Genomic DNA, 57,671 nt, shown 5'->3' on the forward strand with positions numbered 1-57,671 from the left:
CACCCTAAGAGCTAGTCACATAAAGGCTTTGATAGTTGTCGGAGATGTCTAATCCAGGTTCCTGCACAAGATACTACTTCAGCAAGCAATAATCTACCCAAGCGAGTAGTGCAAATTAAAAATGAGTTTGCTTTTGATCAAGATCTACAATTACCTATCTCAGCAGCAGCTAAGAAAAAATAAAAATGATGCGATCGCACCCTCGCTTTCAAATAACATAAAGATTAAGTATCAAAAACTACAGCTAAATCAATTAAGACATCATAAATCAATGCAGATTTAGTTATAAAAATCACATACAATTCTATTGGGAATCAGTTATCAAGCTATCAGATGTATGTTGGAGGAATTGTTTCTCAAGTGATATAACTAATAACTATTAAATCCGGTCAGTCTCAGCAATTCCAACTGGAACCCATGAAACTACAGCAATACTTAACCTACCAATATCAAGTCGGGGGTAGTCTACCACCTAATTCTCCCACTTATGTGACACGGCAGGCAGATCAAGATTTGTACGCGGCGCTGAAAGGGGGAGAATTTTGTTATGTTCTCAATTCGCGACAGATGGGTAAATCTAGTCTGCGGATAAGGACGATGCAAAGGTTACAAGAAGAAGGAATTGCTTGTGCTGCTGTGGATATTACTGCAATTGGAACTTGGGATATTACCCCAGAACAATGGTATGCAGGGGTAATTGATAGCTTGGTGGGAAGTTTCAATTTATATCACAATTTTGATTTAGAAACCTGGTGGAATGATCATCATTTGCTTTCGCCAGTACAGCGATTTAGCAAGTTTATTGAAGATGTTTTACTCGTAGAAATTACTGAACAGATAGTAATTTTTGTTGATGAAATTGATAGCGTCCTCAGTTTGAGTTTTCCGATTGAGGATTTTTTTGCTGTGATTCGTAATTGTTACAATCAACGTGCTGACCAACCAGTATATAATCGTCTGAATTTTGTGTTAATCGGTGTAGCTACTCTTAGTGATTTGATTATAGATAAAAAACGCACACCGTTTAATATTGGTAAAGCAATTGAATTACAAGGATTTAAGTTAGAAGAAGTTGAATCGCTGACGCAAGGATTAGTAAGAAAAGTTACTAATCCTCAAGCTGTGATGCGAGAGATTTTGGTTTGGACTGGTGGACAACCGTTTTTGACGCAGAAGTTGTGTGAAATTATCTTGCGAGAGTTGGAAGAAAATAGACCTAATCTATTCCCTAGCAGGGAAGCAGGGGAATTTTTTAACTTTGTTGATGGGAGAGAGTTCGGAGGAGATATTCTTCCTTGTGGGAATAGCAGAGGGGATGGAGTAGAAGCAATTATCAAATCTCAAATTCTGGAAAATTGGGAATTTCGCGATGAACCAGTACATTTGCGGACGATTCGCGATCGCATCCTGAAAAATCATCAAAAAGCCTGCAAATTATTAGATTTATACCAAATAATTTTACAGCACGGGCAATTAGCATGTGACGATAGCCAGGAACAGAGGGAATTACGACTGACGGGATTAGTAATCGAACGAGATGGTAAGTTAAAAGTATACAACCGAATTTACGAGGCTATTTTTAATCAAAACTGGGTGACAAAAGCCTTAACAGATTTACGATCCTACCCAGAAGCATTAGAATCTTGGGTTAGTACTAATCAAGAAGCACACAAACAAGCAAAGCAGATTGTAGAGTCAGCCCAACAGAAAGCCAAGCGCCAAACTTACATTGGGGCTGGTATTTTAGGAGTGTCGCTGCTAGGGGCTTTAATAGTAGCAGTAGGAACAGAACAAGCCAGACAAAGGGCTTTTACTGCAATTCAAGTGGAACGTAATGGTAACTATGCTTTGGAAAGATTTAAGCAAAACCAAATTGATGGTTTATTGATGGCGATGTCAGCAGGACAAACCCTCAAACGTTTAGTTAACCAAAATCATTCTATAGTTGATTACCCTGCTTTTAGTCCCATCCTCAGCATTCAAGATATTCTGGCACAGATTCAACAGAAAAATTCCTTTGAAGATTCTAGCCGTCCTACAAATATCGCATTTAGCCCTGATGGCAAAACAATAGCTTCTGGCAGTAATTATACAATCAAATTTTGGGATATTACCACAGGTCAAGTGATCAAAACATTGGCTGGGAATGAAGGTGTCAAAAGTGTTGCATTTAGCCCTGATGGTAAAATAATTGCTTCTGGCGGTTATGACAAAACAATCAAGCTTTGGGATATTACTACAGGTCAAGTAATCAAAACCCTATCGAGTCAAAATAATTCGATTTATGAAATCAAATTTAGTCCTAATAGCAAAATACTTGCTTCCCGTAGTAATAACAATATTATTCAACTTTGGGACGTCACCACTGGTAAAGTCATCAAAAATCTCTCCGATCACACCGATTTAGTTAATAGCATTGTCTTCAGCCCGGATGGTAAAATACTTGCTTCGGCTAGTTCTGACACTACAATCAAATTTTGGGATGTTGCGACTGGTAAAGCGATCAAAACTTTAACTGGGCATGTTGATACAGTTAATAGCATCGCATTTAGTCCCGATGGTAATCTAATTGCTTCTGGTAGTGATGACAAAACAATCAAACTTTGGGATGTCACCACTGGTAAAGCTAAAACTTTTCTAGGAAACAACAGTCCGGTTACTAGCGTTGCATTTAGCCCAGATAGCAATATGATTGTTTCTGGTAATTACGAAAATACAATTAAAATTTGGGATGTCACGACTGCCAAAGCTACCCACACTCTACATGGGCATGAGGGTAGTGTCAAAAGCGTAACATTTAGCCCCGATGGTAATCTGATTGCTTCTAGTGGTGATGACAACAAAATTAAACTTTGGGACTTTAGCAAGAATCAAGATATTAAAACTTTAAATGGGCATGAATCTCAAATCAATACTATCGGATTTAGCCCGGATAGTAAAATAATTGCTTCTGGTAGTGTTGACAACACAATCAAACTCTGGGATACCAATACTGGTAAAACAATTAATAGCTTTGTAGAACATAGCGCTGGGGTTACAAGTATTGTATTTAGTCCAGATGGCAAAACACTTGCTTCTGGTAGCGGTGACAAGACGATTAAACTCTGGGATGTTACTACTGGTAAAGCCATCACAACTTTCAGTGGGAATGATTTGTCTATTAGTAGTGTTGGATTTAGCCCGGATGGTAAAATAATTGCTTCTGGAAGTTATGACAGTAAGATTAAACTCTGGGATATTGCAACTAGCAAAGAAATTTTAACTTTATCTGATCACAGTGGTGCGATCGCAACTATCAAATTTAGCTCAGATGGCAAAATCCTTGCTTCGGGAAGTACTGACAAAACTATCAAAATTTGGGATGTCGCTACTGGTAAAGTCATCAAAACCCTCACCTATGGAAGTTCAGTTACAAGCATTGCATTTAGTCCAGATGGTAAAATCCTTGTTGCTGGAAGTGATGACAAAACAATTAAACTTTGGGATATCGCCAGTGAAAAAGTGATTAAAACTTTGACTGGACATAGCGATATTGTCAAAAGTGTAGTGTTTACTCCAGATGGCAAAGTTGTAGCTTCTGGTAGCAATGACAATACAATTAAACTTTGGAATGTTGCCACTGGTAAAGAAATTCGCACCCTCACAGGACATACTTCTGCTGTCACCAGCGTTGCGTTTAGCAGTGATGGTAAAGTCCTTGCTTCTGGAAGTGCTGATGAAACAGTCAAACTTTGGCGTTTAAATATAGATGATGTCCTCTCACGGGGATGTATTACCTTACAACCATATTTAATTTCCCATCCAGAAACTTTAGAAAAACTCAAAGTTTGCCAAAATCAATCTCTGTTTTTAGCAGCAGCACCAGCGTTAGTTAATCAAGGTGAAAACTTAGCAACAGAAGGTAAATATCAAGAGGCTGTGGCTAAGTTTAAAAAAGCGAAAAAATGGGACTCTAAATTAGATATTAATCCCAATGTGAAAGCAGCCCCAGCTTTTGTGACTCAAGGTATTGAACTTGCAATGCAGGGTGATTTTTCTGGTACGTTTAGAAAATTTAGACAAGCGCAGAAACTTGATCCCAAAATTGATCTTAATCCATATACTGAAGGTGTACAAAATCATGCCGAATTTGTTGCCAAACAGCTAGCAGCAGAAGGTTTAATTCATCAACGAAATTTAATTTCCAAAGCTGAAGAGTATTTAAAACAGGGTGATTTGACAAAATCTGTCGCTGCATACACAGAAATTGAAAAGTTACAACCATCTAAACAAACCTTAGCTAATTCTTGGAATAATCTCTGCTGGGAAGGTAGCTTGCGTGGTTACGCTAAAGATGTGATATTTGCTTGTGAAAAAGCTGTGTCTCTTCTACCTGATGATGGTAATGTCCACGATAGTCGTGGTTTAGCAAGGGCGCTAACTGGTGACACCAAGGGCGCAATTGAAGATTTTCAGGTATATATCCAATGGATTGATAATCCTGGGGCGAAAGCGAAACGCCAAAGTTGGGTGAAAGATTTAAGTGCAGGGAAGAACCCGTTGACACCGGAGGTGTTACAGAAGTTGCAGAGTGAGTAAACAATTCTTAAAATCGTACGAGTCGTTTCCCTCTCATCTTTTTCAAAAAAACCGCTTGCGATTTAAATCGCAGTCTCATAGCAAAAGTCTGCTTCAGCAGACTGTTTGATCTTATTGAGTCGTCTGAAGACGACTTGTGCTATTAGCTAAGGGTTTAAACCCTTAGCAGTGAAAAATTGGGACTACCATCCAGTACGGGAGTGTCAAAGAAGCGTTATCTTAAAAATTGTAGCAGGCGTCATAATATTAAGTGCTGAATTCAGTATCCACTGACAAAAAATAGAGGTTAAAAGGTTCTTTTTGATGAAAGGCATAAAGTTGCAATTTTTACCAAATATTATTCTGGAGTGGCGACGCTGTTTTTCCTTAGTTTTGCTGCTTGTGTGCCTATTGTCTCTAAGTATGCCACCAGCGTTTGCAGAACTTAAAGATGACAGATACGACGGCAATATCTTTGTGGTTTATGCTGGGAATGGTTCATTGGTTCCGCCTAGAGCTACACTAGTATCAGCGTTAAATACACATAAACCAGCATTATTGGTTTTCTATGTTGATGACAGCCGTGATTGCAAAGAATATGCGATCGTTGTCTCACGGTTACAAGCATTTTATGGTGGAGTCACAGAGATGATTCCTGTTGATGTAGATTCGATTGTACCCACGCAAACTTACGATTCCACAGAGCCGGGTTATTATTACTCTGGTGCTGTTCCCCAAGTTGTCTTGTTTGATAAATCGGGTCAGATTGTCTTAAATAAGACAGGTCAAGTTCCATACGAAGAAGTAGACAACCAATTACGAAAACTGTTTGATTTGTTACCACGTTCTGAATCAGTGGAGTTAAAACGCCGTTCCTTTAATGAGTTAAATAGTGAATTAACAGAAGAATAATTGTTGTGGGCAGACAAAGTTAGTCTGCCTAAAAATTTAGTACAACTTGATACTGCATTTTCTAGAAACACCAGAGAAAATATCTAAATAAGGGTAGAAACTAAAAGAAAAGTTCAAAAAACCCGCTCAGCAGACTAATTAATTTATTGGAGTCGTCTTTAGACGACTTGTGCTATCAACTAAGGGTTTAAACTCTTAGTATATTGAAAAAATTGGGATGCTCCCAAAGAAAATGACTAATGACCCTTGACCATTGAAATGCTTTATGACGTCAAAGGTTTATACTACAGAGGATCTGATCAAAATTTTGGCAGCCGAACGTCAAGCTTGTTTGAAAGGCGATCGCCTCAAATTAGAGGTAGATGTTTCTGGTAATCCTGTAATTGACCAATTTATCAGAACTGATGGGCTGCAAATGTTCACTGCCTATCAAGATTTTAAAGCTGCTATCCATGAATACCAAAAAGAATATCTTGTTTCTGGGATTATTTGGCGTGAGGTGAGTGTTAAAGGTAAAACCTTGCGTTATCCCGAAATCGATTCTCAGTTAATTGCTTTATCTGGTGACTTAAATATATTAAAAGTGGCAAAAAATTCCATCTTAGAATTTTGGAACCAAGTCACTATAGAAATGGATTTATATTTGAGTATTAAGAATGGTAAACAATATCAACAAATAATTAAAGCTGATGTTGATCGAATTGCCCACAGAACAGAATGGGCAAGTATATGTTGTTTTGAAAAATCTAACTTCTTAGAAATAATTTTACAGTTGGGATGGGGTCAACCACAAGAAGCATGTTATAAAAGAGGTTTTCCAACATCAGGTAGTGAGTTTATTCATGCTGTCAACCCTGGTAATCATCCAATTGCTTGATCTTGTTGATGCTCAAAAGACTAGCTGCTAGCTAGGAAAAGATATCAAATGGTTTCTATACCATCTCGAATGAGAGTTTGGTCATCTACGAGTAACAAACGAACCATAATAGAAGTACATCTAAAATTTTGCAAGAGTACTACCCCAGTGTAGAACTATGTCTGCGTAATGAATAGTCACAGAAGAAGCGAATTTAAGGGTAACTGGCGAGTATTACTCATTCATTTGAAATGAATTTTTGTCTATAGTTTCCAACTTTAGTCGTAGGAATATTTACCTAATTTATCAACGAAAGTCCCTGTCAGTTTATCTATTTAGTTGAGTTGAGAGTATAGACGTTTTTCAGATGTTGTATTCCTCAACAAAATTCTACTATGAATTCAGTTGCGAAGGCAATCAAACAAAGGCGACAAAAAAACAAGTTAAATTGTTTCCAAAATTTTGCTTTCTTCAACTAGTACACAACACACAAACAAAACACACAATCGAGGTAAATTATGCATTCTGAAATCAACAAAATTGAATTGTCTGAGCAAGAATTAGATGTAGTAGCAGGTGGTGCTGCTCTCCAAAACGTTGAAACAGATTTCACCAAAGAAGTTAACTTTATTGCTCAAAGCACCGAGAGCAATGATCAAGGTAGCCGCTCAGATTCTGTTGTCTTAAATCAGCTTGTAGATACTGATGCTCGCAACAATATTAAGTTGGACTTCTAAATAAATCCACTCTGAATAAATCAAGCAGAGTTAGCCCTAATCAATTAATCAGGTGTATAACTTCTGCTTTCCTTAACTAGTACACAATACACAAACAAAACACACAATCGAGGTAAATTATGCATTCTGAAATCAACAAAATTGAATTGTCTGAGCAAGAACTAGATGTAGTAGCAGGTGGTGCTGCTCTTCAAAACGTTGAAACCGATTTCACCAAAGAAGTTAACTTTATTGCTCAAAGCACCGAGAGCAATGATAAAGGTAGCCGCTCAGATTCTGTAATTTTGAATGAGTATACCAAGACTGATGCTGAGAATAAGATTCAGTTGGATTTCTAAATAAATCTACTCTGAACAAATTAAGCAGAGTTAGCCCTAATCAATTAATTAGGTGCATAACTTCTGCTTTTATTAACTAATAAGCAACACAGGGAGCATCCCAAATGTTCAAAAAATCCGCCTAAACTCTGCTGAAGCAGACTGCTTGATTTACTTAGAGTCGTATGAAAACGACTTGTGCTATTAGCTAAGGGTTTAAGCTTTAGCGGTATATTGAAAAAATTGGGATGCTCCCGCAACACACAAATTGCATAAATTGAGAACCATAATGTCTGAAGATACTTCGCAAGAAATGAACAATTACAATGCTGCTATCGAGTTATCTGATCAGGAATTAGATGTTGTAGCAGGAGGTTTCAAATTTTCGCAACTAGCTAAAACTGATTTCTTCAAAAAAGAAATCATTATTGCCCAGCACACAGAGAGTCGTGGTGATTATAGTAGCTCAGATTTATTTATTCAAATTACTGAGATCAAAAGTAGTGCTTTGAATGAAATAGACTTTGATTCCAATAATCAAATTCAGCAGAGTTAAGCTTAAATAAATTCATCAAAGACACAATCTATGCTTTAACAATACACAAAAAATATAACTCAAGGATGTATTTATGCCTGATGAAACTCATAAAAACGATCAATTAATAGAGTTGAATGAGCAAGAACTAGATGCTATGGCAGGTGGTAACAAAAATGTTGACTATGTTGCTCATCAACTTAATTTAGTTCCGGATAATTTAACACAATCAGTCTCCCAATCTGTAGATAAGATCTTCTCTGCAATTTCTCTCATCGGTCTGAATTTTTAAACAATGCCACGTAATACCGAATCAGGGAATATTGTAAAGAAATATAACATTTTTGAATGGTTGCATAAATTCCTAACCTACCTCAGATAGTTACATAAAGGTTCAAACAGAGGTCGCTCGATTTTATGCTTGTATTTATTTCCCAATGCTAATACTCTCACACCCTTAGAAAATATAAGAGAGTCTAATTATGACAGAAGTTCTACTCAAGGAACTTAGTAATAGTGATATTGATTGGATGCTAAAGACTGGTAGTAGAGAAGAAATTACCACAGGTCAAGTTCTCATCCGTCAAGGTGAACCTGTCAATGCTTTATATATTCTCTTAGATGGAGCATTAACAGTTTCCATATCTCAGGCTAACAACAATCCACTAGGACGTGCGTTTGCAGCCCTAGAAGGTGGTGAAATGTCAGGGCGTGAAATCGCTAGATTATTTAGTGGTGAAATGGTAGGAGAAATTCCTTTTATAGAGTCATACTTACCTTCTACCACTGTTAAAGCACTCAAAAATTCGCAAGTTTTATCGATTCCGCAACAACACCTAACAACAAAACTGAAACAAGATATCAGTTTTGCAGCCCATCTTTACCGAGCAAGTGCAATTCTGCTTGCAGACAGACTAGAAAAAATAGTAAATCAACTCGGTAATAGTACGCTAGTTCTCAGCCAACCTCGGCTAAGAGAAATATTATTTATTTTCGCAGAATTGCATGATAGCGATATTGATTGGTTGATTGTTGCAGGGAATGTAAACCAAATTACCGCAGGTACTGTCCTTATTCCTAGCGGTAGGCCTGTTGAAGCATTGCATATCCTCCTTGATGGAAAATTGACGCTTTCTACCTCTGAAGACGATCGCAATCCTTTAACTCGTGCATTTTCCAATTTGGAAAACAGCGAAACTGTAGAACGCGAGTTTGCTAACTTATCTAGAGGCGACATTGTAGGAGAAACCCCTTTTGTAGAGGCTCCTCCACCCTCCATGTCTGTTAAAGCCGCAGAAGATTCAATAGTTTTGTCGATTCCTCGCTGGCGATTAGCCGCTAAGCTGCTACATGATGTTGGTTTTGCTGCCCGTTTTTATCGTGTACTGGCTGTTCTGTTGGCAGATAAACAACAAGCAATAGTCAGTCGCCTTGGTTACGGTAGGCTCAGTTATAGTACGGGTCAATCGTTGGGTGAAAATATCGAATATGAGAATGAACTGGATGCCAATTTTTTAAGTCAAGTGGCGCTAGCTGGGGCCAGATTTGACTGGATGTTAAAAAGAATTAGCCGCACTTAAAATTTGTCATTTGTCATTTGTCATTGTTAAGAGTTTAGATTACTTGCCTTCTGTTTATTAAGGTAGACTTACTAAAATTTCGTGAATAGTAATCAGTGAAAAGTAATGAAATGAGTCTACGTATGTGCGTATTCTCAGTTCATAAATTTATTTATATAAATTAACTGATAACTGATAACTGGTAACTGATAACTGATAACTGAATATTAAGATTATGGTTACTCAAAAAAATAATCTATTTCGTAAACAAGCTTTAGATCATTCATCTTCACCTGAGCGCTTAGATCAGTTGATGCAAGTAGTTAGCCCAACCAAGTGGCTACCTTTAATTGGTCTAGGTATTTTGGTTGCATCTGGTTTAACCTGGAGTGTATTGGGTCGTGTTCCGATTACAGTTGAGGGTAAAGGTGTACTTATTTTTCCTAGCAAAGTAGTCGGATTCGACTTTCCTTCTTCAGGACAATTGCAGACATTGAATGTACGTGTTGGCGACTTTGTCAAGAAAGGACAAGTCATTGGAACGATTGACCAAAATGAACTGCAAGCGCAAATTTTACAACAACGTGGCAAGCTAGCACAGCTACAAGCCCAAGATCAAGATGCTAATTCACTTCAAGATCAACGCACTCAACAACAGATCATTACGATCGCTCAACAGCGTCAAAATTTAGAGGTACAATTACAGCAAGCCCAGGCTCTGACTCCAATTCTTAAAAGCAAAAACTTGGGTGCGATCGCTCAACAGCGACAAAACCTATTACAAAATTTGCGTGATGCTGAAACTTTGGCTCCTACTCTCAAGCAAAGACTTGAGCGGCGTCAAGCGCTGAAGAATGAAGGAGCTATTTCAGATGATGCAGTGTTGGAAGCCCAACAAACCTACCTCAATAGTCTACAAAAAATCTCTGAACTCAAACAACAACTCAAGCAGCTCGACATTAGTCAAGTTCAAGCCCAAAAATCCTACCTAGAGAATCTCAGCCAAATTGATAATTTCAAAACTCAATTGACAGAACTAAATGCTCAACAAAAAAGTCTAGCAGAACGAAATTTCCAAACTTCCGTGACTCGGAAAAATCAGATTCAAGATTTGCAGCGTAGCATCGCCCAACTGGAATTACAACTAAAAAACAATACTCAAGTTCTCAGTAATTATACAGGAAGAATTTTAGAGCTTACCGTCAATCCTGGACAAAGTTTGGCTCCAGGAACTCGCCTTGGTACAATAGATATTCAACAAACACCATCTACAAAGTTACAAGCAGTTGTATTTATTCCTGTTAATGACGGCAAAAAACTGCAAAAGGGAATGAAGTTACAAATTACACCATCGACTGTTGAGCGAGAACGCTTTGGTGGTATTGTTGGTGCGATCGCTGATGTTTCGTCCTTTCCGATCACAAAAGCAGGTGCAGCAAAGATTGTGGGTAATGCAGATATTGTTAACAGCTTAGTAACCGCACAACCTCAGATTCAAGTTATCGCCGAACTTCAACCAGACACCTCAACCTTCAGTGGCTACAAGTGGTCTTCTTCCAAAGGGCCAGAACAGAAAATTACTTCTGGAACAACTTCCTCCGTGCGAGTCACCGTGAAAGAAGAAGCACCTATTAGTTTTGTATTGCCGATTCTTAAGTCAATTGGTGGATCGTAGGGGATTGGGGTTTGGGGAATGGGGAATGGGGAATGGGGAATGGGGAATGGGTAGTGTGAGGGGTGAGGGACAAGGAGAAAAATTAAAAAGTAAAAAGTAAATCCCCATAAATAAATTAAGGGGATTTAAAACGGACGCGTTTTTTATCGCGCTGCGCGTCTCTCAAAAAGTATTTTTACTTTTTTTTCATAAATAAATTTAGGGGCTTTAAACCCTTTTTTATTTCTTCTTTATGAGTGCCTTTTAACTTTTAACTTTTAACTTGTTCGGTAATGACTAATGACTAATAATTATGTTAAAGCAAAAATTACAAGCACTATTTAAAAAGCGTAAAAATACTCGGCGTCGTACTCCTACCTTACTGCAAATGGAGGCTGTGGAATGCGGCGCTGCTTCTTTAGGAATTATTCTTGGTTATTATGGTCGAATTGTGCCATTGGCAAAACTCCGTCAAGATTGTGGTGTATCGCGTGATGGGAGTAAAGCTACTAATGTTCTCGCTGCTGCTAGAAGCTATGGGTTAAACGCCAAAGGTTTCAAGACAGATTTGGATGGACTGCGGGAAATGGAATGTCCTTACATTGTGTTTTGGAATTTCAACCATTTCTTAGTGGTAGAAGGATTTAGTAAAGATCGAGTTTATCTTAATGATCCTGCTAGTGGACCACGCCATATTTCCATGCAGGAATTTAGCAATTCTTTCACGGGTGTAGTGTTAGTTTTGCAACCTGGTTCGGAGTTCAAAAGAGGGGGACGCAAACCCAGCATTGTTGGGGCTTTGTGGCAAAGAATGCGCTTTTCTGTTGTGGCACTTGTATACTGTGTGGTGGCAGGATTGTTTTTGGTAATTCCTGGGATGGCAATGCCAGCTTTTTCTCAGGTGTTTGTAGATAATATTTTAATTCAGGGTCGCAAAGAATGGTTGAATCCTCTGATTGTGGGGATTTTATTCACAGCATTAATTACTGGATTTTTGACGCTGTTACAGTTGCAGTCTCTGCGTCGGATGAAAATCAAGCTGTCTGTGGGAATGTCGAGTCAATTTCTGTGGCACATTTTACACTTGCCTGTAAGTTTTTATGATCAACGATTTGCTGGGGAAATCAGCAGCCGTGTGCAACTCAATGACTCTTTAGCGGGTTTGCTTTCTGGTAAATTAGCAACCACTGCGATCGCAGCAATTACAGTGATTTTTTATGCAGTAATTATGCTGCAATATGACGTAGTACTAACTTCGATTGGTGTAGTTTTTGTTGCTTTTAATCTCCTCGCCTTGCAGTGGGTGTCACGACGGCGCGTAGATGCAAATATGCGATATCAACAGGATCAAGGCAAAGTTACTGGGGTATCAATTTCTGGTCTCCAAAGTATGGAAACACTCAAGTCGTCTGGCTTGGAGTCAGATTTTTTCTCCAGATGGGCTGGTTACTATGCTAAATCGATCAACGCTAAACAGGAAATGGATGTCACAAACCAGGCTTTAGGGGTGTTACCTTCTTTCCTCTCGAGAATGGTATCCATGTTACTAATCACCGTGGGCGGTTTGCGAGTTATAGATGGTCATTTGAGTATTGGGATGCTGGTAGCATTTCAGGCTTTAATGCAACAATTTATGCAGCCTGTGAACAATCTTATTACTTTGGGAAGCAGCTTGCAAGAAGTAGAAGGTAGTATTACGCGCTTGGATGATGTGTTGCGTAATCCGACGGAGCGGGGAGCGGGGAGCGGGGGACAAGGAGGACAGGGAGGACACGGGGAAACGAGAAGAGCAAACACTAATACCCAATTCCCGATCCCTGTACTCTATGAGAAGCCGCTTACGCGTCTACGCGTAGCGTCTCCTCTGGAGAATCCCCGATTCCCGATCCCCTACTCTGCGACTAAATTGCAAGGATACGTCGAGTTACACAATGTCACATTTGGCTATAACAGGGTTGCTGCTCCTTTAATTGAAAACTTTAATTTCTCTCTAAAACCAGGACAGCGAGTTGCTTTGGTGGGTGGAAGTGGTTCCGGTAAGTCTACGATCGCCAAAATGATTGCTGGATTATATGAACCTTGGGAAGGAGAGATCCTGTTTGATGGTCAACCCAGAAGTGAAATTCCTCGGCAAGTTTTAGTAAATTCTCTAGCTTTAGTAGAACAAGATATCTTTTTGTTTGCTGGCAGTGTCAGAGAAAATTTGACGCTCTGGGATACCACTGTACCAGAAAGTAATTTGATACGTGCTTGTAAAGATGCAGCAATTCACGATATTGTCATCTCCTTACCAGGGGGTTACGGTGCTGAACTATTGGAAGGCGCTAGTAATTTGAGCGGAGGTCAGCGACAGCGTTTGGAAATAGCCCGCTCTTTAGTGAATAATCCCGCTATTTTAGTGATGGATGAAGCTACTAGCGCTCTCGATACTGAGACAGAAAAAATTATTGACCGGAAACTCCGCCAGCGAGGTTGTACTTGCATTATTGTGGCGCATCGACTCAGTACTATCCGCGATTGTGATGAAATTATTGTTTTGGAACGGGGAAAAGTCGTCCAACGCGGAACTCATGACGAATTAAAGCAGGTTGAGGGTAAGTATTTGGAGTTGATTCGCAGTGAGGGGGGAGCGCTTTAATTTTTGGGGATCAGGGATTGGGGACAAGGAAGAAAATATAAAACCAAGCATTTACCATTGACAAATGACTATTGACTATTAATTAATATTATGATTAATCAAATTAGTTATGTAATACCACAGGGACAAGAATATATATTAAAGGGTAATCAACCGATTCTTTTAAATGACCCGGAAACGGTTTGGTTGATTAAGTCTGGTTCGATGGCGTTGTTTGCGATCGCAGTGAAGGATGGTGTTCCGGAGGGTTCTCGGCGTTATTTATTGACTATGGGAGATGGGGAGGCGATGTTCTCTACAATACCCAGTCAAGATAAGGAGCAACGCCAGATCCTAGCGGTATCGATGGAGGAGACAGAACTCCTGAAGATGTCAAAAGCAGATTTTAACAGGTTGATTGCCAACAACGATGGTGAAGCGGTTTCTCTAGTTGAGGGCTGGGTGAATCAGTTAGGCTTGGCACTATCTGAAATTATCCCTCCAGCAATGCCAGTCAAGCCAGAAGGAATCAACTTTTTCTCTTTAAATAAGGACGATATTTTTCAACCCCAACCTAGTACTGTGTCTTGGATGGAAATTCAGTCAGGGTATGCTCGTTGGATGGGAATTGAAAAACTACAATTTTATCCCAGTTCTGGAATTTTGCCTTTGAGTGCAGATATGTGGTTGCAAGCGGATAGTATTGTTGAGCTTGCCACTACTAACACCTCAGATTTGGAAAATGGAGATGTTATATTAAAGAGCCTGTCTCAATTAACAATCTATTTTCTGCAAGGAATTGAGCTATTAGATCAGTCAGAAATAACCGCAGAATTACGTAGATTTCAAGAAAGAGAACGTCTCAATTCTCAAGTAATGCAGGAGGCGTTGGGAGAGCTATCATCTGTACTGGAAGTACGAAAATCAGCTTTTTCTTCCCAGACAAAATCAGCTGATGATCCAGATCAGGCTTTAATGATTGCTGCTGGTGCGGTGGGACGTGCTTTGGGGATTAAGATTTGTCCTCCAGCTCAATCCGAGGATCTTAGACGGGTAGCGGAACCATTAGAAGCGATCGCTCGTGCGTCACAAGTCAGAATGCGCCGGATTTCTTTGGCTGACAAGTGGTGGAAGAAAGATTCTGGGCCGATATTGACTTACACCAAAGACGATCACCCCGTAGCAATATTACCAATTTCTGATAACCATTACGAGATTTTTGATCCTCTCGAGCGGAGCCGTACTCGTGTAGATGAACACACTGCTGCTAAGTTATCTTCGACGGGCTACGTATTTTATCGACCTTTTCCAGATACAAAATTTAAAATCCAAGATTTACTCCAGTTTGCACTGCGAGGACACATCAAGGAGCTAATTTATATAATGCTGGCGGGAGTAGTCACCAGTTTACTAGGGATGCTCACACCCCAAGCTACTGCGATCCTCATTGACAACGCCATTCCGGATGCTAACCGGGGATTATTAATGCAGATTGGCTTAGGTCTTTTGGCTGTCACCTTTGGACAAACCATGTTTGAACTGACTCAAGGATTTGCCATTATCAGACTACAGACTTTTGCTGAATCTTCTACACAGGCGGCGGTATGGGATCGGCTGTTAAATTTGCAAGCATCGTTTTTCCGTCAGTACTCAGTTGGTGATTTGAAATCTCGCGTTAGTAGCATCTCGCAAATTCACCAGAAATTAAGTAGTACTGTAATCAAAAGTATCTTTTCTAGTTTCTTTTCTTTGCTTAATCTCGGATTGTTATTTTACTACAGTGCAACTCTTGCTTTGCTTGCATGTTTGGTTGCGGTTGTCAATATTGGCATCACTATTTTTTCTGGTATTTTGAGTGTACACAAGTTTCGTCCCTTGCTAGAGCTAGAAGGACAAATCTTTGGTGTGATGGTGCAATTGATTAATGGTGTATCGAAAATCCGAGTTTCTGGCGCAGAGACACGAGCTTTTGCCTATTGGAGTAGACAATATACTCATCAACTCAAGCTAATGCTGAGAACCCAGAGCATCGAAGATGGTGTTAGTTTTATCACTAAAGTCCTACCACCTTTAACGAATGCTCTCCTGTTTTGGGTTGCTGCTAGCATGATTCAAGAGTCACCTGGAAGTGGTGGTTTATCTACTGGTGTTTTTCTTGCTTTTAATGCTGCATTTGGCAGCTTTATTGGTGGAGCAACTAGTCTAAGTACCACGGTTGTAGACATTATGCGAGTCTTACCAATGTGGAAGCGTGCTGAACCAATTCTCACAGCCATACCAGAAATCACTTCCAGCAAAACCGATCCTGGTAGACTATCGGGTAAGTTGCTTGTAGACCATGTGGTTTTTCGCTATCGAGATGATGGGCCGATGACTTTGGATGATGTCACTATCAAAGTTGAACCAGGAGAATATATTGCTCTGGTTGGCCCTTCTGGAAGTGGTAAATCCACTCTGTTTCGTTTGTTACTGGGGTTTGATCATCCTGAATCTGGCACAATTTACTACGATGGACAAGATTTGGCTGGATTAGATGTCAATGCTGTGCGCCGACAGCTGGGTGTAGTAATGCAAAATAGCCGGATGATGTCGGGTTCAATCTTTGATAACATTGCTAGCGGCGCTATGATTACGATGGAAGAAGGTTGGGATGCAGCGCGAGCTTCTGGTTTAGCAGATGATATTGAAACTATGCCAATGGGTATGCATACAGTAGTGAGTGAAGGTGCTACTAATTTGTCTGGGGGACAACGACAAAGATTATTAATTGCGCGGGCGTTAGTTTTGAAACCTCGGATTTTGTTGTTTGACGAAGCTACTAGTGCTTTAGATAACAAAACTCAAGCAATTGTCAGTGAAAGCTTGGAAAGATTACAAGTAACCAGAATTGCGATCGCTCACCGACTCAGCACTATCCGTAATGCTCACCGCATATATGTTCTTCAGGGTGGTAGGGTGGTGCAACAGGGTAGTTTTGATGAACTTGCAAAACAACAAGGCTTGTTTGCTCAATTAATGGCGCGACAGATGTTGTGAGTACCGCCTCGGAATTTATTCCGAGTCTCATAGCGCAAGTCCTTTGAAGAGGACTCAAAAAAAAGTTTGTTCCAGTCCACTTGAGTGGACTTTCGCTATGAGCTTGGAACTTTAGTTCTAGGCGGGATACAGTTTCAAAATGAAAAATTTTGACTTGTGTGTACACCGTAGCCGCAAGCGGGGAGGGTTGGGGAACTAGGGGCCCCCTTTGGGGATTATAGCGCTTCTCGGTTGTGTGCAATATGCTGCGCTCAGACGTTACATGTAACGTCTCTACATTGTTCATGGTGGTGTATTTGATTCAAATGAGAACCGCTATAGGGCCAGGGTATACTCCATTTAAATGCAAAGCGCTGTATATAACCAGTTATTTTGCTGGCTGTTTTGAGCGCAAACTCCAAGTTTGAAGTTTCAATGTTCTGACTTAAAACGACAACGTTCTGACTTGAAACAGCAAAGTTCTCGTTTGAAACAACAAAGTTCTCGCTTGAAACGACAAAGTTCTCGTTTGAAACAGCAAAGTTCTCACTTGAAACGACAAAGTTCTGACTTGAAACAGCAAAGTTCTCACTTGAAACAGCAAAGTTCTCGTTTGAAACAGCAAAGTTCTCACTTGAAACGACAAAATTCTCGCTTGAAATGACAAAGTTCTCGCTTGAAACGACAACATTGCGATCGCTCTATTCGTGAGAAACTTGGAAACAATTTGGCAAATCAAATTCGCTATTACATAAATAAACTCTACCCAAGTGAACTTTATAAAATAACCCGCGCAGGCGGGTTTCGTATGTGTAGCCGCGATTTATAATCGCCAGGACTGAATAAATTTTTACTTAAACCGATTTTTCAGTAGTAGTTTAGTCCGTTAAAGCGAACTTAAAATATTAGCTCTGAACTTTAATTAAAGGCGGTTTATGTCTAGAATAAAATAGTCCTGAGTAATTAGAATACAGTTTTCATATAAAACTATTTTGAAGTTTTTTAATTAGCGATAATCGCCGTAGTGATACCAATAGTGCAGAGTATTTCGCATGTTGGGATTAGAAATTTTGTTGATATCAGCAAGGGTCATTTTGCCGCTACGGAAGCGATCTGCCCATTCTTTAGGCACTTTAGGCACACTACCATCATCAACAGTATCCCATTCTCTAATTTTCTCAGTCCAATAGCGATCGCTCGCTTGTTTTGAAGAAATTTTACCCTCCCTAACTTTACGAGATAAACGCTCGGCTTTAGCTTGGGAAGTTTGCGAATTTATCATTAACATTGCTCCAATGGCAAGTAGAGTTTCTATTAACATTTTGACCCTTCAGTAATACTCAGAGTAAATAATTGATATTCCATTGTTAATTCCTCTTAATTTTTGATTTTCTCTTGTTTTTGGCGGAAGATATTTAATCTTCTATTGAGTTGTATATTTAATCATCTATAACTAGCTATCTGTTTGGCGATCGCATTTACTTCGTGTGTCCAAGGATGATCAGGATAGCACAGGCTAAAAATATCTTTACTACCCAGATAAAACATCTCTTCACACACAGGTAAAATACCAGCTACAGTTGTGCCATAAGTTGAAAATACTTGTTGTCTTAAAACCTGAAAATTCAAAGCTGGTAGTGCCTTATTAACTACTAGCATTATATTAGGAACATCTAATTTCCGAGCTACATCTACAGCTACAGCAGTACCTTGGTAATCCTGCTGATCTGGTCGGAGGATGACTACAAGAATATTGGAAATAATGATAGATAGCAGAGTTTCTTCGTTAATTCCAGGATGAGTATCAATAAAAAGATAATCTAGTTTTAAACGTTTAATTAAATGCTGAAAACCATCGTTAAGCAAGCGTGCATCATATCCCTCGCGTAAAATTCGAGAAATTTCACCAGTTTTAATACTAGAGGGAATTAGGAAAACATTACCTCTGATAGCAGCATTTTTCTGCCTCATTTTAATCAGTGGTGTAACATCATAAGCAGCCTTTTCAATTGGACAGCGACCCCACAGATAATCATTCAAAGTATACTTGACATTTCCCTCATCAAGACCGAAAAGAACGTGAATTCCAGGCGACTGAATATCCGTATCAACAATAGCAACTCGCTTACCAGAACGAGCAATTATAGTAGCTATATTAGCAGTTACATTTGATTTACCTGTTCCGCCACGGAACGAATGAACAGACACAACTTTAGACATAATATATATCCTCAAATTTTTAGTTAATATGACTAGTTGGAAAAGGGTTTAGGGGTGTAGGAGGAATAACAAGGAGGACAAGGGAGAAAAACAACTATTAAGCACTAAACACTTATTATTCACACTTATTCATTTGATTCTGACCATTTATTTCTGATATTTTTTGCCTCTTGACGCAATTTTTGAAAGTATTCACTGCGAGCAATTTCATCCACTTGACGAGCCATTTTTGTCTCATCAATTTTGATTTGGAGTTCTTGTACCTGTTGTTTTAAGCGTTGTTCGCGATCGTAGACTTCACGAACCATCTTCTGAAATACTCGTCCCAACTGTCCTAATTCGTCAGTGCGTTTCACAAGTCCTGTCAGACTTTTAATTTCAAACTCTTTTGCTTCATCAGAATCAATTGTGTTAGTACTAATTTTTTGAGCCAGTTGAGCCATTGGTTTGATAGGTTGAATCACATTTCGCTTCAGCAAGTAATTAATTAGAATAATTACTAAAGTAAAAATTCCAATAAAAATGCCGATAAACAAAGAAAAATTCTTGCGAACATTATCAAATACCTGACTAGCAGGAACATAAATAATTTGAGTGCCAAGAATTTCATTTAGCTTCCAACCAAAACCATGCTCTGTTCCATATGTTTCCACAAGACTTTTAGGTGCCATTTCGGGTGTAGTATGACAGCTAAGACACTGTGGATTTTTTATAGAAAAAGGACGAGCAGTGTAAAACAATTGCTCTCCAAATATAGTCCGAAAACCTGATTGAGTTTGCAGATTAGGTTCCTTACGGAAAGCTTCTATAAGATTAGTTTCAAAGTCGTCAGCTTGATCCTGCAAATTTGTAGGATTAAGTGTGGCATCTTTATAGAGATAATTCTGATATTCTGGTTTTGTGCGTAAATTTTCAAATACTTGCCTAGCCGCAAAACTGGGTATCGTTTCAGGAATAAATCTTTCCTGAGTTTTTTGGTAAGGCTTTAATAGCTGAATTACGTTAGTACTAGTGTAGTTTCTAACTGAATCGACCATTTGTATGAGGACTTGCGCTCTATCGCTTATTTCATTTTCTGCGGTGTATTTAAGTGCTTTTGATAAAGCAAAACCACTAAACATAATAGCGCCTATGAAAACTAGCGATAAAAGCAGAGTAAATTTGTTTGCAAGCTTGGAATTATTTATCATTATTCCTAGTCTTTATCTTTGATAAAGCTCTATTTGTAATTTCTATATAGGATTTATATTTGATTTAAGAAAACTCAGTATAGTTGATATTCCCGTTTGGAGACGCTCAGACCTTCGGTAAGTCTGTTCCCTGTTTTCTGTTCCCTCTCTTTACTAATAAGTTCATAAATCAAACCGGATTCCTATAGCATTGTATTTATCGTAGAAACTTAATAACAGAGCTACATCTGAAGAACGTCTCGAATCTCTCTTCAACGAAATATATAAATAGCTTCTAACTTTAGTTGACTGGTTAAGTAAAATTAGCTATGACTTAAGTCATAGCTAATTTATTGTTTGGTACTAGTTGGTGGTTTTATACCAAGTTTTGTTAATCACTTACGCAATGACAACTATTGAAACGGATATGATATTATCTCTTGTTCTCTTAGTCTCCAATCCCTGATCTCTATTGCACAAAGCTTTTCTGAAGGGTGGAATTTTTACTATTTGGAACTGAGGCTAATTCCAAAGGCTGTGGTATGTTGGTGGGGAATTCTGATAAAGGTAGTCTCACGGTAATACAGCAACCACTCCCTAATTTACTTTCTATTTGAAATTGACCTTTTAAAAGTGCAACTCTTTCTTGCATTTCTTGAAGTCCAAACCCCATTGGCTGTTGATCTAATTGAAACCCTTTGCCATTGTCTTCAATAGTGAGATAGACTTGCTCTGGAATTGCACTTAAATGAATATTAACTGTTGTTGCTTCTGCATGTTTGTGGATATTTGTCAGTGCTTCTTGTACAAGACGATAAAGTATTTTGCTAACCTCTAAAGGTAATACAAAAGCTAAACTCAACTGAGTAGTAGGCAAAATGCCTGTTACATGATGGAATTCTCGTACTAAAAATGCGATCGCCATGTGGAGCGATCGCTCTTTTGGTACGTCCACACGCAATGTATTAACTGAACGGCGAACCTCTTGCATAGCAAAAGAACCGAGTTGTTTGGTCTCTACAACATATCTATGAGCTTGATCTAGGTCAACTTGCCAAAATTTGAGAGCGCTTTGGAGTTGAATATTTATTACAGCTAGAGCATGTCCGAGAGAATCATGAATATTATGGGCAATGTGATTGCGTTCCCGCACAACGGTAAGATCTTCAACTTGGACAATGTATTGCTGTAGTTGCTTGTGAGCAATTGTTAGCTGTTCCCTAAGTTGGCGCTCGACCAATACCATATTCACTAGTTGTAACAAAAACAATAATCCCACACCAAACAGGATTGTATAAATAAATTGGTTTAACCAAAATTTTCTCTGCTCTAAGAGTGATAAGGACAAAGTAATGTTGCTGATAGATTGGGCTTGTAGAACCAAAAACAGAAAAAAAGTTAAAGCAGCTACTAGATAACGCCCCAAGCAATCAAACAAGAAGCAACTGCGGATTACCACTACAATCAACAGCAAGGGCCATAGTTGTAGGTATCCTAAGATAGCCCCAAATAAAATTAAGCCAACTTCAATACCTGTGTAAAGTACTTTATAAACCGTTTGACCGCGAGGTAATATCAATCCCATGAGACCGAAGATGATCAAAATTAAAAGAGATGGAACTGATAAATAAAGGGTTTGCGAGAAAACAATTGATCGCAAGGAGTCAACTATAGCAAAAGTTGCCACTAACCCCCATTCGGTATAAAGCAGAAAGCGAAATGGATTTGAGTAGATGGAATTTGAGCGGATAGGAAATGACAGACTCATAGGAAGTGGCAACTAACTCTACCATAATTGACCTCGTTACCTACCTATTTTGAATCTTTTAAATCTAATTGCAGCATCAAATAAGAATTTCAAGACTTTTGTTAGAGTATTTGCTTCCTACTCAACGAAAGTAATAGAGAAATTTACTTAGTTGTTCAACGAAAGTTGCAAGCAGATTCATATCATTTCATATCAATTACAATACATATAAAGCCTTTAGAAATGCTTCAAATAGTCTCCTTTTAATCAAAATAAACGAGCAGGTTTGTTTTGTAATTGAGATGCGATCGCCATCACCCGGTCTACCACATTAATCATATATTGGTAATCTGGTACTTTTGCATTAGGTACATACCCTACCTCTTGAGCCAAACTTGAAGGAAAATCATTCAAGGCTCGGCGGATATATTCTTGATTTTTGCGTTCTACATTCGGCCCTACCAACACTACGCCAGGCGGAATTAAATGAGGATCTTTAAAGAGTATGCGAAGCTCACTTTGGTTTAACTGGGAGCGGTAGAGATCCAACTCTGCGACTGAAACTGCACCAGCATTTGCTTTTCCTTGAGCTACCCATTCTAAAACTGTTTTAGGTGTGGGTGCAAATAATATCTCAGCCAATGTCAGACCATAAAGATTGTAAAGGGGTAAATAATATCCTGTTGCTGAACCTGGCTGACCTAATACAAGAGTTTGACTCTCTAACATTTTTAAATTGTTGAGTGGACTATCTTTACCTACAACAATAATTGAGCGCAAATTACTTTCACCAACTAAAGGAAAAAGTGGCGTGTATTGATAACGAGAAATTGCAAGAGCGGCTAAACCTGGTGGAGCAAATACTACTGACCAAACGCGTTCTTTTAAGCGTTCAATTGCTTGATTTTCATTGAAAACAGGCTCTAGCTGAATATATGCTTTCATTTTTTCAGCTAAGTAGCTATTAAAATTAGCGTATTGATTAATAATCTCTTCTCCAGCACTGTAGTTGATGACACCAATAGTTAATACACCTCCATACGCCGATTTTGATTTGCACGTACTCACTATTAAAGATAGTAGAAATAAAAGAAAGTCACGACGAGAAAATTGCCTAAACATTATTGATTATTGTTAAATTAATAATAGTGATATTTTTTAAGTTCTCTTATAGAAGAATTGTCGAATAAGTTTTGATTGCGATCTATACTGTTACAGTTAGGAGCATCCCATTTTTTTCAATATACTGCTAAGGGTTTAAATATTTAGCTAAAATACGTGTCAATTTAATGAGGAAAAATTATGTTAAGAAAATTAAAAATTGGCACGAAGGTAAACTTAATTTTGATACTAATTTTTATAATTAGTATTTTCATGACTAGTACTACACTGTCAAATTTATTACAATATAGAGCGCAAAATGAAGTTACTTCTAAAGCACTGATTCTCATGCGTACAATGAATTCAGTTAGACAATACACACAAGATCGCATAAATCCTCTACTTAAATCTAAATTGGAAACCGAAGCACAATTCATTCCAGAAACAGTACCTGCTTTCTCTGCTATCAAAATATTTGAAAATTTTCGCGATGACGAAGAATATAAGAATTTTGTATATAGAGAAGCAACACTGAATCCTACTAATTTACGAGATAAAGCTGATAGTTTTGAAACTCAAATTGTCAAACGCTTTCGTAACAATAAAAAGATTCAAGAAATTACTGGTTTTCGTAAACTTCCGCAAGGAGAAGTATTTTATATCGCACGACCACTAGCTATTACACAACAGAGTTGTCTTGAATGTCATTCAAAAGTAGAGAATGCCCCAAAGAGTTTGTTAGCAAGCTATGGTACACAAAATGGTTTTGGCTGGAAACTCAATGAAATTGTTGCTGCTCAAATCATTTCCATTCCTTCTCAAGATGTATTTGAAGATGCTATTCACAGTTGGTCTTTAATAATGGGACTTTTGATTGCTATCTTCGCCACTGTAATCTTCTTGCTGAATTTTTTAATCAAAAAAACTATTATTCAACGGATTAGAAACATGGAAAAAATAGCTCAGAAAATCAGTACTGGCAATATGAATACTGATTTCGATGAAACATATAATGATGAAATTGGTGGATTAGCAGTGGCATTTAATCGAATGAAATCTAGTTTAGAAATAGCTCTCAAGCTGCTTCATAAGCAGGACAACTAATTGAAATTAGAAAGTAAAATTTGCTGAAATTTCTGAGCCTTTTGCGGATTTGAAATTTCTGCTGCTAAAAATTTCACGAGTTCTGTACAGGATGCATAAGGGTTATTCTTGATAGCTTTTTGAACTAGAAAAGACGCTATTGGACCAATTAATTCAGCTAAATTTCGCTCGCATTGACATATAAAGCTCTCCTTATTAGATAAATTATTTAGTTGATTCGCTAGTGTTGTCGTAGATTCGGGTAAATTTTTTGACGTTTTTGTTTCCAAAATGGAAGGCTCTATTAAAGGCAGTTTTACAGTTATCTTGCAACCACCTCCTGGCTCAGTTTCAATATTGAAATTTCCTTGTAAGGCTGTCACTCTTTCTTTGATACCTTGGATACCAAAACCTGTTTTTTTTTCCGATAGGCTAAAACCTTTGCCATTATCTCTAATAACAAGGAGTACATTATTTGAATTGGCATCTACTATAATCTGTACCTTTGTTGCTTGTGCATATTTGCATATATTTGTCAGAGATTCTTGTACGATCCGATAAATAGTTGTCACTACTTTGATAGGCAAGGGAGCAGATAGGCTGATACTAGTAGAAGGCAAAATGCCAGTAGTTTGATGGAAATTGTTAACAACAAAAGTGACTAGTTCTTGTAGTGATTGTTCTTGAACATCATTTGTGCGTAAAGCATAGACAGATTGACGAACTTCATGAATAGCAACAACTCCTAGTTTTTGAGCAGCTGTTAAAAACCGTTCTGCTTCAAAGGGATCAATATGCCAAAGCTTGAGAGCCGTTTGCATCTGAATATTAAGACTTGTTAGCGCGTTACCTAAAGAATCATGTATTTCACGGGCAATACGTTTGCGTTCTTGCACTGTAGCAAGCTCTTCAATTTGCAGGAGATACTGTTGTAATTCCTCTTGTTTTAGTAATAACTCGTTGTAATGCTTAGATACCATGGTATTATCCATCTAATTTAATACTAACGGACTATTTCACAGTACATATTGCCTTGCTTACTTGCAATATCAAACTTTAGTTGAGTTTATCCTTGAGATTAAAGTCATATCCTTACTCCACAAAATTAATTGGTTGATTTCCGGATACACACCCCAGAATGCAGGTATGAAATCGGGGACTTTTATTTAAATCCTTGATATTTATCTGAGTTGGGTTATGAATTTACGCAGCCATTAAATAAATTTTTGGCGTTGTTTAACTACTTATGTTTCATACTGGTAAGCTCAGATCTTGCACCCAACCGAACAAAGTCGTTAAAAGCAAATAAAAAGTCAAAAATGTGACGTTATATAAAGGAGAAGATATAATTAAAAACTAAGCAACAAATAAATTAACAACCACAGTAATATTACATAGATAGCTGTAAAAAACTGCAAGATACTTTTGATAATGCTTCCCATTATCTAGTCAGGACAAACGCACATTAAAGTGTTAAAACGACATACAAGTATAAGTTATAGCGTTAATCTTGACATGTATACGGAATACCGCATTTAGAAATAGTTGAGCAATAGTATAGATCAAATGTCCAACAAACCGTCTCAAAAGGCTAACACAAACAATATGCATCACTCAGATAAATGGCAGGTGAGGTTAGCACAAGTAGCATATCGCTTTAACCGACAATATGAAAATCAATCCTTTGAACTGCCAACAGAGGTGCAAGCAATGCCAATATATCGAGAGTGGGTGAGTGGGATATTGGCAGCAAAAATAGTTTCTAGTTTTTGGGAAATAGCTCAACCACAAAAGAACCAGCACTGTTTGGATATAGGCTGCGGTGTCAGCTTTTTGATCTATCCTTGGCGAGATTGGCAAGCGTATTTTTATGGACAAGAAATCAGTACTGTAGCGCGAAATACTCTCAATTCCCGTGGTTCGCAGTTGAACTCGAAGCTATTCAAAGGTGTCGAACTAGGTGGCGCTCATCAGTTAAACTACTCTGGTGATCAGTTTGACTTAGCGATCGCCACAGGATTTAGCTGCTATTTTCCACTTGAATATTGGAGTACTGTGTTAGTGGAAGTCAAACGGGTATTGAAACCAGGTGGACAATTTGTGTTTGACATCCTCAATCCTGAACAACCTTTAGCTGAAGATTGGGCAGTTTTGGAAACTTATTTGGGTGCTGAGGCGTTTTTAGATCCGATAGCAGAGTGGGAAAAAATAATCAAAACTGCTGGTGGTAAAGTAGTTGCACGGCAATCAGGAGAATTATTCGATTTGTACAAAGTGCGTTTTTGATAGTAAGCTTCAATCCAACTCTAGCTAAATGGCACTTAACTAGCAGTTAATAAATTTTAAGCTTGAAGATAATTTTATACCAGAGGGTGCAATCAATTTAGCTTGATAGCAAACACATTAGCCTACGGAAATGCCACAAATCTTTACCAAGCCAGATAGTTGCTTGTTTACCGAAGGGACTCTCATCAAGAATAGCTTGCATTTCTTTCTTGAATACTTCGTCGCCATTGTGGCAAAGAATATGTACTGGTTCAGCACCCAATTCCAACAAGAAACTAACAACACTAATAATTAGGTCTGGTTCGCCATAGATTGCAAACTTCTTGCCATGAATCCAAGCGTAGGAATCGGTCATTGCATCAACTAAGCGACCGCGTTCGATTTCTAATTCTTGGGGAATGGGCTTACCAGTCAATTCTGACAATGTCATCAGAAATTCATCTGTACCCTTGACACCAAAGGGACGTAAAACCTTAGTTTCCTGATTCCACTTGGTTTTAATATACTCACGAGTCTTTGGAGTCGTATAAGCTTGCAGAGCAACAGTAGCTTCGGCGTTGCAAGCTTCAGCAGCATCTTCTAACTTAGTACCACCTGGGTACATTTCATATTCACCGTTGTTCGGTGAATCAAAGTAATCGCTGGTATCAGAAAGAATTGTGTAATCTACTTCCATCAAACCCAGCATCCGTTTGAGTTCCCGGTTGTTGCCAACGTAGGTATCGAAGCCAGGGATGAAGTTGATTTTACCGTTAGTTTTGTCTTTCTTTTTACCTTCACTCAGATTAGATAGAATTCCCTTCATCATGTTGTCGTAACCAGTGATGTGGGAACCAACAAAGCTAGGAGTGTGAGCAAAGGGTACAGGAAAATCTTCGGGAATAGAACCAGCATTCTTAGCGTTGGTGATAAATGCACCCAAGTCATCACCGATAACCTCTGCCATACAGGTGGTGCAAACAGCAATCATCTTGGGCTTGTAGAGCGTATAAGCAACACTCATACCTTCAATCATGTTGTTTAAACCACCGAACACGGCTGCATCTTCTGTCATAGAAGAAGAAACAGCAGAGCATGGTTCTTTGTAGTGACGGCTGAGGTGAGTACGGAAGTATGCAACGCAACCTTGAGAACCTTGGACAAAGGGAAGAGTTCCTTCAAAGCCGAGGGCTGCAAACATTGCACCAACTGGTTGACAACCTTTGGCTGGGTTAACTGTTAGTGCTTGACGGGCAAAGTTCTTTTCACGGTAATCCCAGCCTTTTGTCCATTCAGAAACGCGCTCTACTTCTGCGTCAGAATGTGCGCCTTCAAATTGTTCGTGCTTGTTCTTGAAGAGTTCAGTATACTCTGGCTGTTTAAATAGATCTACGTGGTCTACGATTTTGTCAGGATTCTGTGGCATCTTTGTATCTCTTTTGCTTGCTGGGGTGAGTGATGGGGTTTACGGATCGCAGATCAGGGATTGGTGATTGGGAATCGGGGAATGGGAATTGGGGAAGAATTCTAACCTAATTCCTAATCCCCACTCCCTAATCCCTAGTCCTCAGTTCAGACTTTTTTTTAGGCAACTTTGGTTTTAGCTTCTTTCTTGTTCCAAGGAGTATTAACTAATCCCCAAGTTGGGCTATTGAGTGCTATATCCATGTCGCGAGCGAAGATGGCGAAGCCGTCGTAACCGTGATAAGGACCAGAGTAATCCCAAGAGTGCATTTGGCGGAAAGGTAAGCCCATCTTCTGAAATACATACTTCTCTTTAATACCAGAAGCAATCAGGTCAGGTTTCTTAGCTTTGACAAATTCCTCGAACTCGTAGGCGGTAACGTCATCGTAAATAATTGTGGCGTTATCGATGTAGTGGGTGGTGCGCTTGTAGTCGTCGTTGTGTCCAAATTCGTACCCAGTACCAATCACTTTGATACCCAAGTCTTCAAAAGCAGGTACAACGTGACGAGGACGCAGACCGCCAACATAGAGCATGACGGTATTACCTTCAAGGCGAGGGCGGTACTTCTCGACTACCGCATTCATGATTGGAGTATACTTAGCGATCACCTTCTCTGCGTTTTCTTGAATCTTAGAGTCAAATTTAGCAGCAATCTCGCGCAGAGATGTAGCAATCTTGGTAGGACCAAAGAAGTTAAACTCCATCCAAGGCATACCGTAAGCTTCTTCCAATGCACGGCAGATGTAGTTCATAGAGCGGTAGCAGTGGATCAAAACTAACTTAGCCGCCAAACCATTAACCAGTTCGTTAACAGTACCGTCACCAGACCACTGAGCAACAACACGTAAGCCCATTTCTTCGAGTAACATCCGGCTTGCCCAAGCGTCACCACCGATGTTGTAGTCACCAATCAGGGCTATATCATAGGGTCCAGGTTCAATTGTCAGCGCATTTTCTTTCTTCGCTTTGTCAAAGCGAGGGAACATGTGATCGCGCAGAGCATCGTTAGCGATGTGGTGTCCCAGAGACTGGGAAACACCCCGGAAACCTTCACAACGCACAGGTACAACGGGCTTGTTGAGTTGTTTGGCAGCTTTCTTTGCTACAGCTTCGATGTCATCTCCAATCAGACCAATAGGACACTCAGACTGAACGCTGATACCACGGTTGAGAGGGAAAAGTTCTTCAATTTCTTCAATAATCTTGGTAAGTTTTTTGTCACCACCAAAAACGATGTCTCGTTCTTGGAAGTCAGAGGTAAAGTGCATGGTGCCGAAGGAGTCAACACCTGTTTTACCAACATAGTAATTACGACGGCCAGACCAAGACCAGTAACCGCAACCAACAGGACCGTGGCTGATGTGAACCATGTCTTTAATGGGACCCCAGACCACACCCTTGGAACCTGCATAGGCACAACCACGGGCGGTCATCACACCAGGAACAGATTTGATGTTGGACTTAACGCCGCAGTCGGATTTGCCTTCTTCATGAACGTTAAGATGTTTTTCTCGCTTTTTGCGAGATTTTTCAGGGTACGCTTGGAGAACGTCTTTAATTAGTTCTTTATGTTCTTCTATGATGTTCTTGTTTTCTGGAGGTGTCATAGTCTGCCTCGGTTAGACTTATGGGTTCGGGTAATTGCAGGTATAGAAGGGAGGATTAGAGAAAAGGAAGGATGAAGGCTGAAATAAGGGATGATTTCATACTTCATACTTCGTACTTCATGTCTTTCCTATTTTCCTATCTCTGATTGAGAGGGTTAGGATTACTTAGCAGAAGCTTCTGCTGGTTTACCAATGATTTCTGCGTGCTTGGTATCATCGTCAAGAATACCGTACTCAATCAACAGTGCTTCTAGTTCATCCATATCCATAGGAGTAGGAATGGTGAGCTTAGTGTTGTTGATGATCTTCTTAGCTAATGCGCGGTATTCCTGAGATTGGTTGCTGTCGGGTGCATACTCGTTAACAGTCATACGACGCAATTCTGCGTGTTGAACGATGTTGTCACGAGGTACGAAGTGGATCATCTGGGTGTTGAGTCTTTCAGCTAGGTTTTCGATTAGTTCAGCTTCCCGGTCAACTTTACGGCTGTTACAAATCAAACCACCTAAGCGTACACCACCAGAGTGAGCATACTTCAAAATACCGCGAGCGATGTTGTTTGCAGCGTACATCGCCATCATTTCACCAGAGGTAACGATGTAGATTTCTTGTGCTTTACCTTCACGAATAGGCATAGCGAAACCACCACATACAACGTCACCCAATACGTCATAGGATACGAAGTCTAAGTCTTGGTATGCACCGTTTTCTTCCAAGAAATTAATGGCAGTGATGATACCACGACCAGCACAACCTACACCAGGTTCGGGACCTCCAGATTCCACGCACTTAACATCGCGGAAACCTTTTAACATTACTTCTTCAATTTCTAAGTCTTCTACTGCACCTCTTTCTGCTGCTAAGTGCAGCACAGTGGTTTGAGCTTTACTGTGAAGCATCAAACGAGTGGAGTATGATTAACAAAAGAGTCAGTCTACTATGAGCATTTATGCGAGTTGGTTACGTCAGAGTTAGTACGCGAGAACAAGATGAGGGAAATGCTTTGGAGCAACAGACAGCCCGTGTCGAGAAGGCAGGTGCTGTCCTAATATTCTCAGATATTGAGAGTGGGCGATCAGATAAGCGTAAGGAATTTAACAAAATGCTTGCCATGTGCAAGCAAGGGAAAATAACTGAAGTTGTGATCACTCGTATTGACCGTCTAGCACGGAGTGTGATTACTATCCACAGAACTTTAGTAACCCTCGAAGAGTATGGAGTTAAATTAATTGTCTTAGATGCTCCAGTTGACCCATCATCACCTTTTGGGTGGTTCAGTGTTAACCAGATGGCAGGTTTGGCAGAATTTGAATCGAGATTACTTTCGGATCGGATTAGGCACGGTTTGAATTATTTCCGCGAACAGAAGAAAGCAGCCCCACGTCCACCTTTTGGGTATCAGAGGGTTGATGAGAAATATGCACCCGATATGATGCTGCATGAGTCAGGTAAATCTAACTGGGCGATCGCATCCGAAATTATTGACTATTTTTTATGTGGCAACGCCACACTGAGAAGTACCGCAAAGCATATATTGGACACTTATAAAATTTCATGGACAGCAGCAGGACTGAGGTATTGGCTAACTAGCCCAGTACTACGAGGGCATACTGCTTACAATATCAGAGGAAATCTGAACAATCCCGAAAAGTGGGAAATACATCAAGATACTCACGAACCACTACTCTCTAGCGATAAATTTAAGCTTATACACAGAAAACTGGAAGACAACCGACATAAGTATAGTTACGGCAACAACAAGGATAGTGCTAAAGAGCCATTACCTTTGGTGGGGCAAATTATTTGTGGCGATTGTGGGTATAAGTGCTTTTGTAAAAAAATAAAGTGGTCAACTTATCGAATCAGATGCAAAAAACACGAAAATTTAGGAGATGCTTTTTGCGGGAACGAAACTAGTACATATCTGCCGGATATTATTTCAGCCGTAGATGCAGCTTTAGCCGCTAGGTACGAGGAAATCAGAAAATACACAGTAGCTAATTTCTCATCAAATGATGATGATAGCCCTGAGCTAGTCGTTAGGCAAGAGCAATTAAAAGCGCTTAAGTCGTTGCCCCAAAGTCCCATTATTCAAAACGCAATCGAACAAACAATGCTAGAGATACAAGTACTCAAGCAAAGAGAGGTTGCAGCAAAGCAGGTAAGCACTGAATTAATAAAAACGCTAACTACCTGCTTTGAAAACGTTGGATATTGGGATGACTTGTCTTGGCTAGACAAACAACCAATCTACAAAGACTTGGTTGATTTTGTGAGAGTTCTTAATGGCGAGATATTAGAAATTAAGCTACTGGTTTAACCAGCTTTTCATATTCAACTTTAAATTCTTCTTCTGTCATAGCCATTAGTCGTTTTCTTGTGTCTGAGTCTAGATGCCGGATTGAGTACCATCTTTGGGCTGTGCGAACCAAAATTTGTGCTGCTGTTTCTTGCATGATGAATGTCCTGAAGCGCTAATTTTTACGTTAATCGAAGAATTGAAACTTTTCTGTATCAGCTAGAGCGCGGATAGCTCCCCAGGCTCGTAGCGGTTGTCGCGCCCATCTTCCCAGGTGACTCGATACAATTCGTCTGTTATCACCTGGACGACTTCTCCTATTTGATTGTGACGGGCATGGTAGGGGTCGGATATCGTCACGCGATCGCCTACCGCAAAGGCGAGATTGCATTCTTGGAGCCTGTCTGGTTCCTCTGTTTGAGGCTCAACCACTACTTGTAAAACTGGCTTTTTCGACTTCTCTAGTTGTGGCGTATATTGACACTCAACCTCCGTCCGTACTTCAGTAGTATTTTGATTGTCTACGTAGACAATAGGGCATTGTCTACGGTCGTGTAGACAATCTTTTTCCTGACTATATAAGGGTTCTTGGTCGCATTTTTGGCTATTGTCTACATTGTCTGCACTCTTAAAGTCTTTTTCTGGATTCCTCTTTTGAAATGCAATAAATCTAACGGAGCGCCCCTTACGTACAACTTCGCCGTAACCCATTTGGGTCATCTTTTCAAAAAGGTCAACAACATAAGCGCCCACCTCTCTGCCTGCGGATTTTGCACGGCTTTGAATGGAACGAGAATCTTTATAAACATCACGGGCGCTGATGCCATCAGGATGCTTGCTAAGTGCCGCAGCGTGAATTTGCAGCATAATTGAGGCAATATCATCACTGGTGCTAACTTTCTCTTGCAATATATGAAAGGCGCTGCGGTAGTATTGGGCGAAGACTACAGCCCGCTTTAAGGTAGCTAGAGAAAGGGTTTTGATATCAGTGGTGGATGGGCTGTAGTAGCACTCAATGAGGTGCAAAGCCAACGCTATACGCAGGATATGAGTATCAAGTTTGTTCATCCAGGTGCGGATACCTGCGTGAGAAATTTGTTCGATTTGGTCGCCAATAATGTTAACCAGCTTGGCAAAATACTTTTGAGCATCTGGCGCTATTTTGACCGTCTCTGGGGTTAAATTATCCAACCACTCATAAAGTGCCGGGAGGTGATCACTAAGGCGGCAATAAGCCCCAGGTATGTACTGCTTCTTGCGTTCTTCGGGTACTGCAAACAAGAAACGGGCTTGCATCCCATTTCCGTCATTAGCATCCTTAAAAACCTTGCGAAAAACATCATTTTGGATGCCGCCAGCCAGTGATACAGCCGTGCCAGCAATGCTGTAACTGTTTTCAATGTCGGTGCGGTCAACAAACGTTGGCTTGTTGTCCCAGAGCTTAAGCACCAACTCCATAGCCTCAGTTTCACTACCAGAAAATTGGTTAAGGGAATTAAACAACCCTTTGATTTCATCCCGCGCCCACAACGAACCGTGATTTCCTTGCTCTGATAGTCGTTTGAGGATTGATTGAATAGTGGCAACTTCAAAAAGATACTTCCTCAAACCTGGTTTTTCCGGTTCTTGGGCTTCGGTATCTCCAGATTTTTCATACTGCACAATTGCCCGCTTGTATTCCTTACTCCTTTCCTTGTAATCAACGTCAGCGCGTAGCTGCATCTTACGTAGTGGCGAAAAAACAAGGTTATCAGCGCGGGTTTTACCTTTACCAGAAGGTAGGACAGTGCAAGTCCAGTTAATAGCAGGGACACCGCCGTACTCATCCAGCGTAAACGTTCCCGCCAATGACGATACTGCGGGCAACAAAGCCTGCCAAATCATTACAGGGTCAATATTAAGCCTTTCAGCATCATGCTTAATGTCGCGGGCTAGGGGCGCGGGTAACACCTCATCCCAGTTAATTTTGGCTTGGCTGTAATCCATTAAAGATTTGAGCCTTAATTCATCTTCTGGTAGAACCTCACCAGCTTTTACCCGTTCACTAGCAACAATCGTGTCAAATAGTTTACGTTTTACTCTATCCTTGTACTGGTCGTAAAGACTGTCAAGTTTTTGACCTTCTACAAACTCTGAATAATTAGAACCGAGGATGGTGTAGACAATGCCGACAATAGCCTGAATTGTACTTTCATCATCACTTTGAGGTGTAGACAATGACGTAGACAATAAGCCATTGTCTACGTAGACAATAGATTTTCTACTTAAATGGTTGTTTGTACTGGTATTAGTTTTATTCTTTTTTAACCATGCTTCATAGCATCCTTGTAACTTTTCATCATCTAAGCTGGGATGCTTGGCGATCGCATCGGCTTTTCTCCACCAACCCTCAGCTTCCCCACGAACATCAGAACCAAGTGGAGGCGTACATTTGGCACAGAATTGGTCATAAAGCGCGCGTGGGTCGCCGTCGTAATCAATGCCCAGTTCATAGAGCCTACGGGCAGTAGCTACCAAATTAAGGCTAAGTTTCTGGGCTGCTGTGTTCCGCCCGCCGTCGCCCGTGCCATGCTCTACTAAATTTCTATCATCACGTCCTAGAAAAATTTCTAGGGGTGGTCTAGCAGTGATTACGGGCGTTTGTGGTTTTGGAGTTTCTGCGGGTGTTGGTACAGGCTGATTATGGTTCAGCATCAACTCAATCACCCACATGGGACATTCGGCAACCTCGACATCCTGGGGCGATCGCACCCAAAAATAATTCCCAGTCTCTGGGTGTGCTGATGGTGGCAGTACGCTTTGGCATCCGTTCCAGCGAAATTCTAGCTGCTGTTCCTTGCCGTCGTCACCCTTGACCCCAGTCTTAAGCTTGACAGTTTTTACCACCTCCCAAAACTCACGCGGGACGTAGTACAGCAGTTGCCTACGGTTAGGTTTACCAGAGCTAAAAATTACTGTGTCGGGTAAGTCGCCACCAGAAAGCTTTTGTAGAAGTGCCTCGGCTGCGTGTCCATCTGCGTCAATGGCTAAAATTCCGCCAGATACTTCCCCTGTGCGGATGCCGTAGCCCTTAGCCTTGCAGAAGCGCTTTTTGATCTCCCCAGTTTTTTTGTCTTCAAAATCTTCATAATCGCCCTTCTGGACTTTGTGAGCGATAGCACTCCTAGAAAGTGGCGGTTCGTTTGCCCAGTTCAGCCGATAAGGCTGCTTTTTACCGTTTACTGGGGTTAACATCCAGTCTTCGGGAAGATGTCCCAGTTCCAACATCAGATGTTGAGATTTTTGGTAGGATTCACTATAATGTTGTGTATTCAAGATTTGATCTCCTTAAAAGAAAGATAAGGAGAGGTCAACATTACTGCCAAAGCTTTTTAGTTACGTCTGGAACACCTAGCGATGTAGCAGAGCTGGCACTTTTGCCAGCTTTCTGTGAAAATTAAAATGAATTTTTAGTTTTTTTGTGGCTTTGGCAATAATGTTGAAGCCTCTTTTTTTAGGTAATCGCGCTAAAGCGTATCTTTTTTTATATTTCCCACTCCGATTTCACTCAAAAAGAGAATTGCTTCTACCTTATGTAAATGTAAGATTTTGCATAAGCTTATTCGCTCCATTTTTACTCTTTTATTAAAATAAGCTGAAAATCTTGCTGTAGAACAGCTTGCACCCAGATGTAAAGCTTTGTTAAGCATATGTTCCACCCGTAGAGGAACCAAGCTTTAAAACTCCTTCTTGCCAACGAAAAGACGCAAATTTATGAAAATTCTTGCTACTACGCTTCCTTGCAAGCGCCGTTTTCCAGTGACGAAATAGGTTCTCATTGCTTTGTTGTAAGGCATTGAGCCGCATCATAACCGAAGGATCGGTTTTGGCCGCATAATCGCAAAATAGTAAAAAGTTCACTGATAAACATTTATCCTTAGTAAAATTTTTCACAAGATTTTTAGCTTCTCGCTTTCCTTGCGGAGATTTAATTTCATCTAGATAATATGAGCAAATTTTTTGTCCATCCAAGATGGACAACTTAAAGTAAGGCTGCAAAGCCTTCTCAAATTCCCCATCAATAAGATCTTTAATAATATTTGACAGTAAAGCTGCGGCGGAAAGATCTCCAAACTTAGCCCAAGGATATGCCCCAGCTTCATAAATTTTCTTCAGATGCGGCTCTGCTGTTTGAACCAACTCCCACAGTCTTTGGAAAAAATCGACTTGCAGTATAACTGTTAGCCGATCCCACTCGGTAATCTGCCCTGACTCTACTAGGTTTGTTAGTGGGTCTCCCCTGAAATTAAATATTGACCACCAATATTGAGATTGCAGATTACATTTGCCTCGCATTGCTAGCCAATGGTTTTGTTGGTCTGGGCTAAGATCAATCTCCCAGTAAGCAGAGCTAGGTAGTTCTAGTAGGTTCCGTATAATCATCTTTGCGGAGATCAATTCCAAGTTCTTGTTAGCCGTCATTGCAAATCGCCCTATCCCTCTCCTCTCTCAGCTAGAAAAATTTGTTTAGCAGTTAAATTCAAATCTGGAAATGTTGGGGAAACCTCCTCAAATCGAATCTGAAATCTTGGCTTTTTTTGATGATATGGATTAAGTGGGAAGTAACGCGGTTAATGGTATTCGGGCTACTGTCTCATTATGAACTAGAGCCATTGCCGTTCCCGCCTTGCTTAAGCAAATACTCCCAGATGCGGCGGATTTCAGCCTGATTTTGTTTGATAACTTCTCGGTCAGTTTCAGCCTCTACAATGTAGTCAGCGATCGCCTCGGTTAAGTCACTAACATCTTTTGTTAGTTCTGCGATCGCAGCAGTATTAGCTTGCTGCTGAGATGCGGTAATTGCCAAAATCTGTTCAATGCGGTCAAGCCGGCTTGGTTGATCGGTCATGGTTCCTGCCTTTCTTTAGATCGTAATTCTCCTTTTTCACGAGCCTCCCTAATACCAGTCTCAACAAGAAAAGCTGCAAGGTTAGCTGTTGTCCGCCCTTGAATTTTTGCTAACTCCTCCAAGTCTTCAAAAACATAATCTGGCACAGTAATAGAAAATTTTTTACTCACTTTTGTTTTTGGAAACACTATATCTCCTCAATGGTACATTTTCGGACGCTTAAAGAGAACTAATCAGCACCCATTTAGAATAAAACAGCTATCTATTCTAAAAAGATTCTTGAAAGCATCTATTTAGGTGCTATATTAGCAAGTATAGACGCAAGCCGGCAAGGAAAGCGTAAATCCTGCGGGTAGCAAGCCTTAAAGTCGTGCGTTAGTACGGCAGGCATCAACATATCTGCATCAATAGTCACGCCCTGTTTCGGCAGTGGTGGCGGATTTGTGTGTGTTTCTGAACCATGAAAAATCAATAGCTGACCGACCACTTAGCCCGGAGAAAGGGGACACAGGGAATGTAACGGAGCAAAGCCCCTCGGTTTTCAACAGCCTTAATCCGGCTGCTATCAACCGAGTGAGGATTTCAAGAAATGCCAAGACAAGTACGCGCAGTAATTAGCCCTGACCTAGTACCCATAGCAGAAAGTGTTATGGCTGCTACAGGCATTGCAACCCACAGCCAGCTAGTTTGCCTTCTAATTAAAAATTTTGGAACCGAGCTTTCCCAAAGACTAAAGGGCGAAACAACGACACAGGGGCGTCAATCATGAAAATGGTTTTTGTTTTGACAATCCGGCAAGATAGCCAAGATGTCGTGAAACAGCTAGAACTGGATTTTTTAGAATTTTTGATTCCTGGAATCGGCGAAACTCTTGTATTTACGGGAGTTGATATCACGGGAATTGAAAACTCTGGTTCTTCTACCGCGATCGCGACGGTAGTCAAAATTTTAAATCTTGTCGATCTGGTCGCGTCAGAGGTTTCTGTGTGTATTCTTTGTGAAGCTCAGGAAATACTACCTTATGGCGTTGCTTTTACAAACGCATTCAATCGCAACTGACACAGCAAAAATCAGTGGATTGCAATGATGCCTAGTTATGTTTCATGCCCGTTTCATAAGTCTGTTTCATGTTTCAAAGGTTTTGTTTCGTGAAACATGTTTCAACGGTTTCATCAATGTTTCACGTCACTAAACAGTGTGAAACAGCATTCCCCCCACGAAACGCGAAACATGAAACAGAACGCAGCAAATAAGTACATGTGAGCAATAAATGCAACTGCTGTACCTAGTCTGCACTTTGTGACAGTTGCGATAAAAATAAGACGGAGAAAATTAAAATGCCTCGAAAAAAGCAAGAAGACGTCTTGGTGTTCCAAGATGTTCAAACAGAACAGTCTGAAGCCCTTACACCGCAAAGGATACGCGAACCTAAGAAGATTATCCAGTTAGTTATAGACGCTGGTCGTTCATCCATTAAGTATCAGGCGTCTACGGATCGCGAAACTGGCACACCAGCAAGAAAGATTGACTCATTAGTCTGTCCTGTATCATCTGTACCTTTCGGTGAGCAAGGCGCTTTCAGTATGTCTCGCTCTAAGGATGAGAGCAACAAAGACTTTATCGAGTATTGGGTGGTAGGTTCGGCAGCCAGGCTACAGGGTAAAGAATACGTTGCAATGACTGATGGGTATAATCACAAAGTTATTTACTTTCCTATTCTTTGCCTTGGTGCGATCGCATCCCTGCCGAATCTCTATGAGTTATCCGTTGGTACAAGCCCCAGGCGGAGAACTTTACACATTAACTTGAGTACTTTGAGTTTGGCTGATCCAACAGAACTTAAGAAGGGGATAAGTGCTTGCAAATGGATAACAGTTGATGGCATCCGTTATCGATTGACGTTTGTTAAAAGCGGCTTCCTGCACTATCCAGAAGGATATGGAGCAAGTTTGTGGATGCAGCCCAAAGTAGCAGATGACAAAGAGTTCCTGACTTTTGACATTGGTTATGGGACTTCAACTGTTAGTCAATATTCCAATTACGGCAGTTTGCCCAAGCGCGTTGCTGCTAGTCCTAACGGCGGTGGCGGTGTTGCAACTCTTGTCCGCAAGTTCTCAAAGGCACTGAGACAGGGTGATTCTTCAGACTCAATTGAGCGCGAACATCTTAGGGAAATGTTAGAGACTGCAACCATCACCCCAGATGGCAAGGTAAGCGCTTTTGCTCCAGATGGAAAAGATGTAGGGGAAGCGCTTAAGGCTGGTATTTCAGCTTGGATTCAAGACTCAGCGCTAACTGATGCGATCGCAGACCTGAGCATCAAAGCACGACGTAACAAAGTAGGGCTTTGTGGTGGAGGCTTTGCAATCGCCCCTGTACATCAAATGATTCGTGAAAGGCTCACATCAGCCAGCGTACCAGATGAAAACTTGATGCTGACTGACAATCCAGAAACCATTGCCTTGTCGCAAATGAAACAAATAACAGGAGAAGCGAATGCTCAACAAGCGGCTTAATTACAACATTCCAGCCGATTTGACACCTCAGATTCGACTACTTGCAGACCAAGACGGCGTAACTCCTGCATACTGGCTACGCAAAGCATTGGAAGAAGTGGTTAGAGAAAGGCTATCTGGTGGAAATTTTTCCACCACAATAAATCTGAGCAATTTGGAGGCGTTCAATAATGACTAGCAAACAAGAATTGCTAATAATGCTTGTTTCAACTGTGCTTGCGGGACTAGGTGCTGGCTCTTTGGCTACTCGCTATTTAGGCAGAGATACATCAATAGCTATTGGCGGCACAGTTTTTTTAGCGGGTACAGGAATACAAATTGTACAACCTGCAAAAAAAAGATGAATAACCTTGAGCCAGTTTACGAGACTACACAGTTGCAACGTGGCGCTGTCTACCAAATCAATGGGACGCTCTACCAGTACCAATATCCTGACCCTTACGCACGAATCGACCATCCGCGCTTTTGTTTTCGTTGTTTAGATGGTCAACGCCGAAAAGCAGATTTAGTTCTGAACAAAAACACCATTCGCAAAGCCTACCTAGTACCTGGGTACAAGGCACAACGCGGTTCTCAGGTAATAGGTGAAGCGATACAACAAAGTTTGTTTTAAGGAGGAGAGATCGCAGGATAAATCAGCCAGAAATACCGCGATCTCCTCTTCTGCAAGTCGGAAAAACTAAGCATTATGAGAATTTTACAATGAACAAACCTCTAGGATACTATGGACTGTCGCACGACAACCCACTAATTAAAGACATCGCTGAAGAATGGGGAGAAGGACTGGAACGCCTACGACCAATTGATAAATATTGGTTGATTGCTCGATTAGCCACGGAGGCACATTTACAGTCCCCAGATTGGGAAACTACTTTAAGCGAGGAAGCACTAGAAATAGATGATCGGCTAGACGAAGTGCCGTTTCCTTTGCTGCTTCAGTTGGGTAGGGCATTGTTTGAGCGCGATAAACCTCTAGGCTTTTGGGGTTTCGACCACATCAATTCTCCAAAACTCATTGAGGACATGGTTGAAACTTGGGGCGCGGCTTTAGAGGGCTGCCCAGATGGCGATGCTTGCTGGCTAATCGCTCGCATGGCCCAAGCAGCTTGGAGTCATCTGGCGGACAAGTTGGATGAGTGGGAAAGCGATCAAGCCGAAGAAGTAGTTGGGCGCAAACACCAATTAAGTTTTTACGAAAAACTATGGCTCATTCAAGCGCTTTTGATGTTGGAAGAAAGATTTAGAGATTAGTTTTAGCAGGCTGGGTATTGTACTCAGCCTTAAAACCTTCGATTCCGTAATTTAAAAAGGACAGGCTGTGACAAATCATGTCAATTTTGAAGAAATATTGCAGTACCCACAACCCTCTGATTCGAGACATCAGTGAGACATGGGGCGATAATCTTGAACACGCTACAGAAGGCGAACTAGTAAGGCTTGTTGATGGGCTGGGTAATATTTTTGGAGGCGATCGCACAGGTGCAACTGAAGAGGTAATCAATCGGACGCTTGAACATGACGAACTGGAGATCCGTGAAATCATCGGGCTGTTGAGAGCAATTCTTGAGGTACTGGCACTTTATTGTGAGGAGTAATGGTCATGAAACTACGAGAAATCGCGTTAACCACTTCATTAGAAGTAATTAAATTTGGCTTTATTTTGATGTTTCTCTCTATAACCTGTGCAGTTTTCAGCCACGGTGCTGATCGCATTGAGCAGGCAAAGGGTGAAGAGTACCAGCTTGTGTGGCGTAATCGAGCCAAGGCTTTTGAAGGCTTAGGGATTTGTGCCACAGCTGTTACGGCAGGTGCAGCAGTAATAGGCGTAGTGAGTGCTAAAACTTAAAAACCATGTACAGAAAGCAGATGTATTTAGGCTTGGTTGGTTTAGGAATCTGCTTTCTGCCTTGGCTAATGCCTTTAATACCTAGAATCAGTGCGTATGCCCAGGCAGAACGATTTAAAGCAGAAACGGCTTTAAGGGCTGAGAATCTTAAAACCAGTGAAAAATTGGAGCGCGATCGCATTGAGGAAAGAGCAAACACCAGCGATGCACTGTATGCGGCTGGGGTGATGCCTACCACAAGAAAACTCAGAATTACCAATTATATAGACAACCGTAAACGTAACCCTAGACCAGACACAACCATTTACCAAGATGACGAGATTGTGCAGGTATTTGACTCAACCGGACGCTGTATAGGCGAAATTTCAGAGGGTATCTGGAAGTGGAAACACAAAGTTAACGGCGTGTGTAAAGGTGTTCAAAACGTTCAACCAGTAAGGAGAAAAAGTAATGGCATTGGGAGCGAGTAAAGGCGATTCAACAAACGAACCTGGTAGTGGAAGCACTAGCAGTTCAGACAAAAAACAAGGTAAAAAGCGCACTATAGGCGAACTTATTGATTTCTGTGCAAAAACCATTGTGTTGGTTGTGGGACTACCGATTAGATTTGCAGCAGCAATAGTTAATCAGTTTGTGGCTAATGGCGGAGCAGGCAGAGCCGTAGTAGGAGGGCTACTTTTTATCGGTGGCTCGATGATCAGTGCAGATTCTGTCTGGCAACTACTGTTTTTAGGGCGTCCAGTGTTCCCCTGGTTTGAGGAAACTTGGGCTTGGCAAAATGTTTTAGCCGCAGTTTTTAACCCTTTTTTCTACATGGCTTTTTTGATTGCGGTTGGGTTGCAGGTTGTAGAGGCTCATGCGTTACGCGGCAAGAATCCGGACTCTGCAAGGCGTGAACTGCAAGATCACATGGTTTATGACCTTGAAACTAAGCCAGGTGGAAAAATTGACCTAGTAGGCGATTTGTGGAAGGACTATAAAACTGCTGGGGTACGCGATCGCTCTAGTGCAGGGTTTGTAACGATAGCTATTTGGGTGTTTGACTTAGTTGCAACTTTTGCAGCTCGCAATCCTTTTGCGTACACAGACCCCCTAATGATTCTAGGTTGCATCTTATTTAATGTCGGTACGATGTTAGCTGGTGAAATGGGCTTTGCAATTTGGAAGATGACTAAAGATTAATAAGTGAAAGCAATATCCCTCAAGACTTTTGCAGCCTTGAGGGATATTGCATATAAGAATAAGGATAGTCTATGCAGAATATACCAAAAATTACAACCAAGGAAACAGAAGCGTTACGCGAACAGTACCCCAGTCTTTCTTATTTAGAAGCTGGCAACATTGCAGAATGGTTGCAAGAACGTAAAGACCAGCTATTTGAAATTGCCAGAGAGTCTGAGAGCGAGGCGGATTTTGCTCGTGTCTTAGGTTTGTTGTCTGGTGGAGTGGGTATGCTCTGTTACGCTGTAAACCCTTTGGCTTTGATGGGTGGTGTAATTGGCGGTGCAGCGTGGGTGTGGTTTGTAGTCGAACATTACAACCGCACCAAGGAGATTGCACCACTGCCTTTTGTGCGAGGTAATTTTATAGATGCGATCGCACGTGCCGGAGATTATGACGCACGAGCTACGCATCAAATCGACCATCACGCCGAAACAGTAAAGTTTTTGGAACGACACGAGGCTGAGGAATACGCTTTTCTTCACGCCCAATTTGAAAACGTTAACCAGTACCTTAGCCAGATTGAACCAGGAAAACGCTTTTACGCTTATCGTTGGATGTTTGGCTGGTTCGGTAAGCTCAAAGGGCGACAAATACCAACCTATGAAGCATTGACCGACCATCTACAACACGTAACTGTTGACAGCAGAGTCAACCATTCCGAAGTTAAAGCAATCCAGGAAGCAACACAACTATCGCCAACTGTTGATATTAGGCAGTTTGCAACCCCCTCTGTGGATATTAGGCAACTAGAGCAACTTTCCCCAACCGAAATACAACAACCAATAACTAATGTCCAATCCCTAAGCTTTAACCCTGCCACGCTGCCCAGTTTGTCTTTAGACCAAAGGGCTGATGTTGTGACTGATGCTCTTATACAAGGCGGTTTCAAGATCGATGAGATGTTATCCTCACAAGTCGTTGCCATCTGCGGCACTCAACGAGGCGGTAAAGGCACTTTAGCAGGGATTCTAAGCGTACTGTCAAAAGCCTTGGATAGTAACTTAGACGTGCAATACTTCACTGCCGGGGTGGATGTGTACCCGTTTGCCTGTAGCCTCACCTCTGCTCTTAGTTTCCCCGGTCGAGACTCAGACGCGGCTGACAAGTCTGTTGCTGATGAGTTGTTGCAATTCCTAAAAACCTTAGACGGCAGTCAACCATATAGCCACAAAAACTTGTTACTGGTTATTGACGAGGCGATGCGGTTGCTTTCCTTATTGGAGGAAGGCGATCGCACCTGGGCAATTCAATATTTACTTTCCCGGTTTGCTAAGTGCGGCGGGACTCTAATCATTGTCCTGCACGGGTCTAACCTTACTTCTGTAGTGGGTAAGGCGACGGCGGGACTGGCTGATACGTTTAAGCAGTCAGTTTTATTTATTGGTTGTGTGGCCCAATCTGTAAAGGCTTCGGGCTTGAGAAAGATTAATGTTGCTAGTGGCGCTTACTTCAAAGCCAATCCTAGTATTTTTGGCGAACCTGTAGCTGACGGCGAACTGGGAGCAATACCCGAATGGTTGAAGACCGAGAAGCACCCAGGCAACGGACAACCAGATCCAGCGCGGACGTTGCTTAAATTCTTCCCTGAACTGGTACAACAGCACCAATCTACACCTAAAGAAGAAAAACTTGCTTCTGTGGATGTGGTTAGTCAACTTGAAAGTGTTTTTTTAAAAGAAATTGAGGAAGTCGAACCACCAGAGGAAGCAGTTTCTAATCAAGATTTAGACCAAATTATGCTGATTGTCGCGTCAGCTTCAACGGTTCCGACCACTTTTGACTCAATCCGAAACTCGCGGAAGTGGGGAGACAAAAAACCAAGTGTAAGGCATCTTAGAAAATGTCTGCTTGCTCTTACGGATTCAAAAAAGCTACGCGGCAACGAAAAAACTGGATACTCCTGCACATGACATCACTCATCAATTCATTGCCGACTATCAGGCGCAATTAGCCAAAAACACCCAACATATTGAGGAACATGAAGAAGCGATCGCACAGTTAGAAAAGCGAAAGCATGAGATGACAGATCAATAGTCGCGAACAAAACCCCCACTTAGCTTTTTTAGCTGGGTGGGGGTTAACTTATGACAAATTTTGCAGGAGTTAATTTGGCTAAACTGGCATCACATAAAGACTGCTGCTTTCATTGGGCTTGGCATGGGCATACTTACTAGTGGTTGCCAATGACGAATGCCCCAAAGTTTGCTGCACCAGTTGAGGGGGCGAACCTCTATCAAGCCCATGACTGGCGTGAGAGTGCCTCAACCAGTGGGGGCTAACCTTGCCTTGAATACCTGCACGTTTAGCAGCGTTGCTGACAATATTCTCAATTTGCCGCGCCTTTAATGCTTCTCCCTTTTGGCGACTTACAAAAACGGGTAAGGATGAATCGACACTGCCACCAAACTTAATTAATTCTTGGTACAGACCAACAGGGATAATTACAACTCTGGTTTTATCACCTTTTCCAAACAGCGTCACTTGCCCTTTACCGTCACGATTAGGTCTAATGTCTTTCCACTTCAGTAACTCAATCTCACCCACTCTTGCAGCTGTAGTGTAGAGGAACTTTAGGAGCAAGCGATCGCGCGGCTGAGTGGTCAAAGCGATCATCGTGGCTACTTCTAATTCGTTTAAGATGCGCTCTGCTAGTGTGTCTTTGGGTTTTGGCGTTGCCAACTTCAGCCCAACGTTGTAATGTAAATACTTGATTTCATGCCCAAACCCCAACAAGCTTTTGATGGAGCATAGCCGACGTTTGCGGCTAGCACTTGCCAACCCCTTGGTTTCCATAAAATTGCTATAGGCTTGCAGATCATTCAGGGTGACAGTCCGCAAGTCTAAATCGTTTAGACGCACCTGATCTGAATGCTGGGCAAGTAAAAATGCAGCAAAATATCTAACATCTTTTTCATAAGTCTTTTGGCTTTGGGCGGATTTGCCGTGTAGCCATAGCGCAATTAGTTGTGCTGTACCTGTGACATCAGCCATGCGTTGTGTTGGCTCAACTGTGATCGCAGTCCCTATCTGAATAATTTCTGTCATAATTAACCTTAGATATGATCATTGCCCGTGCCAGATAGCCGTCTGGTGCGGGTATATTTTTGGAAATGAGTTGCGGATAATCTCGGTTCCCCGCAACTCACACGACTTAAAAAACCTCATCACGGCGATGAGGTTATGTTGTTTTGGCTTAACCTAAATCGCCGTCACCCAAGCACCACGCGTCATGAATCTGCTTGATCTGAAGTGCGATCGCGTTCTCTGGTGCTTTCCCGTAACTACCAATGTGGTGACAAACTGTTTCACCGTTGCGCCAGGGTTTTGGCTCTAGTCTTGCCCTGTAGGTACGCTGAGTTTTGCAAAGGTTTTGGAAAAGTCTGTCACACCCTAACCTTTCTTGAAGTCCTAGCGATTCTTCGCTTTCTGGATTCCACTCTCTGCTGGTTTCGATCAATCGCATACCCGCAGCTGTGCGGTAAGCCTCGAATCGTAAGTCAAAATCTTTAACCGTGGTTGCAACCAGACTTAGTATTTCTGATTCCTGTGTTCGGTGTTTTAGTCCGTACCGTCCCCACGGTTCACTGTACAAGGCTACTTGCTCAGGGTCTAAGTCAACGTCAACAAACATTACAGATTGAGCGTTTAGGCATCGTACATCATAAGCATTGTAGGTGATGAATGCAGTAGTGCGATCGCCCGACTTAAAATTTTGCTCTACCAACTCAGTCAAGATATCGTATGAGCGATCGCCCAAATACCACCAGTCATAAGTCGCAGAAAAGCGTATCCTGAAATTAGTTCCTTCATCACGAAACATGACAGGCAATCTTTCTAAAAAGTGTTTTTCTCTGGCACTTAACCGTGGTGTCCACTTCAAAAAGTCCTGAGCGGATGGATGCTGTAAAACCTCTATATATTCCTTTACCTCTTCTGCTGCCTGTTGTCGTTGTTGCAGTGTTGGGATGATGTCCAGTTTTTTGATGTTAGCCAGTCCGTACTTTGCCTCAAGTAGTTGCTGCTGAACATACTGACATTCCTCATCTTCTCGTGCCTGAGCATTAATATGCTCGGAGAGTACCCAGCCGTCAAACTCAGCCCACCGCCGCATGATTGGCAGTCTTAGTTTTGCTTCTTGGTATTGGTGCTGAAGAAAATTTATTTGTCCTCTAATTTCACTTTCTAGATGTTCCGAGGTTCCGGCGATGCGTCCTGCGGCCCATTCAACTAGGAAACTATTTAACAGTGGGTATGATTCGATGAACTGGTTGTATTGCATGGTTCAGTTAAAAGTAGAAGATTAGTAGGTTGGCAAACCCGGATTATCCGGGTTTTAAGAGGAATTAGCTATTGACTAACAAAGCTGGGCGGAACCCCTTAGCGCGTGGTCTGTGGCGTTGTACCACCAGCATTGCAGCAGAGAACGAACGTTGAACTAACCGCCGTTGCTGTACCTCCTTCACTATCCAAAGAATTCCATCGACCATCAATGCGAGGAAAGCGATCGCCATCAGTCCAACAACCTTGGCGCTAACATCTGCTTCTGGTTGGATGGTCTGAGGTACGGTCTGGGATTGAGGCTTGGGCTGGAGGGATGCGATCGCACTACTGTAGATTTCATTCCATTGCTCCCAGTAAGATTTTTCATGGATGAAGTCAGCTGCAACATTTCGCTGTTCAGGCAATTCACACGCTTGGTGATTCAAAACATCGCAGGTAAGGGGGGAGGAGGCGATTGGTTCGCCTAGAGGTGCGTCATTGATACCTTCAAAATTGCTCGGAGTGGGTGCTGCCTCTTCTTCCTGGGGTGCGATCGCAACTTCCACAACCTCATCTACTGTTTCAACTTCTGCAATTTCTGGGGTAGTAACTTCCTCGACTTGTTCTACTGCCTTGGTTTCTTCAATTTTCTGATTCAGCTTCCACTGACGATACAGTTCTAGGTATTCAGCCATTTGGAGGGCGCTGCTTCTAAGGTCGATTGGCTTACCCCATTCATCACGAGCCAATGTGCAAAGCCGCTTGAGGTCGCGTTTGTTGAGGGCTTGGAAGTCGATGGAAGCAACTGTTTCAAATGTCATGGTGTAAAATCCTTGTTGGTTACTTTGTTAGCCAAAGGGCGCTGCTTTTCTTGGTCGGAAGGTTCAGCGCCCTTCACATTTAAATACTAGCTTTGTGTCTAGTATTATGTCTAGTACTTATCTATCAGTGTTTTTATGACAATCAACACAAGTCTATTTGTCTAGCTTATGTCTAGTAGTCGAACAAGCTTCTGTGCTAGTATTTCTGCTAGACATTTGACTAGAGGTAACAGTATGAGCGATCGCGAACGAATCCAGTTAAACTTACGCTTAGACGGATACAAAGAATTGTATGAAGCAGTCAAAGCAGAAGCGACCAAGCAAAATACTAGTGTTAACAGCTTTGTTATAAATGCCCTCAAAGCAGCATTAGGGTGGGAAGCGGACAATCACATTCAAGCATCTAGCATCGACTTAGAGGCGAAGATAGAAGCAATACTAGACAAGAAGTTAGGTGATCGCCTGGGAAAATCAGCAGCCTAACAACAGATAGTGCTAGGCGTGAGGAATTGGAACAAGCACGCGATCGCACTTTAAACAAGCTAAAAGTAGGCAAGCAGTCTACAGCTGGTAAAGCGATCGCGGCTTTTATAAGAGAACTTTTGGATTGACGACCGCCTTCCCGGTTAACTGGGGAGGCGGATTTTTGTAGATTCATCATCTTCTCAATTAAGTATTGGTTTTCAGGGTCAACCCAAATTGTTTTAAAAGCGCCGACTTCAGCAATTCAACGCTTTTGTTCCCCATATTTTTCATAGAGAGCAAATCTTTTTCTGTGTAGACAATTAAGTCGCCAATGACATTTATCTGCAACCTCTTCAAGATATTGTAATTTTTGACTGACAGACCCAATTCTTCAATTGGTACAGACTCAAAACCTGTTACGGGTTTATTGTCACTAGTATTCTCAATACTTGTTACAGGTTTATTAACTTCAATAGGTTCAATACTTGTTACAGGTTTATCCTTACCAAGGGAATCATAGAACTGTTGTACCAATTGCAGAACCTTTTCTCGAAGTGGCAGGGGGACTCTCATCACCACTGTTGAGTAACTTGCTTTTTTACCACGTCCGCCTTTGTTTATCATTGTTTTACCTGTTACAGGTTTACGCTTTCATCATAACCTGTAACAGGTAAAACGGCTGCTTTGCATTAATGGTTTCTCATTAACTAAAAATTATTAGTTTTACTGATAAACCCTGACATTTAAAGCTTTTTCGTGGTGATTGTAATTTGATTTTTGTCATTCACACTCACTACTGGTAAATTGTATTGAGTCAAAGATTCTATGCCTAACAAGGCTTGCCCGTGCCGTTTTAAGTCAGCAATGAATTTATCCAGCTTTGCAAAGTAATTTTCTTGCTGAACAATCAAGGCTTGCAAAGATGCTTCAATGTCCCTTCGTGCGCGGATAAATTGACGAAAGTGCTTTTGGTCAACGGTTTTAAACTTTTCTAATTCTTCTTCTCGTCTTGCAACACCTGCTTGAATTTCCTCGTATGCATGTTTGAAAGACGGAGACATGTAATTCTTTTTCTCCCACTTTTTTATTAGTTCGGAGTCTTGGGCGATTTGCTTCATTTCCCCAAGCCGACGGCTTAAGTCACATACATACCCTGAAATCTGATTAATCTTGTACTGTTGCTCTTTTGGGAGCGTGTAAGCGTTTTGGTATTCGTTTAAATAAGGTAGGTAATTTTGCTGCCAGTCCAACTCTTCACATAAATCTTGTAACTCACTTTCAACAGACAGTAGTTGGACTTGCTTGTCTTGAAGCATAAGGCGTCCGCGCTGTAATGATACCCGCATAGCTTCAAGCTTCCGCGTCCGCTCTTGCTCATCCCTGGCATTGACAAGGGCCTCTTGCATCTGGTCGAAAAGGTCAAATTTACCAGATGGGATGCCCCACTTAGGAGGGCTTTCAAGCAATGCGATCGCCTCTTCTCCCTCACGAATTGTGCGATCGCACTCCGCAATTTCATTTTTCAGGGTGGCAATTCGTGATTCTAATTCAGCTATCTGCTGTTGTAAAGTTGTAATTTGATTTTGATTATCATCTTTTGCGGGTGACTCAAAATTGTCTGTCACAACTGCTTGGGGTGCAGGTTTTAGCTTTTGTTCTAATTTTGATTTGGGCATTTCTTTTGTATGCTTTTGGTAGACAAGATTAGCAAAAATGCTTACCACGTGCGGGTTTTTATCATTCTGCTACTTAGCTTTAAAGTTCCCCATGCAAACAAATGATGATGCACTCACCCACCACTCCTGTTAAATTTTACAGGAGTGGTTATTTCTTCCAAGCATTCTCATAAGCTCGTGCTGCCTCTTGCTCGGCGCTTCTTAGCCGCTCCTCAAAATCATATGAATAATCAAGCACCCCCTTTTCTTGCTCAGAGAAACAAACAGAATTCAAGCCCTTAACAGCCGGAGCCATGCCGCCCAAAAAACCAACGTGGCGGAGGTAGTAAACACCTGGCTTTGGGTTGTCAAGGCTGCTAGGCGAATAAAAAGACGCTGATATCTTTTTGAAGCGTTTGCTTCTGACTGCCTCCTGGAAGCTTGGATCTACGTCTTTTAACTTGGCAAGCAGTTTGCTGCCTACTCGGCGGACGCTGTTAACCCATCCATAAGCAGGCGAATTATCTCGTGGGTGTCCCACTACAGCTGGCGCGTCAAAAAGATTTGGGTCGTACGATCGCGCGATCGTACGACCCAAATCATCAATAGAATACGTCTTTGTCAATCCATTACTGCTTGTGTGCGTGCCTGCACTGAATATTTCTATTTCGCCTGGGGACAACATAAGGTACGGGGAATTGTTTTTATACATTTAAAGTTCCCCGTACTATACATCTTTTTTTAGAGTAAAAAGATGTAAAAGCTTGTTTAAGTTATCTCGAAAAACTGGAAAAACGCGTACTTTTTGGTAAAATTTTGTACAACTCATGAAAAATTTTACATGAGTTCCTCTTTTGGCTTGCTGAAAAAAATGAAAAAATTCCCCAAACAAACCCCAGAACAATTTAAGGGTTTGGGGGTAAATCCCTTGTCAGCTAAGAACTAGGGCAGTGCGATCGCCCTAATTAGACCCTAGTTCACCCCTGTAAAATTTTACAGGGGTGAAACTAGCACCCACTTGCCTGTAAGACAAGTTTTAGGAAGTTGTCGTGTTTTGTTTTCAGATTAATTTTTCGATAGCAGATCAACTAACTCTTGCTTTTTCTTCTTGGTATACCCGGCAACCCCTTGCTTTTTCGCCATGTCTTTGAGTTGCGCAAGAGTTAAACTATTCAAGGTACTACCATCTGTGATAACTTCTGGAGTTGGTTGAGGAGTCAAGTAGAAAACCTCCTTGAGTGCTACCAGCTTTTTCCCCTTGGTTATACCACACTTGAGCTTTGTGATTGGCTCCAAGCTTTTCCAGTACTGGCGTGGAGACTCATCAATACGATTGGTAGCGATCGCCAACTTCACACCTTTTAGCTCACTACCAGGTTTTTCTATCAGGTACTGCAAAGCCGACTGAATTTCGTCTCTAGTTGCAGTTGATAGGTTGATTTTGGGTATGGACTCTCTGGTAAGAATCTTGGTTAACTCAAATGTTTTTTCACTCTTATCTGCAATAACACACCAAACTCTTTCTAGCCCAGCTTCTAGGGCGATCGCATAAATAAATGAATTGCCAATAACCTCATACTGGTCTTCAGTGATTTCTTTAACAATTACTGGAACCCAATTACGTCCATCTGATTCAAGCAGCGCTCTGGCAGCTGCTTTGATTAAAAATTCTGGTGCATCTGTGCCTTTACCTGGGTTTACTTCATGCATGTAAAGGCACATCAAATTTCCAACATTACTTAAGCTCATATTTGCCCTCCTATTGCAAAAAGTATTCCTTGGCTAGTGCTAAATAATGTTCACAGACTATTCGGTTTTTATAAACAGCAGGTATACGAGCAAACGCAGCACTTGCAATATGCGCGTAACTAGGTATCTCAAAAATGTGTCGGTCTTTCCTCGCCGCAGTGTATTTAGGGTAAAAGAATGGCGTGAGGTCAATATAATTAACCTTATCTTTTTTGCCTTTTCCTATGATTTCGTCTATTGCGTCTTCTGCGGTAAGTCTTTGAGCCTCAGTAATAAATTCACCGTTATAAAAAATGGGTAGAGCAATTGGCCCTCCATCTTTTCTTTCGTTTTGGATTTCGGGAATAAAACGCTTAATAACGATAGCTGCATTCTCCAGTGAATAAATACTGTTATGCTTTGTAGGGATTAAAACCACATCTGCGGCGTAAACAGCACATTGGCTAAAGAATCTCCAGTTTGGTGGAGAGTCAACCAGAATGTAGTCGTATTGCGATTTAAATACTTCTAATGCTTGCCGCAATCTGTTAATACTTAACATTTGGCGTAATTTTTCCTCCCCTAAACTTAGGAGTTTTTCATCACTAGTGATAATGTCAAACCGCAATAACCCACCGGTTTTATTGGGGTATTGATACGCTGTTATCAATCCGTTAACTAACTGATCTCTCTTGTTGACCAGCCACGAATATAAAGTATCTTCCTTGGGTTTAAGCCTTAGTGAGTTTGTTAGGTCTTGTTGATTGGGGTCAAAATCTACAATGAGCGATAGCTTCCCCTGTATTGCCAGCGTAGCTGCCAAATTAACTGTGGTAGTGGTTTTTCCTACCCCGCCTTTGTTGTTATATAGAGCTATAGTTAATGCTTTTTGTGGGTTGTCAATCTTATTCTTGATTGCCGAAACAATTTCATTTAAGTTATCTAGTGTAAGTTCCCAGCAAGGGGAAGCAGGATGGATGACCTTACCATGTTTTCTAAATAACTGGATGTAGGTGGAGTTAGTCACAATTCCCCATTGAGCAGACCTGCAATTTGGGGCGAGTAAATAACGTTTAAGCTGGTAAACTGCTGACCTGTATTGCGTGGAGTTTCCGCCTAGATTAATATCTCTGCCTTTTAACTCTAATAATAGGTAGGGATTAGATTTAGTGTGAATAAAGATATCGTTGCCAGCGTTCCTACGAACAGCATAATCAACAGTATCAGCACCGCTTCCAGTCCCAAACTGTGGAACAGTTTCAGTTACACAAAATCCTAGCGCTTTTAGCAACTCTGGGATAAATATATTACCGACTATCGACTCTTGTGCATCCCTCGGAAGGCTCTGTAGTACTTGATATAATTGGGATAAATCCATAAATTTAGGTTTACGTCAACAAACACAGACCGTTAACTAACGGTCTGTGTTTAATATAAGTATGCTCAGGATATAACACGTCTTATGTAAATTTTTACATAAGGTTATTTGCTGTTTGGATGAAGTGTGAAAAAACTGAAAAAATTGGCAGATTAGTTATCATTTGTTGTCAAAACTTGGTTTGCACCTGCTGTCTAGTTTCAGTAGTCTACTCATTAGCACCAACCTTTAATAGGTCTGTGATAGCCGAACTTGATTTATGATTTCATTTTGGCAATGATGCAGTGGTGGCAATGATTTTTTTGAAACTAAATAATCCGATTTTTTTACTTGTGTCCATTATGTAAAAACATCAGGAGTCAGCTTTGGGGTCACATCCCACAATCATAATCCGCTGACCCATTTCTGCCATAGCAGCAAGGGTATTTTGAGAAGTTGTAGACTTACCGATACCGCCTTTACCATAAAAAGCGATCTGTCTGATATTCTCAGTCATGATTAATTATTCTCCTGCAATTTGTTGGTTTGGTGGGTCTAGAGGATTTGTGTTTAGGTTCACTTTAGTTGGGTCAGCAGTGACCGCTTTATAGAACGTCACCGATGGTGGTGCTCGCTCTATCGCAAAAAAGGTGGGAATGTTGAGCATATTTGTTGTTGATAAATTTTTGGTTGTCAATAGTCATTGGTCATTAGCAAATGACTATTGACTAACTAAACTGCTTCGACGACAAGATCTTTGCTTACGCGATCGCGTAGTCTGGATTCGATCGCAATCTTTAATGTGGCTGTGCTGCTAGAACAGGAACCACAAGCACCTTGCAGTATCACTTTGACGTGATCTCCTTCCACATCGAATAGTTCTACATCTCCCCCGTCAGCGATTAAAACGGGTCTAACTTCTTCATCTAACACTCTTTGAATTAGTGCAATTTTTTGCACTGGCGTCAGTGGTTTTACGGCTGACTTGCCATTAGTTTTACTGAGGGAATTACTTACAGTAGTGGCAGATGCTTTTTCTTTTTGCACAGATACAATAATGTCATCAATATTTGCTAGACAAGATCCGCATCCGCCACCAGCTTTGACGTAATTAGTAACTTCTTCGGCGGTGGTCAGGTTATTTTCAAGAATTACCCGCCGGATTTTGACGTCACTAATACCAAAGCAAGTACAAATTATAGCTCCTTCGTCATCATCTTCATGAATATCTAGAGGGATGCCTCGGTAATTATAAATAGCTGCTTCTAGCGCTTCTTGTCCCATTACCGAGCAGTGCATTTTTGCTTCTGGTAAACCACCCAAGTAATTAGCAATTTCTTTATTAGTAACCTTAAGGGCTTCATCTAAAGTTTTACCCTTGATTAGTTCTACCAAAGCTTCAGATGAAGCGATCGCACTGGTACAACCAAAAGTTTGAAAACGAGCCTCAAGGATTTTCTCTGTATTTTCCTCAACTTTCAAGTGCAATCTCAGGGCGTCTCCGCAAGCAATGCTACCTACATCACCAACAGCAACTTTAATTCCTGCTTCATCCTTGTCTTCTATTGCTCCCTGATGTTGAGGATTGTAGAACAGTTCCAATACTTTATCTGTATAGTCCCACATAGCCGATTTTGGATTTTGGATTTTAGATTTTGGATTGAGGATCGGGGATCGGGGATCGGGGATTGGTAAAAATTTCTTCCTTGTCCCCCATGTCCCCTTCTAGCCTCTAGCTCCGATGACTGCTTTTTCTTGTTCTTGCAGCCAACTTGCTTCATCATTCTTGAAGGGCGAGAGGGCGCGTAGGTGTTCAATAATACCAGGCATCACTGCTAGCACAGCATCAATTTCGGCGTCTGTGGTATAACGACAAAGACTGAAGCGAATCGAACCGTGCAGAATGGTGTAGGGTAAGCCCATTGCTCGCAAAACGTGGGAAGGTTCCAAAGAACCAGAACTACAAGCAGAACCAGATGATGCACAAATACCGTGTTTATTCAGATGGAGGAGAATTGCTTCACCTTCAATGTACTTGAAGCCAATATTCGTGGTGTTGGGCAATCTCTGCGTAGAATCACCGTTGACTTGGCAGTTGGGAATAGTTGCAATAATAGTTTGTTCTAAGCGATCGCGCAGTTTTTTTTCTCTGGCGGTTGCTGTTTCTAAGTGTAATAATTCTAATTCGGCAGCTTTGCCAAGGGCTACAACTCCTGAAACGTTTTCTGTTCCCGCCCTTCTACCGCGTTGCTGTCCACCGCCGATAAGCATCGGACGAAATCTCACACCACGCCGCACATATAAAGCACCAATTCCTTTGGGTGCATGAATTTTGTGACCAGACATGGTTAACATATCAATGGTGCTAGTCTTCATATTCATCGGAATTTTACCGACAGCTTGCACCGCGTCCACATGGAAAAGAGCGCCACTTTCTTTAACTCTCAGACCAATCTGTTCAATGGGAAAAACTACGCCAGTTTCGTTGTTAGCATACATAATGCTAACTAAGGCAGTGTTACCAGTGAGCGCAGCTTCTAGTTCATTTAGATCTAACTGTCCTGCGTGATTTACTGACAGATAGGTAACATTATAACCTTGCTTTTCCAATTGTTTGCAGAGAGTTAGGACTGCTGGGTGTTCTACCTGGGTAGTGATAATGTGTCGCTTGTCTGGTTGCGCCAACAGTGCAGCTCGAATGGCGGCGTTATCTCCTTCTGTACCACCACTAGTGAAGATGATTTCTGATTCGTCAGCACCAAGGAGAGCAGCAACTTGTTTATGGGCCTTGTTAACTGCTTTTTTTACTTGTCCGCCAAAGGTGTGCATACTAGAGGGATTGCCATAATAATCCGTCAAGTAAGGCAACATCGCCTCTACAACTTCAGGATCTACTTTGGTGGTGGCATTATTATCTAAATAAATACAATTTTTCTGCATTGCTTCCAATTTTGTTTAAAATTTGTTTGTTGGTTGTAACTAACAACAACCCCTCGGGTACTCTGTGAGAAGCCGCTAAAGCGTCTACGCCAGTCCCTTATCGACAGGAACCGCCAAGACGAGGGCTAAACTCACCAACAACCATCTATCAATAAGTTAGGCAACTTGGTGCTGACGTTTCTCTAACTGATCAGAAAATCTTTGAGAATAGAAAGTGAACCAAGTTTCCCAATAATCTTGTTTTTTTGTTAATTTTGCTACCAATGGGTAATAAGTGTTAAACCAGCTTTCCCAGTAATCAGTAGAAACTTTTATGCAACCATTGCTTGTAGGACAACCAGCTTTGCACTGAGGTACGGTGTGAATACTACCAACACAGTTTGTACAAAGTTCAGGATCAATCCAAGGGCGATCGCCATCTATTTTGATTGCATCAGTCGGACATACAGATTGACAAAGATTGCAGGAAATGCACTCGCTGGTTATTTGATAAGCCATGCTATCCTCCATTGAAGGGACTAGATTGAGGATTGGGTTCTGGGTAATGAGTGCTGGGTAATGAATTTGTTGGTTAGTAATTAGTGGATGATGGTTAGTAGTTAGTGGATAGTGGTTAATGCTTAACTACTAACTAATAACTACTAACTAATAACTACTAACTCTTAACTATTAGCTTTTTCTTGGATATATTGCTGGTAAAACTCTAAAGCAGCCTTGTCAATTGTGTCGTAAGTTTCAACAGTTTGGATGCCGACTGTGTGTAATTTTTCTTTGGGACAATCACCAATTTTGGCAACAAGTACGGCTTTGCAATCTGCGATCGCTTCGATGATATTTTCGAGAGTGGCTGTTTCGCCATAACCACCTTGGCAATAGTGGTCTATTTTACGATGACCGATAAAGCGTACTTCGTTACCATCGACTTCATATACCTGGAATTCTTTGGCATGACCGAAGTGTTGGTTAACTAAGCCACTACCTTTGGTTGCGACTGCAACTAGAATTTTCGGCGCGTTTTGTAGAGACGCGCCATGGTGCGTCTCTACAGATTGTTTAGCAGCTTTGAGTTCTTCTTTAAATTTCTCAATACCTGCGTGAACTTCTTGGCGTTGAGCAAGATCATATTCTGGGGCCATGGCCATGAATTTATCTTTAGTAAATTCTTGGCTGCGGTCTTCTCCCAATAATCCTACCGCATCGGCACGGCATTGACGACAGTGGCGCATCATCTTCATGTTACCAGCACAGCTGTCTTGTACTGCCTTTAATTCTTTGGGATTGGGACCACGCTGTCCTGTTAAGCCGAAATGAGTGCCGTGTTCTGGTGCCGAAATCAACGGCATGATATTGTGCAGGAATGCACCGTGGGAGCGAATGACTTTATTAACTTCTACTAAGTGTTCGTCATTAATCCCCGGAATCATCACGGAGTTGACTTTACAAAGAATATCGGCTTCTTTGAGGGCTTGCAATCCTTCCATCTGTTTTTCGTGGAGAATTTTTACGCCTTCGATACCTCTATAACGTTTGCGCTTGTAGTGAACCCAAGGATAAATCATGGTACCGATTTCTGGGTCCACCATATTAATGGTGATAGTGACGTGATCTATATTTAATTGTTTAATGCGATCAATATATTCGGGAAGCATTAAACCGTTGGTTGATAAACAAAGTTTGATATCGGGTGCTTTGTCTGCTATCAACTCAAAGGTGCGAAAAGTCCTTTCTGGATTTGCCAAAGGATCACCAGGGCCTGCAATTCCTAAAACGGTGAGTTGGGGAATTTTGCCAGCAATCACTAAAACTTTGTGTGCTGCTTCTTCTGGTGTCAACAATTCGCTGACTACGCCTGGGCGACTTTCGTTAGCACAATCGTATTTGCGATTACAGTAGTTGCATTGAATATTACAAGCAGGAGCAACTGCAACATGCAACCTAGCATAGTGATGGTGAGCTTCTTCGCTATAGCAGGGATGGTTAGCAATACGCTGTTGAAGTTTTTCATCCATTTCCCCGGTGTCGTTGCTGCTGCATCCGCTACCGCAACCACTGAATTTCGATGCGATTGTAGTTTCCGTAATTGGGGAGGTGACGAGTCCTGTAGACGATAGATTCATTGAATTTCGCAAGGTGTCGATGGACTGGCAAAAGCCACTGTGGGAGATGGAACACTAAGATTTGTAAGGAATGGAAGTCGCGTCTGTTTATAGCGCTGCCCACCGGGGTTCGGGGTAGGCTATTAACCCTATTTTT

Annotated in this window: 54 protein-coding genes and 2 pseudogenes; 27 read left to right on the forward strand and 29 right to left on the reverse strand. The window is 41.2% G+C overall.

Annotated features, from left to right (window positions below):
* Positions 1–417: 417 nt before the first annotated feature.
* The 11 genes from AC5JMK_RS12255 to AC5JMK_RS12305 all read left to right on the forward strand — a co-directional run bounded on the left by AC5JMK_RS12255 (position 418) and on the right by AC5JMK_RS12305 (position 16,780).
* A complete protein-coding gene (locus tag AC5JMK_RS12255) occupies positions 418–4,578 on the forward strand; it encodes a WD40 domain-containing protein (RefSeq protein ID WP_495910196.1) in 4,161 nt (1,386 codons plus the stop codon).
* Positions 4,579–4,881: 303 nt separating this feature from the next.
* Positions 4,882–5,469: a thylakoid membrane photosystem I accumulation factor gene (locus AC5JMK_RS12260; protein ID WP_495910197.1), complete on the forward strand. Its 588-nt coding sequence runs from the start codon at positions 4,882–4,884 to the stop codon at positions 5,467–5,469.
* A gap of 265 nt (positions 5,470–5,734) precedes the next feature.
* Entirely contained in the window at positions 5,735–6,346 is a 612-nt protein-coding gene (locus AC5JMK_RS12265) for a hypothetical protein (RefSeq protein ID WP_096673047.1), read from the forward strand.
* Between the two features lie 497 nt (positions 6,347–6,843).
* Positions 6,844–7,062, forward strand: a complete 219-nt coding sequence (locus AC5JMK_RS12270) for a CTB family bacteriocin (RefSeq protein WP_096675982.1) — start codon at positions 6,844–6,846, stop codon at positions 7,060–7,062.
* 119 nt (positions 7,063–7,181) lie between these two features.
* Complete coding sequence (locus AC5JMK_RS12275; protein WP_495910198.1) at positions 7,182–7,400, forward strand: CTB family bacteriocin; 219 nt, start codon at positions 7,182–7,184, stop codon at positions 7,398–7,400.
* Positions 7,401–7,668: 268 nt separating this feature from the next.
* Positions 7,669–7,935: a CTB family bacteriocin gene (locus AC5JMK_RS12280; RefSeq protein ID WP_096673052.1), complete on the forward strand. Its 267-nt coding sequence runs from the start codon at positions 7,669–7,671 to the stop codon at positions 7,933–7,935.
* Positions 7,936–8,008: 73 nt separating this feature from the next.
* Positions 8,009–8,206, forward strand: coding sequence for a hypothetical protein (locus tag AC5JMK_RS12285; protein WP_096673054.1), 198 nt, complete (start codon positions 8,009–8,011; stop codon positions 8,204–8,206).
* A gap of 190 nt (positions 8,207–8,396) precedes the next feature.
* Positions 8,397–9,494 carry a cyclic nucleotide-binding domain-containing protein gene (locus AC5JMK_RS12290; protein WP_096673056.1) on the forward strand — a complete coding sequence of 366 codons (1,098 nt, stop codon included), beginning with the start codon at positions 8,397–8,399 and terminating at the stop codon, positions 9,492–9,494.
* 214 nt (positions 9,495–9,708) lie between these two features.
* Positions 9,709–11,148, forward strand: coding sequence for an NHLP bacteriocin system secretion protein (locus AC5JMK_RS12295; RefSeq protein WP_495910199.1), 1,440 nt, complete (start codon positions 9,709–9,711; stop codon positions 11,146–11,148).
* 292 nt (positions 11,149–11,440) lie between these two features.
* Entirely contained in the window at positions 11,441–13,765 is a 2,325-nt protein-coding gene (locus tag AC5JMK_RS12300) for an NHLP family bacteriocin export ABC transporter peptidase/permease/ATPase subunit (RefSeq protein WP_495910200.1), read from the forward strand.
* Positions 13,766–13,855: 90 nt separating this feature from the next.
* Positions 13,856–16,780 carry an NHLP bacteriocin export ABC transporter permease/ATPase subunit gene (locus AC5JMK_RS12305; protein ID WP_495910201.1) on the forward strand — a complete coding sequence of 975 codons (2,925 nt, stop codon included), beginning with the start codon at positions 13,856–13,858 and terminating at the stop codon, positions 16,778–16,780.
* Between the two features lie 251 nt (positions 16,781–17,031).
* Here the strand turns inward: AC5JMK_RS12305 and AC5JMK_RS12310 are convergent, their stop codons facing one another.
* The 6 genes from AC5JMK_RS12310 to AC5JMK_RS12335 form a co-directional block, all read right to left on the reverse strand.
* Positions 17,032–17,421: a hypothetical protein gene (locus AC5JMK_RS12310; RefSeq protein ID WP_495910223.1), complete on the reverse strand. Its 390-nt coding sequence runs from the start codon at positions 17,419–17,421 to the stop codon at positions 17,032–17,034.
* Between the two features lie 344 nt (positions 17,422–17,765).
* Positions 17,766–18,080 (reverse strand): hypothetical protein, encoded by a 315-nt coding sequence (locus AC5JMK_RS12315; protein WP_096673064.1) that lies wholly within the window; start codon positions 18,078–18,080, stop codon positions 17,766–17,768.
* Between the two features lie 122 nt (positions 18,081–18,202).
* Entirely contained in the window at positions 18,203–18,979 is a 777-nt protein-coding gene (locus AC5JMK_RS12320; RefSeq protein WP_096673066.1) for a MinD/ParA family ATP-binding protein, read from the reverse strand.
* 125 nt (positions 18,980–19,104) lie between these two features.
* Positions 19,105–20,100 (reverse strand): c-type heme family protein, encoded by a 996-nt coding sequence (locus AC5JMK_RS12325; RefSeq protein WP_495910202.1) that lies wholly within the window; start codon positions 20,098–20,100, stop codon positions 19,105–19,107.
* Between the two features lie 517 nt (positions 20,101–20,617).
* The gene (locus tag AC5JMK_RS12330) at positions 20,618–21,733 is read right to left on the reverse strand and encodes a sensor histidine kinase (RefSeq protein WP_495910203.1); all 1,116 of its coding nucleotides are present in this window, start codon (positions 21,731–21,733) and stop codon (positions 20,618–20,620) included.
* Between the two features lie 429 nt (positions 21,734–22,162).
* A complete protein-coding gene (locus tag AC5JMK_RS12335; RefSeq protein WP_096673072.1) occupies positions 22,163–23,017 on the reverse strand; it encodes a phosphate/phosphite/phosphonate ABC transporter substrate-binding protein in 855 nt (284 codons plus the stop codon).
* A gap of 180 nt (positions 23,018–23,197) precedes the next feature.
* Here AC5JMK_RS12335 and AC5JMK_RS12340 point away from each other — a divergent pair, with 180 nt between their 5' ends.
* Positions 23,198–24,100 carry a c-type heme family protein gene (locus AC5JMK_RS12340; RefSeq protein WP_096673074.1) on the forward strand — a complete coding sequence of 301 codons (903 nt, stop codon included), beginning with the start codon at positions 23,198–23,200 and terminating at the stop codon, positions 24,098–24,100.
* Here AC5JMK_RS12340 and AC5JMK_RS12345 read toward each other — a convergent pair.
* A complete protein-coding gene (locus AC5JMK_RS12345; protein ID WP_495910204.1) occupies positions 24,097–25,059 on the reverse strand; it encodes a sensor histidine kinase in 963 nt (320 codons plus the stop codon). The two genes, AC5JMK_RS12340 and AC5JMK_RS12345, sit on opposite strands and share 4 nt — an antisense overlap.
* Positions 25,060–25,645: 586 nt before the next feature.
* Here AC5JMK_RS12345 and AC5JMK_RS12350 point away from each other — a divergent pair.
* Complete coding sequence (locus AC5JMK_RS12350) at positions 25,646–26,365, forward strand: class I SAM-dependent methyltransferase (protein WP_096673078.1); 720 nt, start codon at positions 25,646–25,648, stop codon at positions 26,363–26,365.
* Between the two features lie 97 nt (positions 26,366–26,462).
* Here AC5JMK_RS12350 and nifK read toward each other — a convergent pair whose 3' ends face one another.
* The 3 genes and pseudogenes from nifK to nifH all read right to left on the reverse strand — a co-directional run.
* Positions 26,463–27,770, reverse strand: coding sequence for a nitrogenase molybdenum-iron protein subunit beta (gene nifK / locus AC5JMK_RS12355; protein ID WP_096673080.1), 1,308 nt, complete (start codon positions 27,768–27,770; stop codon positions 26,463–26,465).
* Positions 27,771–27,928: 158 nt separating this feature from the next.
* Positions 27,929–29,419 carry a nitrogenase molybdenum-iron protein alpha chain gene (gene nifD, locus AC5JMK_RS12360; protein WP_495910205.1) on the reverse strand — a complete coding sequence of 497 codons (1,491 nt, stop codon included), beginning with the start codon at positions 29,417–29,419 and terminating at the stop codon, positions 27,929–27,931.
* Positions 29,420–29,580: 161 nt separating this feature from the next.
* Positions 29,581–30,330: pseudogene (gene nifH / locus AC5JMK_RS12365) on the reverse strand (nitrogenase reductase); the annotation flags it as partial.
* A gap of 38 nt (positions 30,331–30,368) precedes the next feature.
* On the opposite strand from nifH, the gene xisF reads away from it, so the two are divergent.
* Entirely contained in the window at positions 30,369–31,739 is a 1,371-nt protein-coding gene (gene xisF, locus AC5JMK_RS12370; protein WP_096673084.1) for a fdxN element excision recombinase XisF, read from the forward strand.
* On the opposite strand, the gene AC5JMK_RS12375 is transcribed toward xisF, so the two are convergent.
* The 5 genes from AC5JMK_RS12375 to AC5JMK_RS12395 form a co-directional block, all read right to left on the reverse strand.
* Positions 31,723–31,875 carry a hypothetical protein gene (locus AC5JMK_RS12375; protein ID WP_495910206.1) on the reverse strand — a complete coding sequence of 51 codons (153 nt, stop codon included), beginning with the start codon at positions 31,873–31,875 and terminating at the stop codon, positions 31,723–31,725. The two genes, xisF and AC5JMK_RS12375, sit on opposite strands and share 17 nt — an antisense overlap.
* A 62-nt stretch (positions 31,876–31,937) precedes the next feature.
* Positions 31,938–35,033, reverse strand: a complete 3,096-nt coding sequence (locus tag AC5JMK_RS12380; RefSeq protein WP_495910207.1) for a DUF3987 domain-containing protein — start codon at positions 35,031–35,033, stop codon at positions 31,938–31,940.
* Between the two features lie 366 nt (positions 35,034–35,399).
* The gene (locus AC5JMK_RS12385; RefSeq protein WP_495910208.1) at positions 35,400–36,140 is read right to left on the reverse strand and encodes a hypothetical protein; all 741 of its coding nucleotides are present in this window, start codon (positions 36,138–36,140) and stop codon (positions 35,400–35,402) included.
* Positions 36,141–36,354: 214 nt separating this feature from the next.
* Positions 36,355–36,606: a hypothetical protein gene (locus AC5JMK_RS12390; protein ID WP_096673092.1), complete on the reverse strand. Its 252-nt coding sequence runs from the start codon at positions 36,604–36,606 to the stop codon at positions 36,355–36,357.
* Positions 36,603–36,776: a ribbon-helix-helix domain-containing protein gene (locus AC5JMK_RS12395; RefSeq protein WP_072160453.1), complete on the reverse strand. Its 174-nt coding sequence runs from the start codon at positions 36,774–36,776 to the stop codon at positions 36,603–36,605. The genes AC5JMK_RS12390 and AC5JMK_RS12395 overlap by 4 nt, the downstream gene beginning before the upstream one ends.
* 419 nt (positions 36,777–37,195) lie before the next feature.
* Between AC5JMK_RS12395 and AC5JMK_RS12400 the strand changes: the two genes are divergently transcribed.
* From AC5JMK_RS12400 to AC5JMK_RS12455, 12 genes are all read left to right on the forward strand, one after another.
* Positions 37,196–37,375 carry a hypothetical protein gene (locus AC5JMK_RS12400; RefSeq protein WP_096673094.1) on the forward strand — a complete coding sequence of 60 codons (180 nt, stop codon included), beginning with the start codon at positions 37,196–37,198 and terminating at the stop codon, positions 37,373–37,375.
* Positions 37,372–37,665: a hypothetical protein gene (locus AC5JMK_RS12405; protein WP_495910209.1), complete on the forward strand. Its 294-nt coding sequence runs from the start codon at positions 37,372–37,374 to the stop codon at positions 37,663–37,665. Before AC5JMK_RS12400 ends, AC5JMK_RS12405 begins: the two co-directional genes overlap by 4 nt.
* A gap of 278 nt (positions 37,666–37,943) precedes the next feature.
* Entirely contained in the window at positions 37,944–39,122 is a 1,179-nt protein-coding gene (locus AC5JMK_RS12410) for a hypothetical protein (RefSeq protein ID WP_495910210.1), read from the forward strand.
* Positions 39,103–39,300, forward strand: coding sequence for a hypothetical protein (locus AC5JMK_RS12415; RefSeq protein WP_096673100.1), 198 nt, complete (start codon positions 39,103–39,105; stop codon positions 39,298–39,300). The genes AC5JMK_RS12410 and AC5JMK_RS12415 overlap by 20 nt, the downstream gene beginning before the upstream one ends.
* The gene (locus AC5JMK_RS12420) at positions 39,293–39,466 is read left to right on the forward strand and encodes a hypothetical protein (RefSeq protein WP_495910211.1); all 174 of its coding nucleotides are present in this window, start codon (positions 39,293–39,295) and stop codon (positions 39,464–39,466) included. The genes AC5JMK_RS12415 and AC5JMK_RS12420 overlap by 8 nt, the downstream gene beginning before the upstream one ends.
* Positions 39,463–39,735: a hypothetical protein gene (locus tag AC5JMK_RS12425; protein WP_096673102.1), complete on the forward strand. Its 273-nt coding sequence runs from the start codon at positions 39,463–39,465 to the stop codon at positions 39,733–39,735. The genes AC5JMK_RS12420 and AC5JMK_RS12425 overlap by 4 nt, the downstream gene beginning before the upstream one ends.
* 89 nt (positions 39,736–39,824) lie before the next feature.
* A complete protein-coding gene (locus AC5JMK_RS12430) occupies positions 39,825–40,373 on the forward strand; it encodes a hypothetical protein (RefSeq protein WP_096673104.1) in 549 nt (182 codons plus the stop codon).
* 77 nt (positions 40,374–40,450) lie between these two features.
* Positions 40,451–40,717 (forward strand): hypothetical protein, encoded by a 267-nt coding sequence (locus tag AC5JMK_RS12435; RefSeq protein WP_096673106.1) that lies wholly within the window; start codon positions 40,451–40,453, stop codon positions 40,715–40,717.
* Positions 40,718–40,722: 5 nt separating this feature from the next.
* Complete coding sequence (locus tag AC5JMK_RS12440) at positions 40,723–40,968, forward strand: hypothetical protein (RefSeq protein WP_495910212.1); 246 nt, start codon at positions 40,723–40,725, stop codon at positions 40,966–40,968.
* A gap of 5 nt (positions 40,969–40,973) precedes the next feature.
* Positions 40,974–41,438: a hypothetical protein gene (locus tag AC5JMK_RS12445; protein WP_096673108.1), complete on the forward strand. Its 465-nt coding sequence runs from the start codon at positions 40,974–40,976 to the stop codon at positions 41,436–41,438.
* Entirely contained in the window at positions 41,419–42,150 is a 732-nt protein-coding gene (locus AC5JMK_RS12450) for a hypothetical protein (RefSeq protein ID WP_096673109.1), read from the forward strand. The genes AC5JMK_RS12445 and AC5JMK_RS12450 overlap by 20 nt, the downstream gene beginning before the upstream one ends.
* Positions 42,151–42,221: 71 nt before the next feature.
* The gene (locus AC5JMK_RS12455; protein ID WP_096673110.1) at positions 42,222–44,102 is read left to right on the forward strand and encodes a hypothetical protein; all 1,881 of its coding nucleotides are present in this window, start codon (positions 42,222–42,224) and stop codon (positions 44,100–44,102) included.
* Between the two features lie 202 nt (positions 44,103–44,304).
* Here AC5JMK_RS12455 and AC5JMK_RS12460 read toward each other — a convergent pair whose 3' ends face one another.
* The 3 genes from AC5JMK_RS12460 to AC5JMK_RS12470 form a co-directional block, all read right to left on the reverse strand.
* Positions 44,305–45,237 carry a tyrosine-type recombinase/integrase gene (locus tag AC5JMK_RS12460; protein ID WP_495910213.1) on the reverse strand — a complete coding sequence of 311 codons (933 nt, stop codon included), beginning with the start codon at positions 45,235–45,237 and terminating at the stop codon, positions 44,305–44,307.
* 148 nt (positions 45,238–45,385) lie between these two features.
* A complete protein-coding gene (locus AC5JMK_RS12465; protein ID WP_096673112.1) occupies positions 45,386–46,471 on the reverse strand; it encodes a hypothetical protein in 1,086 nt (361 codons plus the stop codon).
* A 64-nt stretch (positions 46,472–46,535) separates the two neighbouring features.
* A complete protein-coding gene (locus AC5JMK_RS12470) occupies positions 46,536–47,273 on the reverse strand; it encodes a hypothetical protein (protein ID WP_096673114.1) in 738 nt (245 codons plus the stop codon).
* Positions 47,274–47,441: 168 nt separating this feature from the next.
* On the opposite strand from AC5JMK_RS12470, the gene AC5JMK_RS12475 reads away from it, so the two are divergent.
* Positions 47,442–47,756 carry a hypothetical protein gene (locus AC5JMK_RS12475; RefSeq protein ID WP_495910214.1) on the forward strand — a complete coding sequence of 105 codons (315 nt, stop codon included), beginning with the start codon at positions 47,442–47,444 and terminating at the stop codon, positions 47,754–47,756.
* Positions 47,757–47,942: 186 nt separating this feature from the next.
* Here the strand turns inward: AC5JMK_RS12475 and AC5JMK_RS12480 are convergent, their stop codons facing one another.
* From AC5JMK_RS12480 to nifB, 11 genes and pseudogenes are all read right to left on the reverse strand, one after another.
* The gene (locus AC5JMK_RS12480) at positions 47,943–48,362 is read right to left on the reverse strand and encodes a DNA-directed RNA polymerase subunit alpha C-terminal domain-containing protein (protein ID WP_096673118.1); all 420 of its coding nucleotides are present in this window, start codon (positions 48,360–48,362) and stop codon (positions 47,943–47,945) included.
* A gap of 119 nt (positions 48,363–48,481) precedes the next feature.
* The gene (locus tag AC5JMK_RS12485) at positions 48,482–49,414 is read right to left on the reverse strand and encodes a hypothetical protein (protein WP_495910215.1); all 933 of its coding nucleotides are present in this window, start codon (positions 49,412–49,414) and stop codon (positions 48,482–48,484) included.
* Between the two features lie 148 nt (positions 49,415–49,562).
* On the reverse strand, positions 49,563–50,105 hold the full coding sequence (locus tag AC5JMK_RS12490) for a hypothetical protein (protein WP_495910216.1): 543 nt from the start codon (positions 50,103–50,105) through the stop codon (positions 49,563–49,565).
* A gap of 353 nt (positions 50,106–50,458) precedes the next feature.
* Complete coding sequence (locus tag AC5JMK_RS12495) at positions 50,459–51,142, reverse strand: Rho termination factor N-terminal domain-containing protein (RefSeq protein WP_495910217.1); 684 nt, start codon at positions 51,140–51,142, stop codon at positions 50,459–50,461.
* 10 nt (positions 51,143–51,152) lie between these two features.
* Positions 51,153–52,499, reverse strand: a complete 1,347-nt coding sequence (locus tag AC5JMK_RS12500; RefSeq protein ID WP_096673126.1) for an AAA family ATPase — start codon at positions 52,497–52,499, stop codon at positions 51,153–51,155.
* A gap of 355 nt (positions 52,500–52,854) precedes the next feature.
* Positions 52,855–52,998: pseudogene (locus AC5JMK_RS12505) on the reverse strand (ArsA-related P-loop ATPase); the annotation flags it as partial.
* Positions 52,999–53,001: 3 nt separating this feature from the next.
* Positions 53,002–53,175 carry a hypothetical protein gene (locus AC5JMK_RS12510; RefSeq protein WP_495910218.1) on the reverse strand — a complete coding sequence of 58 codons (174 nt, stop codon included), beginning with the start codon at positions 53,173–53,175 and terminating at the stop codon, positions 53,002–53,004.
* Positions 53,176–53,210: 35 nt separating this feature from the next.
* Positions 53,211–54,104: a Fe-S cluster assembly protein NifU gene (gene nifU, locus AC5JMK_RS12515; RefSeq protein WP_096673128.1), complete on the reverse strand. Its 894-nt coding sequence runs from the start codon at positions 54,102–54,104 to the stop codon at positions 53,211–53,213.
* A 99-nt stretch (positions 54,105–54,203) separates the two neighbouring features.
* The gene (gene nifS / locus AC5JMK_RS12520) at positions 54,204–55,418 is read right to left on the reverse strand and encodes a cysteine desulfurase NifS (RefSeq protein WP_495910219.1); all 1,215 of its coding nucleotides are present in this window, start codon (positions 55,416–55,418) and stop codon (positions 54,204–54,206) included.
* Between the two features lie 156 nt (positions 55,419–55,574).
* Entirely contained in the window at positions 55,575–55,916 is a 342-nt protein-coding gene (locus AC5JMK_RS12525) for a 4Fe-4S binding protein (RefSeq protein ID WP_096673132.1), read from the reverse strand.
* A 164-nt stretch (positions 55,917–56,080) separates the two neighbouring features.
* Positions 56,081–57,535 carry a nitrogenase cofactor biosynthesis protein NifB gene (gene nifB, locus AC5JMK_RS12530; protein ID WP_495910220.1) on the reverse strand — a complete coding sequence of 485 codons (1,455 nt, stop codon included), beginning with the start codon at positions 57,533–57,535 and terminating at the stop codon, positions 56,081–56,083.
* Between the last annotated feature and the right edge of the window lie 136 nt (positions 57,536–57,671).

This window comes from Pelatocladus sp. (assembly GCF_059505505.1).

What these genes read in the sequence shown, in the direction of transcription:
- AC5JMK_RS12255 (WP_495910196.1), top strand. Translation starts at nt 418, where the DNA reads ATGAAACTACAGCAATACTTAACCTACCAATATCAAGTCGGGGGTAGT.
- AC5JMK_RS12260 (WP_495910197.1), top strand. Translation starts at nt 4,882, where the DNA reads ATGAAAGGCATAAAGTTGCAATTTTTACCAAATATTATTCTGGAGTGG.
- AC5JMK_RS12265 (WP_096673047.1), top strand. Translation starts at nt 5,735, where the DNA reads ATGACGTCAAAGGTTTATACTACAGAGGATCTGATCAAAATTTTGGCA.
- AC5JMK_RS12270 (WP_096675982.1), top strand. Translation starts at nt 6,844, where the DNA reads ATGCATTCTGAAATCAACAAAATTGAATTGTCTGAGCAAGAATTAGAT.
- AC5JMK_RS12275 (WP_495910198.1), top strand. Translation starts at nt 7,182, where the DNA reads ATGCATTCTGAAATCAACAAAATTGAATTGTCTGAGCAAGAACTAGAT.
- AC5JMK_RS12280 (WP_096673052.1), top strand. Translation starts at nt 7,669, where the DNA reads ATGTCTGAAGATACTTCGCAAGAAATGAACAATTACAATGCTGCTATC.
- AC5JMK_RS12285 (WP_096673054.1), top strand. Translation starts at nt 8,009, where the DNA reads ATGCCTGATGAAACTCATAAAAACGATCAATTAATAGAGTTGAATGAG.
- AC5JMK_RS12290 (WP_096673056.1), top strand. Translation starts at nt 8,397, where the DNA reads ATGACAGAAGTTCTACTCAAGGAACTTAGTAATAGTGATATTGATTGG.
- AC5JMK_RS12295 (WP_495910199.1), top strand. Translation starts at nt 9,709, where the DNA reads ATGGTTACTCAAAAAAATAATCTATTTCGTAAACAAGCTTTAGATCAT.
- AC5JMK_RS12300 (WP_495910200.1), top strand. Translation starts at nt 11,441, where the DNA reads ATGTTAAAGCAAAAATTACAAGCACTATTTAAAAAGCGTAAAAATACT.
- AC5JMK_RS12305 (WP_495910201.1), top strand. Translation starts at nt 13,856, where the DNA reads ATGATTAATCAAATTAGTTATGTAATACCACAGGGACAAGAATATATA.
- AC5JMK_RS12315 (WP_096673064.1), bottom strand. Translation starts at nt 18,080, where the DNA reads ATGTTAATAGAAACTCTACTTGCCATTGGAGCAATGTTAATGATAAAT.
- AC5JMK_RS12320 (WP_096673066.1), bottom strand. Translation starts at nt 18,979, where the DNA reads ATGTCTAAAGTTGTGTCTGTTCATTCGTTCCGTGGCGGAACAGGTAAA.
- AC5JMK_RS12325 (WP_495910202.1), bottom strand. Translation starts at nt 20,100, where the DNA reads ATGTTTAGTGGTTTTGCTTTATCAAAAGCACTTAAATACACCGCAGAA.
- AC5JMK_RS12330 (WP_495910203.1), bottom strand. Translation starts at nt 21,733, where the DNA reads ATGGGATTGATATTACCTCGCGGTCAAACGGTTTATAAAGTACTTTAC.
- AC5JMK_RS12335 (WP_096673072.1), bottom strand. Translation starts at nt 23,017, where the DNA reads ATGTTTAGGCAATTTTCTCGTCGTGACTTTCTTTTATTTCTACTATCT.
- AC5JMK_RS12340 (WP_096673074.1), top strand. Translation starts at nt 23,198, where the DNA reads ATGTTAAGAAAATTAAAAATTGGCACGAAGGTAAACTTAATTTTGATA.
- AC5JMK_RS12345 (WP_495910204.1), bottom strand. Translation starts at nt 25,059, where the DNA reads ATGGTATCTAAGCATTACAACGAGTTATTACTAAAACAAGAGGAATTA.
- AC5JMK_RS12350 (WP_096673078.1), top strand. Translation starts at nt 25,646, where the DNA reads ATGTCCAACAAACCGTCTCAAAAGGCTAACACAAACAATATGCATCAC.
- nifK (WP_096673080.1), bottom strand. Translation starts at nt 27,770, where the DNA reads ATGCCACAGAATCCTGACAAAATCGTAGACCACGTAGATCTATTTAAA.
- nifD (WP_495910205.1), bottom strand. Translation starts at nt 29,419, where the DNA reads ATGACACCTCCAGAAAACAAGAACATCATAGAAGAACATAAAGAACTA.
- xisF (WP_096673084.1), top strand. Translation starts at nt 30,369, where the DNA reads ATGCGAGTTGGTTACGTCAGAGTTAGTACGCGAGAACAAGATGAGGGA.
- AC5JMK_RS12375 (WP_495910206.1), bottom strand. Translation starts at nt 31,875, where the DNA reads ATGCAAGAAACAGCAGCACAAATTTTGGTTCGCACAGCCCAAAGATGG.
- AC5JMK_RS12385 (WP_495910208.1), bottom strand. Translation starts at nt 36,140, where the DNA reads ATGATTATACGGAACCTACTAGAACTACCTAGCTCTGCTTACTGGGAG.
- AC5JMK_RS12390 (WP_096673092.1), bottom strand. Translation starts at nt 36,606, where the DNA reads ATGACCGATCAACCAAGCCGGCTTGACCGCATTGAACAGATTTTGGCA.
- AC5JMK_RS12400 (WP_096673094.1), top strand. Translation starts at nt 37,196, where the DNA reads ATGCCAAGACAAGTACGCGCAGTAATTAGCCCTGACCTAGTACCCATA.
- AC5JMK_RS12405 (WP_495910209.1), top strand. Translation starts at nt 37,372, where the DNA reads ATGAAAATGGTTTTTGTTTTGACAATCCGGCAAGATAGCCAAGATGTC.
- AC5JMK_RS12410 (WP_495910210.1), top strand. Translation starts at nt 37,944, where the DNA reads ATGCCTCGAAAAAAGCAAGAAGACGTCTTGGTGTTCCAAGATGTTCAA.
- AC5JMK_RS12415 (WP_096673100.1), top strand. Translation starts at nt 39,103, where the DNA reads ATGCTCAACAAGCGGCTTAATTACAACATTCCAGCCGATTTGACACCT.
- AC5JMK_RS12420 (WP_495910211.1), top strand. Translation starts at nt 39,293, where the DNA reads ATGACTAGCAAACAAGAATTGCTAATAATGCTTGTTTCAACTGTGCTT.
- AC5JMK_RS12425 (WP_096673102.1), top strand. Translation starts at nt 39,463, where the DNA reads ATGAATAACCTTGAGCCAGTTTACGAGACTACACAGTTGCAACGTGGC.
- AC5JMK_RS12430 (WP_096673104.1), top strand. Translation starts at nt 39,825, where the DNA reads ATGAACAAACCTCTAGGATACTATGGACTGTCGCACGACAACCCACTA.
- AC5JMK_RS12435 (WP_096673106.1), top strand. Translation starts at nt 40,451, where the DNA reads ATGTCAATTTTGAAGAAATATTGCAGTACCCACAACCCTCTGATTCGA.
- AC5JMK_RS12440 (WP_495910212.1), top strand. Translation starts at nt 40,723, where the DNA reads ATGAAACTACGAGAAATCGCGTTAACCACTTCATTAGAAGTAATTAAA.
- AC5JMK_RS12445 (WP_096673108.1), top strand. Translation starts at nt 40,974, where the DNA reads ATGTACAGAAAGCAGATGTATTTAGGCTTGGTTGGTTTAGGAATCTGC.
- AC5JMK_RS12450 (WP_096673109.1), top strand. Translation starts at nt 41,419, where the DNA reads ATGGCATTGGGAGCGAGTAAAGGCGATTCAACAAACGAACCTGGTAGT.
- AC5JMK_RS12455 (WP_096673110.1), top strand. Translation starts at nt 42,222, where the DNA reads ATGCAGAATATACCAAAAATTACAACCAAGGAAACAGAAGCGTTACGC.
- AC5JMK_RS12460 (WP_495910213.1), bottom strand. Translation starts at nt 45,237, where the DNA reads ATGACAGAAATTATTCAGATAGGGACTGCGATCACAGTTGAGCCAACA.
- AC5JMK_RS12465 (WP_096673112.1), bottom strand. Translation starts at nt 46,471, where the DNA reads ATGCAATACAACCAGTTCATCGAATCATACCCACTGTTAAATAGTTTC.
- AC5JMK_RS12470 (WP_096673114.1), bottom strand. Translation starts at nt 47,273, where the DNA reads ATGACATTTGAAACAGTTGCTTCCATCGACTTCCAAGCCCTCAACAAA.
- AC5JMK_RS12475 (WP_495910214.1), top strand. Translation starts at nt 47,442, where the DNA reads ATGTCTAGTAGTCGAACAAGCTTCTGTGCTAGTATTTCTGCTAGACAT.
- AC5JMK_RS12480 (WP_096673118.1), bottom strand. Translation starts at nt 48,362, where the DNA reads ATGATAAACAAAGGCGGACGTGGTAAAAAAGCAAGTTACTCAACAGTG.
- AC5JMK_RS12485 (WP_495910215.1), bottom strand. Translation starts at nt 49,414, where the DNA reads ATGCCCAAATCAAAATTAGAACAAAAGCTAAAACCTGCACCCCAAGCA.
- AC5JMK_RS12490 (WP_495910216.1), bottom strand. Translation starts at nt 50,105, where the DNA reads ATGTATAAAAACAATTCCCCGTACCTTATGTTGTCCCCAGGCGAAATA.
- AC5JMK_RS12495 (WP_495910217.1), bottom strand. Translation starts at nt 51,142, where the DNA reads ATGAGCTTAAGTAATGTTGGAAATTTGATGTGCCTTTACATGCATGAA.
- AC5JMK_RS12500 (WP_096673126.1), bottom strand. Translation starts at nt 52,499, where the DNA reads ATGGATTTATCCCAATTATATCAAGTACTACAGAGCCTTCCGAGGGAT.
- nifU (WP_096673128.1), bottom strand. Translation starts at nt 54,104, where the DNA reads ATGTGGGACTATACAGATAAAGTATTGGAACTGTTCTACAATCCTCAA.
- nifS (WP_495910219.1), bottom strand. Translation starts at nt 55,418, where the DNA reads ATGCAGAAAAATTGTATTTATTTAGATAATAATGCCACCACCAAAGTA.
- AC5JMK_RS12525 (WP_096673132.1), bottom strand. Translation starts at nt 55,916, where the DNA reads ATGGCTTATCAAATAACCAGCGAGTGCATTTCCTGCAATCTTTGTCAA.
- nifB (WP_495910220.1), bottom strand. Translation starts at nt 57,535, where the DNA reads ATGAATCTATCGTCTACAGGACTCGTCACCTCCCCAATTACGGAAACT.